Annotated in this window: 57 protein-coding genes and 1 tRNA gene (1 of these 58 only partly in view); 37 read left to right on the forward strand and 21 right to left on the reverse strand. The window is 69.6% G+C overall.

Annotated features, from left to right (window positions below; genetic code table 11):
- Positions 1-452: 452 nt before the first annotated feature.
- The 12 genes from ACFC1K_RS05775 (at position 453) to ACFC1K_RS05830 (ending at position 15,889) form a co-directional block, all read left to right on the forward strand.
- On the forward strand, positions 453-1,280 hold the full coding sequence (locus ACFC1K_RS05775; RefSeq protein ID WP_375870828.1) for a hypothetical protein: 828 nt from the start codon (positions 453-455) through the stop codon (positions 1,278-1,280).
- A complete protein-coding gene (locus ACFC1K_RS05780; RefSeq protein ID WP_375870829.1) occupies positions 1,277-1,702 on the forward strand; it encodes an LPXTG cell wall anchor domain-containing protein in 426 nt (141 codons plus the stop codon). The genes ACFC1K_RS05775 and ACFC1K_RS05780 overlap by 4 nt, the downstream gene beginning before the upstream one ends.
- Positions 1,699-2,715 (forward strand): LacI family DNA-binding transcriptional regulator, encoded by a 1,017-nt coding sequence (locus ACFC1K_RS05785; protein WP_375870830.1) that lies wholly within the window; start codon positions 1,699-1,701, stop codon positions 2,713-2,715. Before ACFC1K_RS05780 ends, ACFC1K_RS05785 begins: the two co-directional genes overlap by 4 nt.
- A gap of 245 nt (positions 2,716-2,960) precedes the next feature.
- Positions 2,961-3,968 (forward strand): substrate-binding domain-containing protein, encoded by a 1,008-nt coding sequence (locus ACFC1K_RS05790; protein WP_310285564.1) that lies wholly within the window; start codon positions 2,961-2,963, stop codon positions 3,966-3,968.
- 122 nt (positions 3,969-4,090) lie between these two features.
- On the forward strand, positions 4,091-5,698 hold the full coding sequence (locus ACFC1K_RS05795) for a sugar ABC transporter ATP-binding protein (protein WP_375870831.1): 1,608 nt from the start codon (positions 4,091-4,093) through the stop codon (positions 5,696-5,698).
- Entirely contained in the window at positions 5,695-6,768 is a 1,074-nt protein-coding gene (locus tag ACFC1K_RS05800) for an ABC transporter permease (RefSeq protein WP_375870832.1), read from the forward strand. The genes ACFC1K_RS05795 and ACFC1K_RS05800 overlap by 4 nt, the downstream gene beginning before the upstream one ends.
- Positions 6,765-7,835, forward strand: coding sequence for a sugar ABC transporter permease (locus ACFC1K_RS05805; protein WP_310285558.1), 1,071 nt, complete (start codon positions 6,765-6,767; stop codon positions 7,833-7,835). The genes ACFC1K_RS05800 and ACFC1K_RS05805 overlap by 4 nt, the downstream gene beginning before the upstream one ends.
- A complete protein-coding gene (locus ACFC1K_RS05810; RefSeq protein WP_375870833.1) occupies positions 7,835-8,554 on the forward strand; it encodes an L-ribulose-5-phosphate 4-epimerase in 720 nt (239 codons plus the stop codon). Before ACFC1K_RS05805 ends, ACFC1K_RS05810 begins: the two co-directional genes overlap by 1 nt.
- Positions 8,554-10,152: a xylulokinase gene (locus ACFC1K_RS05815; RefSeq protein WP_375870834.1), complete on the forward strand. Its 1,599-nt coding sequence runs from the start codon at positions 8,554-8,556 to the stop codon at positions 10,150-10,152. Before ACFC1K_RS05810 ends, ACFC1K_RS05815 begins: the two co-directional genes overlap by 1 nt.
- A 39-nt stretch (positions 10,153-10,191) precedes the next feature.
- Positions 10,192-11,703 carry an L-arabinose isomerase gene (gene araA / locus ACFC1K_RS05820; RefSeq protein WP_375870835.1) on the forward strand — a complete coding sequence of 504 codons (1,512 nt, stop codon included), beginning with the start codon at positions 10,192-10,194 and terminating at the stop codon, positions 11,701-11,703.
- A 134-nt stretch (positions 11,704-11,837) separates the two neighbouring features.
- Positions 11,838-14,816, forward strand: coding sequence for an immunoglobulin-like domain-containing protein (locus ACFC1K_RS05825; protein WP_375870836.1), 2,979 nt, complete (start codon positions 11,838-11,840; stop codon positions 14,814-14,816).
- Between the two features lie 128 nt (positions 14,817-14,944).
- On the forward strand, positions 14,945-15,889 hold the full coding sequence (locus ACFC1K_RS05830) for an aldose 1-epimerase family protein (RefSeq protein WP_375870837.1): 945 nt from the start codon (positions 14,945-14,947) through the stop codon (positions 15,887-15,889).
- A gap of 69 nt (positions 15,890-15,958) precedes the next feature.
- Here ACFC1K_RS05830 and ACFC1K_RS05835 read toward each other — a convergent pair whose 3' ends face one another.
- Both ACFC1K_RS05835 and ACFC1K_RS05840 read right to left on the reverse strand, forming a co-directional pair.
- Positions 15,959-16,147 carry a hypothetical protein gene (locus ACFC1K_RS05835; protein WP_310285547.1) on the reverse strand — a complete coding sequence of 63 codons (189 nt, stop codon included), beginning with the start codon at positions 16,145-16,147 and terminating at the stop codon, positions 15,959-15,961.
- A 192-nt stretch (positions 16,148-16,339) separates the two neighbouring features.
- On the reverse strand, positions 16,340-17,188 hold the full coding sequence (locus ACFC1K_RS05840; protein WP_375870838.1) for an SDR family NAD(P)-dependent oxidoreductase: 849 nt from the start codon (positions 17,186-17,188) through the stop codon (positions 16,340-16,342).
- A gap of 101 nt (positions 17,189-17,289) precedes the next feature.
- On the opposite strand from ACFC1K_RS05840, the gene ACFC1K_RS05845 reads away from it, so the two are divergent.
- The 3 genes from ACFC1K_RS05845 (at position 17,290) to ACFC1K_RS05855 (ending at position 18,530) form a co-directional block, all read left to right on the forward strand.
- Positions 17,290-17,919 carry an asparagine synthase gene (locus tag ACFC1K_RS05845; protein WP_375870839.1) on the forward strand — a complete coding sequence of 210 codons (630 nt, stop codon included), beginning with the start codon at positions 17,290-17,292 and terminating at the stop codon, positions 17,917-17,919.
- 32 nt (positions 17,920-17,951) lie between these two features.
- Positions 17,952-18,344: an MmcQ/YjbR family DNA-binding protein gene (locus tag ACFC1K_RS05850; RefSeq protein WP_375870840.1), complete on the forward strand. Its 393-nt coding sequence runs from the start codon at positions 17,952-17,954 to the stop codon at positions 18,342-18,344.
- A gap of 113 nt (positions 18,345-18,457) precedes the next feature.
- A tRNA-Arg gene (locus tag ACFC1K_RS05855) sits at positions 18,458-18,530 on the forward strand.
- Between the two features lie 328 nt (positions 18,531-18,858).
- Here ACFC1K_RS05855 and ACFC1K_RS05860 read toward each other — a convergent pair.
- Complete coding sequence (locus ACFC1K_RS05860) at positions 18,859-19,911, reverse strand: hypothetical protein (RefSeq protein WP_375870841.1); 1,053 nt, start codon at positions 19,909-19,911, stop codon at positions 18,859-18,861.
- 222 nt (positions 19,912-20,133) lie between these two features.
- On the opposite strand from ACFC1K_RS05860, the gene ACFC1K_RS05865 reads away from it, so the two are divergent.
- Positions 20,134-20,514: a VOC family protein gene (locus tag ACFC1K_RS05865; RefSeq protein ID WP_375870842.1), complete on the forward strand. Its 381-nt coding sequence runs from the start codon at positions 20,134-20,136 to the stop codon at positions 20,512-20,514.
- Between the two features lie 66 nt (positions 20,515-20,580).
- On the opposite strand, the gene ACFC1K_RS05870 is transcribed toward ACFC1K_RS05865, so the two are convergent.
- Entirely contained in the window at positions 20,581-20,931 is a 351-nt protein-coding gene (locus ACFC1K_RS05870; RefSeq protein WP_045297790.1) for a metallopeptidase family protein, read from the reverse strand.
- 132 nt (positions 20,932-21,063) lie between these two features.
- Here ACFC1K_RS05870 and ACFC1K_RS05875 point away from each other — a divergent pair, with 132 nt between their 5' ends.
- From ACFC1K_RS05875 to ACFC1K_RS05890, 4 genes are all read left to right on the forward strand, one after another.
- Entirely contained in the window at positions 21,064-21,465 is a 402-nt protein-coding gene (locus tag ACFC1K_RS05875) for a hypothetical protein (protein ID WP_375870843.1), read from the forward strand.
- A 70-nt stretch (positions 21,466-21,535) separates the two neighbouring features.
- Positions 21,536-22,288, forward strand: a complete 753-nt coding sequence (locus ACFC1K_RS05880) for an SDR family NAD(P)-dependent oxidoreductase (protein WP_375870844.1) — start codon at positions 21,536-21,538, stop codon at positions 22,286-22,288.
- Between the two features lie 194 nt (positions 22,289-22,482).
- On the forward strand, positions 22,483-23,208 hold the full coding sequence (locus ACFC1K_RS05885; protein ID WP_375870845.1) for a Type 1 glutamine amidotransferase-like domain-containing protein: 726 nt from the start codon (positions 22,483-22,485) through the stop codon (positions 23,206-23,208).
- Between the two features lie 125 nt (positions 23,209-23,333).
- Positions 23,334-25,340, forward strand: a complete 2,007-nt coding sequence (locus ACFC1K_RS05890) for an ATP-dependent helicase (protein ID WP_375870846.1) — start codon at positions 23,334-23,336, stop codon at positions 25,338-25,340.
- A gap of 151 nt (positions 25,341-25,491) precedes the next feature.
- Here ACFC1K_RS05890 and ACFC1K_RS05895 read toward each other — a convergent pair whose 3' ends face one another.
- Positions 25,492-26,133 carry an LON peptidase substrate-binding domain-containing protein gene (locus tag ACFC1K_RS05895; RefSeq protein WP_310285505.1) on the reverse strand — a complete coding sequence of 214 codons (642 nt, stop codon included), beginning with the start codon at positions 26,131-26,133 and terminating at the stop codon, positions 25,492-25,494.
- A 99-nt stretch (positions 26,134-26,232) separates the two neighbouring features.
- Here ACFC1K_RS05895 and ACFC1K_RS05900 point away from each other — a divergent pair, with 99 nt between their 5' ends.
- Positions 26,233-26,460: a hypothetical protein gene (locus tag ACFC1K_RS05900; RefSeq protein ID WP_310285501.1), complete on the forward strand. Its 228-nt coding sequence runs from the start codon at positions 26,233-26,235 to the stop codon at positions 26,458-26,460.
- Positions 26,461-26,627: 167 nt separating this feature from the next.
- Positions 26,628-27,227 carry a nuclease gene (locus tag ACFC1K_RS05905; protein ID WP_375870847.1) on the forward strand — a complete coding sequence of 200 codons (600 nt, stop codon included), beginning with the start codon at positions 26,628-26,630 and terminating at the stop codon, positions 27,225-27,227.
- A gap of 46 nt (positions 27,228-27,273) precedes the next feature.
- Here the strand turns inward: ACFC1K_RS05905 and ACFC1K_RS05910 are convergent, their stop codons facing one another.
- The 4 genes from ACFC1K_RS05910 to ACFC1K_RS05925 all read right to left on the reverse strand — a co-directional run bounded on the left by ACFC1K_RS05910 (position 27,274) and on the right by ACFC1K_RS05925 (position 29,086).
- Positions 27,274-27,516, reverse strand: a complete 243-nt coding sequence (locus ACFC1K_RS05910) for a hypothetical protein (RefSeq protein ID WP_375871156.1) — start codon at positions 27,514-27,516, stop codon at positions 27,274-27,276.
- 109 nt (positions 27,517-27,625) lie between these two features.
- Positions 27,626-28,087 (reverse strand): SRPBCC domain-containing protein, encoded by a 462-nt coding sequence (locus ACFC1K_RS05915; protein WP_375870848.1) that lies wholly within the window; start codon positions 28,085-28,087, stop codon positions 27,626-27,628.
- Positions 28,084-28,746: a dihydrofolate reductase family protein gene (locus ACFC1K_RS05920; protein ID WP_375870849.1), complete on the reverse strand. Its 663-nt coding sequence runs from the start codon at positions 28,744-28,746 to the stop codon at positions 28,084-28,086. The genes ACFC1K_RS05915 and ACFC1K_RS05920 overlap by 4 nt, the downstream gene beginning before the upstream one ends.
- Before the next feature lies 1 nt (position 28,747).
- Positions 28,748-29,086: a helix-turn-helix transcriptional regulator gene (locus ACFC1K_RS05925; protein WP_045297775.1), complete on the reverse strand. Its 339-nt coding sequence runs from the start codon at positions 29,084-29,086 to the stop codon at positions 28,748-28,750.
- Between the two features lie 149 nt (positions 29,087-29,235).
- Between ACFC1K_RS05925 and ACFC1K_RS05930 the strand changes: the two genes are divergently transcribed.
- Positions 29,236-29,406 (forward strand): hypothetical protein, encoded by a 171-nt coding sequence (locus ACFC1K_RS05930; RefSeq protein ID WP_375870850.1) that lies wholly within the window; start codon positions 29,236-29,238, stop codon positions 29,404-29,406.
- A 27-nt stretch (positions 29,407-29,433) separates the two neighbouring features.
- On the opposite strand, the gene ACFC1K_RS05935 is transcribed toward ACFC1K_RS05930, so the two are convergent.
- The gene (locus ACFC1K_RS05935) at positions 29,434-31,134 is read right to left on the reverse strand and encodes a hypothetical protein (RefSeq protein WP_375870851.1); all 1,701 of its coding nucleotides are present in this window, start codon (positions 31,132-31,134) and stop codon (positions 29,434-29,436) included.
- A gap of 125 nt (positions 31,135-31,259) precedes the next feature.
- Positions 31,260-31,769 carry a MarR family winged helix-turn-helix transcriptional regulator gene (locus ACFC1K_RS05940; RefSeq protein ID WP_375870852.1) on the reverse strand — a complete coding sequence of 170 codons (510 nt, stop codon included), beginning with the start codon at positions 31,767-31,769 and terminating at the stop codon, positions 31,260-31,262.
- Between the two features lie 134 nt (positions 31,770-31,903).
- Here ACFC1K_RS05940 and ACFC1K_RS05945 point away from each other — a divergent pair, with 134 nt between their 5' ends.
- The 4 genes from ACFC1K_RS05945 (at position 31,904) to ACFC1K_RS05960 (ending at position 35,682) form a co-directional block, all read left to right on the forward strand.
- Positions 31,904-32,695 (forward strand): SDR family NAD(P)-dependent oxidoreductase, encoded by a 792-nt coding sequence (locus ACFC1K_RS05945; protein ID WP_375870853.1) that lies wholly within the window; start codon positions 31,904-31,906, stop codon positions 32,693-32,695.
- Between the two features lie 68 nt (positions 32,696-32,763).
- A complete protein-coding gene (locus tag ACFC1K_RS05950) occupies positions 32,764-33,831 on the forward strand; it encodes a winged helix DNA-binding domain-containing protein (RefSeq protein WP_375870854.1) in 1,068 nt (355 codons plus the stop codon).
- Positions 33,832-33,902: 71 nt separating this feature from the next.
- Positions 33,903-34,934: an alpha/beta fold hydrolase gene (locus tag ACFC1K_RS05955; RefSeq protein ID WP_375870855.1), complete on the forward strand. Its 1,032-nt coding sequence runs from the start codon at positions 33,903-33,905 to the stop codon at positions 34,932-34,934.
- Between the two features lie 76 nt (positions 34,935-35,010).
- Complete coding sequence (locus tag ACFC1K_RS05960) at positions 35,011-35,682, forward strand: class I SAM-dependent methyltransferase (protein ID WP_375870856.1); 672 nt, start codon at positions 35,011-35,013, stop codon at positions 35,680-35,682.
- Between the two features lie 37 nt (positions 35,683-35,719).
- Here the strand turns inward: ACFC1K_RS05960 and ACFC1K_RS05965 are convergent, their stop codons facing one another.
- Positions 35,720-36,451 carry an alpha/beta fold hydrolase gene (locus tag ACFC1K_RS05965; RefSeq protein ID WP_375870857.1) on the reverse strand — a complete coding sequence of 244 codons (732 nt, stop codon included), beginning with the start codon at positions 36,449-36,451 and terminating at the stop codon, positions 35,720-35,722.
- Positions 36,452-36,678: 227 nt separating this feature from the next.
- Between ACFC1K_RS05965 and ACFC1K_RS05970 the strand changes: the two genes are divergently transcribed.
- Positions 36,679-38,058 (forward strand): FAD-binding oxidoreductase, encoded by a 1,380-nt coding sequence (locus tag ACFC1K_RS05970; RefSeq protein ID WP_375870858.1) that lies wholly within the window; start codon positions 36,679-36,681, stop codon positions 38,056-38,058.
- Positions 38,055-39,407: a class I SAM-dependent methyltransferase gene (locus tag ACFC1K_RS05975; protein WP_375870859.1), complete on the forward strand. Its 1,353-nt coding sequence runs from the start codon at positions 38,055-38,057 to the stop codon at positions 39,405-39,407. Before ACFC1K_RS05970 ends, ACFC1K_RS05975 begins: the two co-directional genes overlap by 4 nt.
- A gap of 17 nt (positions 39,408-39,424) precedes the next feature.
- On the opposite strand, the gene ACFC1K_RS05980 is transcribed toward ACFC1K_RS05975, so the two are convergent.
- Positions 39,425-39,835, reverse strand: coding sequence for a GreA/GreB family elongation factor (locus ACFC1K_RS05980; RefSeq protein ID WP_375870860.1), 411 nt, complete (start codon positions 39,833-39,835; stop codon positions 39,425-39,427).
- 85 nt (positions 39,836-39,920) lie between these two features.
- Positions 39,921-40,088: a hypothetical protein gene (locus ACFC1K_RS05985; protein WP_310285476.1), complete on the reverse strand. Its 168-nt coding sequence runs from the start codon at positions 40,086-40,088 to the stop codon at positions 39,921-39,923.
- Between the two features lie 103 nt (positions 40,089-40,191).
- On the opposite strand from ACFC1K_RS05985, the gene ACFC1K_RS05990 reads away from it, so the two are divergent.
- On the forward strand, positions 40,192-40,563 hold the full coding sequence (locus tag ACFC1K_RS05990) for a VOC family protein (protein WP_375870861.1): 372 nt from the start codon (positions 40,192-40,194) through the stop codon (positions 40,561-40,563).
- A 106-nt stretch (positions 40,564-40,669) separates the two neighbouring features.
- The gene (locus ACFC1K_RS05995) at positions 40,670-42,268 is read left to right on the forward strand and encodes an L-serine ammonia-lyase, iron-sulfur-dependent, subunit alpha (RefSeq protein WP_375870862.1); all 1,599 of its coding nucleotides are present in this window, start codon (positions 40,670-40,672) and stop codon (positions 42,266-42,268) included.
- A 214-nt stretch (positions 42,269-42,482) separates the two neighbouring features.
- Here ACFC1K_RS05995 and ACFC1K_RS06000 read toward each other — a convergent pair whose 3' ends face one another.
- The gene (locus tag ACFC1K_RS06000) at positions 42,483-43,229 is read right to left on the reverse strand and encodes a hypothetical protein (RefSeq protein ID WP_375870863.1); all 747 of its coding nucleotides are present in this window, start codon (positions 43,227-43,229) and stop codon (positions 42,483-42,485) included.
- Positions 43,230-43,888: 659 nt separating this feature from the next.
- Positions 43,889-44,470 (reverse strand): thymidine kinase, encoded by a 582-nt coding sequence (locus tag ACFC1K_RS06005; RefSeq protein WP_375870864.1) that lies wholly within the window; start codon positions 44,468-44,470, stop codon positions 43,889-43,891.
- Positions 44,471-44,533: 63 nt separating this feature from the next.
- Here ACFC1K_RS06005 and ACFC1K_RS06010 point away from each other — a divergent pair, with 63 nt between their 5' ends.
- Genes ACFC1K_RS06010 through ACFC1K_RS06020 form a run of 3 tightly spaced genes read left to right on the forward strand, consistent with a single transcriptional unit; the run spans position 44,534 to position 47,193 of the window.
- On the forward strand, positions 44,534-45,583 hold the full coding sequence (locus ACFC1K_RS06010; protein WP_375870865.1) for a DUF2804 domain-containing protein: 1,050 nt from the start codon (positions 44,534-44,536) through the stop codon (positions 45,581-45,583).
- 54 nt (positions 45,584-45,637) lie between these two features.
- Positions 45,638-46,462 carry an ABC transporter ATP-binding protein gene (locus ACFC1K_RS06015; RefSeq protein WP_310285469.1) on the forward strand — a complete coding sequence of 275 codons (825 nt, stop codon included), beginning with the start codon at positions 45,638-45,640 and terminating at the stop codon, positions 46,460-46,462.
- Positions 46,459-47,193, forward strand: coding sequence for an ABC transporter permease (locus ACFC1K_RS06020; RefSeq protein WP_375870866.1), 735 nt, complete (start codon positions 46,459-46,461; stop codon positions 47,191-47,193). The genes ACFC1K_RS06015 and ACFC1K_RS06020 overlap by 4 nt, the downstream gene beginning before the upstream one ends.
- 15 nt (positions 47,194-47,208) lie before the next feature.
- On the opposite strand, the gene ACFC1K_RS06025 is transcribed toward ACFC1K_RS06020, so the two are convergent.
- On the reverse strand, positions 47,209-47,649 hold the full coding sequence (locus tag ACFC1K_RS06025) for a MarR family transcriptional regulator (RefSeq protein WP_310249817.1): 441 nt from the start codon (positions 47,647-47,649) through the stop codon (positions 47,209-47,211).
- Between the two features lie 42 nt (positions 47,650-47,691).
- Between ACFC1K_RS06025 and ACFC1K_RS06030 the strand changes: the two genes are divergently transcribed.
- Positions 47,692-49,491, forward strand: a complete 1,800-nt coding sequence (locus tag ACFC1K_RS06030) for a DUF2207 domain-containing protein (protein ID WP_375870867.1) — start codon at positions 47,692-47,694, stop codon at positions 49,489-49,491.
- A gap of 34 nt (positions 49,492-49,525) precedes the next feature.
- Here the strand turns inward: ACFC1K_RS06030 and ACFC1K_RS06035 are convergent, their stop codons facing one another.
- The 4 genes from ACFC1K_RS06035 to ACFC1K_RS06050 are packed head-to-tail and all read right to left on the reverse strand — an operon-like array spanning position 49,526 to position 53,392.
- Positions 49,526-51,007 (reverse strand): cation acetate symporter, encoded by a 1,482-nt coding sequence (locus tag ACFC1K_RS06035; RefSeq protein ID WP_375870868.1) that lies wholly within the window; start codon positions 51,005-51,007, stop codon positions 49,526-49,528.
- A complete protein-coding gene (locus ACFC1K_RS06040) occupies positions 51,004-51,417 on the reverse strand; it encodes a hypothetical protein (RefSeq protein WP_375870869.1) in 414 nt (137 codons plus the stop codon). The genes ACFC1K_RS06035 and ACFC1K_RS06040 overlap by 4 nt, the downstream gene beginning before the upstream one ends.
- Complete coding sequence (locus tag ACFC1K_RS06045) at positions 51,414-52,157, reverse strand: LytR/AlgR family response regulator transcription factor (protein ID WP_375870870.1); 744 nt, start codon at positions 52,155-52,157, stop codon at positions 51,414-51,416. Before ACFC1K_RS06045 ends, ACFC1K_RS06040 begins: the two co-directional genes overlap by 4 nt.
- A complete protein-coding gene (locus ACFC1K_RS06050; RefSeq protein ID WP_375870871.1) occupies positions 52,154-53,392 on the reverse strand; it encodes a sensor histidine kinase in 1,239 nt (412 codons plus the stop codon). The genes ACFC1K_RS06045 and ACFC1K_RS06050 overlap by 4 nt, the downstream gene beginning before the upstream one ends.
- A gap of 180 nt (positions 53,393-53,572) precedes the next feature.
- On the opposite strand from ACFC1K_RS06050, the gene ACFC1K_RS06055 reads away from it, so the two are divergent.
- Positions 53,573-53,941, forward strand: coding sequence for a DUF485 domain-containing protein (locus tag ACFC1K_RS06055; protein ID WP_310285457.1), 369 nt, complete (start codon positions 53,573-53,575; stop codon positions 53,939-53,941).
- Positions 53,941-55,335, forward strand: the 5' portion of a protein-coding gene (locus ACFC1K_RS06060) for a sodium/solute symporter (RefSeq protein WP_310285456.1). The gene runs 222 nt beyond the window's last position; the window shows 1,395 of its 1,617 coding nt (coding positions 1-1,395); it begins with the start codon at positions 53,941-53,943; the stop codon falls past the right edge of the window. The genes ACFC1K_RS06055 and ACFC1K_RS06060 overlap by 1 nt, the downstream gene beginning before the upstream one ends.

Below are 55,335 nucleotides of genomic sequence, written 5' to 3' on the forward strand. Positions count from 1 at the left end.
GCCTGGTCCCCGTCGTCACCGACTTCGCCCGGCTGCGCCCCGTCCCCCGGGCCCCCCCCGCCGCCAGGGGCCCCCCCCCGTGGGGAGCCAACCCCCCCCCCCCCTCACCCACCCCCCCTTTTGGGTTTTAACGGGGGGGGCGGCCCCCCCGGGCGCGCCCTCGACCCCGACTTCTGGAAATGCCTGTGCACTCTTTCACTCACTCCGTCCGACTGGTCCGCGTCGCGGCTGTCCTCGCAGCGGCGATAGTCCTGACCTTCTGCTCGCTCGGGGGGTGGGCCTCAAGCGCGACCGCCGCCGAGGAGGAGCCCCAGGTCCGGTGGTCGGTCGTGCCGGCAGACGCGAGTGGACCGGACGGAAGGGCCGCAGTCGAGCACGAACTCGATCCGGGCGAGGTCGTCGAGGACAATTTCGCTGTACGGAACATCGGCGCGCAGGAAGTCACCTTCAGCTTGACCGGGGCCGACGGTTTCACGACCCGCACCGGGCGCTTCGACATACTGCCTGCCGATCAGGAGTCTGTTGACGCCGGCACGTGGATCTCGCTGCCAGAGACCGTCACGGTCCCCGCCGGCGGGACCGTCGTAGTTCCATTCTCCGTCGCGGTCCCCGACACGGCCGAACCCGGCGACCACGCCGCCGGCATCACCGCGTCGGTGCTCTCGGTGCAGTCCGCGGAGGACGGCACGAGCGTCGGGGTCGAGAGCCGCGTCGGCTTCCGTGTGCTCACGCGCGTCACCGGAGAGATCACGCCGGCCGCTGCGCTCGCCGGGCTCGCCGGCGACTACACCACGTCGTGGAACCCCCTGCGCCCGGGGGAGGCGACCGTCACCTTCGACGTCGTCAACGAGGGCAACACTCGTCTGCTCGCCGAAGGCTCCGTCTCGGCGGGCGGGCACACCGTCTTCTTCCCTGGCGTCGGCGAGTCGCCCCAGGAGCTCCTGCCTGGTGACAGCCGCACCATCAGCGTCGTCGTCGGCGACGTGTGGCCGCTGTTCGTGGTGCCGGCGACCGTGACCCTGGCGCCGACCGTCGTGACCATGTCGGACTCGTCCGAGACCCTCGACCCCGTCACCGCGGATGCCGTCGTGTGGGCGATGCCGTGGCCGCAGCTGCTGCTCCTCATCGGTCTCGCGCTCGTCGTGGGGGCGATCCTCTGGGGCCGCATCCGCTCTCGGCGGCGCCTCGCGGCGATGCTCGACGGAGCGCGGGCGGAGGCCCTCGAAGAGGGCCGTGAGCAGGGCCGCAGCGAGGCGAAGACTCCGGCGGGCGTCGCGTGAGGCGCCGGTACGGCCACCTGGCCTTCGGCGTGCTCGCCGCGATCTCGGCATCCGCTCTCCTCGCGATGCCCGCGAACGCCGACGAGGTCGACGTCGACAGCGGCACGGTCTCGGTGACGGTGCAGATCGATCCCCTCGAGTGCGTGACCGGCTGCAGCGGGGGTTCCCTGCCAGGGACCGATCTCCCCGCCACCGGCATGGCGGGCATCGAGCCCTTCCTGTGGATCGCGATCGCGCTCCTCGTGGCCGGAGCAGTGTTCGCGCTGAGGGCGCGGACGGCGCGTCACGGTCGGGCCCTTGCACTGACGGCGTCGTCGACGGCCTACGCTGTGGACAGCGGTGAACACGCTCCCATGGGGGAGGACCCGTCGGCCGACGAGCCGGCCGGGCACCGCCGGAGCGAACGAGGTGACCCCGCATGACCGAAGCGACGCGAGGCTGGCAGCGTCCCAGCATCTATGACGTCGCGAAGCATGCCGGCGTGTCGCACATGACCGTTTCGCGCGTGCTCAACGGTCACCCGAACATCCGCGAGTCGACGCGCGAGCGTGTGCTCCAGGCGATCGACGAGATGAACTACACCCGCAGCTCGATCGCACGGGCTCTCGCCACCCGTCGTGCGATGCGCATCGGCGTGCTGGTCGACAGCCCGGTGCAGTACGGCCCGAACAGCACGCTGCGCGCGCTCGAGAGCGCCGCCCGCGACGTGGGCTACGCGATCAGCGCCTTCTCCATCTCGGAGGACGAAGACCTGCAGATCGACACGGGGGTCGTCGAACTCGTCACGCAGGGGGTGGACGCGCTCTGCGTCATCGCACCGCGGGCGTCGTCGCTCGATCTTCTAAGGCAGCAGAGCACCGGACTTCCCACGATCGTGATCCGGGCGGAACCGGATGCCACCTGGCACACCGCTGCGGTGGATCAGCGCTTCGGCGCGAGACTCGCCGTCCAGCACCTCATCGATCTCGGGCATCGTTCGATCGCGCACCTCGCCGGCCCGCTCGACTGGTACGACGCCCGCGAACGCGAACAGGGCTGGCTCGACGCCCTCACCGCTGCGGGGCTTCCGGCCAAACCGGCGATCAACGGCGACTGGACGTCGGACTACGGCTACGAGTTCGGCCGCAGCTTCGACTTCGGCGACATCACCGCCGTGTTCGCCTCGAACGACCAGATGGCTCTCGGCCTCGTGCACGGGCTCACGGAGCGGGGGATTCGCGTACCCGCCGATGTCAGTGTGATCGGCTTCGACGATCTGCCGGACTCACGCCACTTCATCCCCCCGCTCACCACCGTCCGGCAGGACTTCGCCGCCCTCGGCTCGCTCGCGCTGCAGCTCGTCATCGCGGCGATCGAAGGCGAAGATGGCGCGCAGCACGACATGATCGCGCCCAGCCTCGTCGTGCGATCGTCGACGTCGGCACCGCGCGCCTGAACGCCGACCGGGCCTTTTCCGACATCATCGGTGCGGTCGCGCCAGGAGGTGTGGCCGGTCTTCGTCGCGCCTTGATGTTCTGCGGAATGTTCGCGGTAACGGAAAAGTAACGAAATACCGAAGTGGAGTTGCGCGCGGGGATTGTTAGCGCGCACAATGGGGTCACACACCTAAGGGTGTCCCGCTGGGGACACATGGATTTCTCTCTGACGAAGAGCGTCGGGGAGTCTCAAGGAGGAGATGAGATGGCACACAAGAAGCGCATGCTGGGGATGCTCGGCTTCGTGGGCGCGGGCGTGCTCGCGCTCGGTCTTGCCGGCTGCTCGGGCGCCGCAAGCGGCGACGCCGGCGACAGCGGCGACAGCAGCAGCGACCTCACCACCGTCGGCTTCGTCGCGGTCGGCCCCGAGGGCGGCTGGCGCAACGCGAACGAGCAGGCCATCAAGGACGCGTTCTCGGAGGAGGCCGGCTTCGACCTGAAGTACGCCCCCGCCGCGAGCCCGACCGACCAGAAGTCGCAGCTCGACGCCTTCGCCACGTTCGTGAACGACGAGGTCGACGTCATCCTGCTCACCGCCACCGAGGCGTCGGGCTGGGAGGACTCGCTCGAGCTCGCGCAGGAGGCGGAGATCCCCGTCATCCTGCTCGACCGCGGTGTCGACGCCAGCGACGACCTCTACGTCACGCGCATCGCTCCCGACAACGTGAAGGTCGCCGGTTCGGTGGGCGACTGGGCCGTCGAGACCTACCCCGAGGGCGCGAGCTACTACGTGCTCGAGGGCGTCCCCGGCCTCTCGGTCGTCAACGAGCGCAACGAGGGCTTCGACGCAGCCATCGAGGGCCAGGACGGCTGGAACAAGATCGGCGCGCAGACCGCCAACTGGACCGCTGACGAGGGCAAGTCGGTCATCGAGACCGTCCTCAAGGAGAACCCGGACCTGCAGTTCGTCTTCGCGCAGAACGACGAGATGGGCATCGGCGCCGCCGCTGCGGTGACCGCTGCCGGCCTGGTCCCGGGCACCGACGTCAAGATCGCCACGATCGACGGCACCACCCCGGCGCTCGAGGCCCTCGCGGCCGGCGACCTGAGCTTCGTCGCCCAGTACAACCCGTTCTTCGGCGACCTCGCCGTGGACGCGGTCAACGACGCACTCGCGGGCAAGACCGTCGAGAAGACTATCGTCGTCCCGGGCGAGACCTTCGACTCGGCCGAGGCCGGTCAGGCCGCGATCGACGCGGGCAAGGGCTTCTGATCCGACACTCGGTCGGCTAGGAGTAGAGCAGTGCGGGCGGGGGTCGCCGTTCTCGGCGGCCCCCGCTCGTCCTCGTCTCCGTCCCGTTCGTCTGCACTGCAGCAATAAGGAGTCACCCAGCGATGATTGAACCGATCGCGATCGTCGAGGTCCGCAACGCCTCGATCACCTTCCCGGGGGTCAAAGCGCTCGATGAGGTCAGCTTCCGGCTGCTTCCGGGCGAGGTCCACACCCTGATGGGTGAGAACGGCGCCGGAAAGTCCACTCTCATCAAGGCCCTGACCGGGGTCTACCAGATCGACTCCGGCGAGATCGTCGTGGCCGGGCAGGTGCGTCATTTCACCGGCACCGCCTCGGCACAGGCCGCGGGGATCTCCACGGTCTACCAGGAGGTCAACCTCTGCACGAATCTCACCATCGGTGAGAACGTGATGCTCGGTCACGAGGTCCGTGGCCTGGCCGGCGTCAACTGGCGCAAGACCCACGCGCTCGCCCGCGAGGCCCTCGCCCGCATGGGGCTGGGCGACCTCGACCCGCGCGCACCCCTCTCCTCCCTCTCCATCGCGATGCAGCAGCTGGTCGCGATCAGCCGCGCGATGGTCACCGACTCGAAGGTGCTCATCCTCGACGAGCCGACGTCGAGCCTGGACGCGAACGAGGTCGAGGTGCTGTTCGGGGTCATCCGGCGCCTGCGCGACCAGGGCGTCGCGATCCTCTTCGTCTCGCACTTCCTCGACCAGGTGTATGCGATCAGCGACCGCATCACGGTGCTGCGCAACGGCAAGTTCGTCGGCGAGTACCTCAAGCGCGACCTCGACCGTACGCAGCTCATCTCCAAGATGATCGGCAAGGACTTCGAGTCCCTGCGCGCGCTGGGCTCCAATCGTCAGACCGAGGCGCGCGACCGCACCCAGACCCCGCTGTTCGCGGCTGAAGGTCTCGGACGCAAGGGCGCGATCGAGCCCACTGACGTCGACATCCACGCCGGCGAGGTCGTCGGCTTCGCCGGGCTGCTCGGCGCCGGGCGTACGGAACTGGCCAGGCTCATCGCCGGTGCCGACAAGGCCGACTCGGGCACGGTGCGCATCCGCGGCAAGAAGGTCTCGCTGAACTCTCCCGTGGCCGGCCTGTCGCAGGGCATCGCCTACTCGACCGAGAGCCGTCGCGACGACGGCATCGTCGGCGACCTGAGCGTCCGCGAGAACATCATGCTCGCGGTCCAGGCGCGTCGAGGGTGGTTCCGGCGTGTGCCCGCCCGCGAGGTCGACCAGCTGGTCACGACCTACATGGAGCGCTTCAGCGTGCGCCCCAACGATCCCGACCGGCCCATCCGCCTGCTCTCCGGCGGAAACCAGCAGAAGGTGCTCCTCGGGCGCTGGCTCGCGACGAACCCCGATCTGCTCCTGCTGGACGAGCCGACCCGCGGCATCGACGTCGGCGCGAAGGCCGACATCCAGGAGACCGTGGCCGAGCTCGCCGAAGGCGGGATGGGCGTCGTGTTCATCTCGTCCGAGCTGGAAGAGGTCGTGCGTCTCTCCGAGCGCATCGTCATCCTGAAGGACCACCAGAAGGTGGGCGAGGTCGTGAACGGCCCCGAGGTGACGGCAGAGAGCATCGTCTCGGTCATCGCGACCGAGAGCGGGGACGAGGCCGAAGAGCAGGCCGACGCCCTCGCCGAAGAGGTCGCCGCCGGCGACGACCGCAATGGACTCGAAGGGAGCGCGTCATGAGCCGCGTCAAGACCGCGTTCCGCACGCCCTGGTTCTGGGCGATCATCGGGATCGCGCTGCTGCTGCTGGTCAACTCGATCAAGAACCCCGCGTACCTCGCGATCAGCGTCAACCCGACGACGGGGCTGCTCACCGGCAACGTGCTCGACATCCTGCGCATCTCGGCGCCGATCATCATGATCGCGCTGGGCATGACGTTCGTCATCGCGACCGAAGGCATCGACCTCTCCGTGGGATCGATGATGGCCGTCGGCGGCGCCGTCGCCATGCAGACCCTGTCGACCCTGGACTCGAACTCGGTGGGCGCGATGTTCACGGCCATCGGCCTCGCGCTGCTGCTGGCGATCGTCCTCGGCGCGATCAACGGCATCCTGGTGGCGGTGGTGGGGCTGCAGCCCTTCATCAGCACTCTGATCATGATGCTCGCCGCCCGCGGCATCGCCCGCGTGATCACGGACGGCCAGAACACGAACGCCACCAACGAGCCGTTCCGGCAGCTCGCGAACGGGCAGATCCTCGGACTGCCCACCAGCTTCGTGCTCGCCATCGCGATCGTGGTGCTGATCGCGCTGACCATGCGTCGCACCGCTCTCGGCCTCATGATCGAGTCCATCGGCATCAACCCGAAGGCGAGCCGCCTCGCCGGCATCCGTCCCCGTCCGATCCTGATCGGCGTCTACGTCCTGTCCGCCGCGCTCGCTGCGGTCGGAGGCTTGTTCAGCGTCTCCGAGGTGATGACGGTGAGCGTCGGAGGCACCGGAAACCTGATGGAGCTCGACGCGATCCTCGCGGTCGTGATCGGGGGCACCTCCCTCGCGGGAGGCAAGTTCTCGATCCTGGGCTCCACCATCGGCGCCCTCCTCATCGCGACCCTGAACAAGACCGTGCTGTTCCTCGGCATCCCCGCCGCGGCGACGCCGGCGTTCAAGGCGCTCGTCATCATCGCCCTGGTGCTGCTGCAATCGGAGCGGATCCGCTCGTTCGCGTTCTCACGCACGAAGTCCTCCGGCACCCCGACCGGGCCGGCCGCGACGGAGAGCACCCCCGTTTCGAAGGAGGTCGTGGCATGAGCACTTCACGCACGCTCGCTGAAACCGTCCCGCCCGTCGCCGATCTGCCCGAGAGCAAGAAGGCGGAGAACGTCACCCACCTGTCGCGGCTGTGGGAGCGCAGTCAGACGCTCATCCCCACGCTGACCGCGCTGGTGCTGCTGTTCGGCATGCTCATCTACGCGGAGATCGCGTACGGCCGGGTGTTCCACGCCGGAACGATGTCGAGTCTGCTCGTCAGCTTCGCGCCCACCATCATCCTCGCGGTCGGCATGACCATCGTGATCGTCTCGGGAGGCATCGACCTGTCGGTCGGCGCCGTGGTGGCGTTCAGCTCGGTCGCCGGCGTGATGCTGATGAACATCGGAGTCAACGGCTGGCTGTCGATGCTGCTCATGATCGTGTTCGGCGCGGTCTTCGGGCTGATCGCCGGCGTGATGATCCAGTACTTCAACGTGCAGCCGTTCATCGCGACACTCGCGATGATGTTCCTCGCGCGCGGACTCGCGTCGATCCTCTCGACCACCCCGGTGATCGCCCCCGAGGACTCGCCCATCCTGCTCCTCGCCACCGACTGGAAGCTCATCGACGGGCCGAAGGTCAACGACTTCACGATCACGCCGGGTCTGCTCATCGCCGTCCTGGTGGTGCTCGGGGGGCTGTTCTTCATGCACCGCACCCGCATGGGCCGCACCGTCTACGCGATCGGCGGAAACGAGTCCTCCGCCCAGCTGATGGGCCTTCCCGTCTCGCGGACCCGCGTCTGGATCTACATCGTCTCGGGTGCCCTGTCGGGTCTCGCAGCGATCGTGTACACGGCCGAGGTCGGCGGCAAGGCGCAGAACGTCACGGGTATCGGCTGGGAGCTCGACGCCATCGCGGCGGTCGTCATCGGCGGCACCCTGCTGACGGGCGGCTACGGCTATATCCTCGGCTCGATCGTCGGCGTGTTCGTGATCGCGGCGCTGCGCCTCATCATCACGAAGGACGGCACCATCAACCCCGAGTACCTGACGATCATCACCGGCGCCGTGCTGCTCGCCTTCGTGCTGCTGCAGCGGGTGCTGACGCGAAGGAGGTCGAGCTGATGTCGAACGAGAACCTGCAGGCGTCGATCGATGAGGTCCGCGCCGATGTCGCGAAGCTGCATGCCGAGCTGGTGCGCTACAACCTGATCGTGTGGACCGGCGGTAACGTGTCGGGCCGTGTGCCCGGTGCCGACCTGTTCGTGATCAAGCCGTCGGGCGTCAGCTACGACGACCTGACAGCCGAGAACATGATCCTCTGCGATCTGGACGGCAACGTCATCCCGGGCACGCCGGGCAGCGATCGCAGCCCATCGAGCGACACCGCCGCGCATGCCTACGTGTACCGCAACATGCCGGAGGTCGGGGGAGTCGTGCACACCCACTCCACGTTCGCGGTGGCGTGGGCGGCGCGCGGCGAGGAGATCCCGTGCGTGATCACGGCGATGGCCGACGAGTTCGGCGGGCCGATCCCGATGGGCCCGTTCGCGATCATCGGTGACGACTCGATCGGCCGCGGCATCGTCGAGACGCTGACCGGGCACCGGTCGCGCGCGGTGCTGATGCAGAACCATGGTCCGTTCACGATCGGCACGTCGGCCAAGGACGCGGTCAAGGCCGCGGTCATGGTCGAGGACGTCGCGCGCACAGTGCACTACGCCCGTGAGGCCGGTCCGCTGATCCCGATTCCGCAGGAGGCGATCGACCGCCTGTACGACCGGTATCAGAACGTCTACGGCCAGTCGACGGACGAGCGTCGCGACGCGGAGGGCGAGCGATGATGACGGATGCTGCGGCTCAGGCGATCCGCGAGGGTCGCACCGCGCTCGGGGTCGAGTTCGGCTCGACGCGCATCAAGGCCTGTCTGATCGATATCGACGACCCCACCCGCGTGCTGGCGACCGGATCGCACGCGTGGGAGAACCAGCTGCAGGACCGCAACTGGACGTATGCCCTCGACGACGTCTGGTCGGGGCTGCAGGCCGCCTACGCGGCGCTGGTCGACGAGGTGCGCGGCACCTACGGGGTCGTGCCCGAGGTCTTCGGTGCGATCGGCGTCTCGGCGATGATGCACGGCTACCTCGCGTTCGACGCCGAGGGTGAGCTGCTCACGCCGTTCCGCACGTGGCGCAACACCTCCACCGAGCGCGCCGCGGCGGTGCTGTCGGAACTGTTCGGCACCAACATCCCGCTGCGGTGGTCGATCGCGCACCTGTACCAGGCCGTCCTGAACGAAGAGGACCATGTCGCCGACATCCGGTTCCTCAACACCCTCGCCGGCTACGTCCACTGGAAGCTCACCGGCCGGGCGGTGCTGGGCGTCGGCGATGCGTCGGGCATGTTCCCGATCGACGCGGCGACCCGAGGGTACGACGCGGGCATGCTGCAGAAGTTCGACCGGCTCGTCGCGGAGCGCGCTCCGGACCTCGATGTCGCCGCGCTCCTGCCCGAGGTCCTCGTCGCGGGCGCACGGGCGGGCGAGCTGACCGCCGAGGGTGCGCGGCTGCTGGATCCGTCCGGTGCCCTGCGCCCCGGCATCCCGTTCTGTCCTCCCGAGGGGGATGCGGGAACCGGAATGGTCGCGACGAACTCGGTCGCGCCGCGCACCGGCAACGTGAGCGCGGGAACGAGCATCTTCGCGATGGTGGTCCTCGAGCGCCCGCTGCGGGAGGCGCACGAGGAACTCGACCTCGTGACGACGCCCGCCGGCGACCCCGTCGCGATGGTCCACTGCAACAACGGCGCGAGCGAGCTCGCAGCCTGGGTCGGACTGTTCGAGCAGTTCGCCTCCGTCGCCGGCGGTGGCCTGAACGCGGACGAGGTGTTCGAGGCGCTCTTCCGCGAGGCGCTCCACGGCGACCCCGACGCCGGGGGCCTGCTCGCCTACAACCACCTGTCGGGCGAGCCGATCGCCGGGCTCCCCGAGGGTCGCCCGCTCTTCGTCCGCACGCCCGAGAGCCGCTTCACCCTCGCGAACTTCATGCGCGCGCAGCTGTACGGCGTGTTCGGCACGCTCGCCCTGGGCATGCGCGTGCTCGAAGCGGAGGGAGTCGCCCTGAACCGCATGTACGCCCATGGCGGCGTCTTCCGCACGGCGGGCGTCGCCCAGCGATTCCTCGCCGGCGCGCTCGGCGCGCCGGTCGCGGTGGCCGACACTGCTTCTGAGGGCGGTGCCTGGGGCATCGCCGTCCTCGCCGCGTTCGCCGTCGACACGGCAGACGCGGACCTCGACGTGTTCCTCACGGACCGCGTCTTCGCGCACACCGGGTTCGATTCCGTCGAGCCCGATGCGGAGGATGTGCCCGGCTTCGCCGCGTACCTCGCCCGCTACCGCGCAGGCCTGTCGATCGAGCGCGCCGCGATCGCGGCGAAGCTGTGACGCCGGCTCCCTCACCCCGCTAGATCTGAAGGAAAGACCATGACCCGCACGCCCTTGTCCACGTCCCTCGACTCGTATGAGGTGTGGTTCGTCACCGGCAGCCAGAACCTGTATGGCGAGGAGACGCTCCGCCAGGTCGCTGAGCAGTCCCAGGCCGTCGTGGACGGCCTGTCGGGCCTGCCGGTGAAGGTGGTGTGGAAGCCCGTCCTGAAGGACTCGGACTCGATCCGCCGTCTGGCGCTGGAGGTGAACACGCGCGACGACGTCGTCGGCGTGATCGCGTGGATGCACACCTTCAGCCCGGCGAAGATGTGGATCTCGGGTCTGGACGCGCTGCAGAAGCCGCTGCTGCACCTGCACACGCAGGCGAACGTCGAGCTGCCGTGGGCCGACATCGACTTCGACTTCATGAACCTGAACCAGGCCGCGCACGGCGACCGCGAGTTCGGCTACATCCAGACCCGTCTCGGTGTGGCGCGCAAGACCGTCGTGGGTCACGTCTCGAACCCGGCCGTGCTGCAGCAGGTCGAGGACTGGCAGCGGGCTGCCGCAGGCTGGGCCGCGGTCCGCACCCTGAAGCTCGCACGGTTCGGTGACAACATGCGCTTCGTGGCGGTCACCGAGGGTGACAAGACCGAGGCGGAGCTGCGGTTCGGCGTGCAGGTCAACACGTGGGGCGTGAACGAGCTCGCCGAGGCAGTGGATGCCGCGGCCGACGCCGACATCGACGCCCTCGTGCAGGTCTACCTCGACTCGTACGACGTCGCCGACGAGCTGCTTCCGGGCGCGGAGCGCCACCAGTCGCTGCGGGACGGCGCCGCGATCGAGCTCGGGCTGCGCTCGTTCCTGGAGGAGGGCGGCTTCGGCGCCTTCACGACCTCGTTCGAGGACCTCGGCACGCTGAAGCAGCTGCCCGGTCTCGCCGTGCAGCGCCTGATGGCCGAGGGCTACGGCTTCGGCGGAGAGGGCGACTGGAAGACCGCGATCCTGATCCGCGTCGCCAACGTGATGGGCGCGGGCCTGCCCGGCGGCGCGTCGCTGATGGAGGACTACACGTACGACCTGGTCGCGGGCGACGAGAAGATCCTCGGCGCGCACATGCTCGAGGTGTCGCCGTCGCTGACCACCGCGAAGCCGCGCCTGGAGATCCACGCGCTCGGCATCGGCGGCAAGGAGGACCCGGTGCGCCTGGTCTTCACCGCCGACCCGGGCCCCGCCGTGGTGGTCGCGATGAGCGACATGCGCGACCGGTTCCGCCTCGTCGCCAACGTCGTCGAGAACGTCGACGCCCCCGACCTGCCGAAGCTCCCCGTGGGCCGTGCGATCTGGAAGCCCGCACCCGACTTCGCCACCAGCGCCGCCTGCTGGCTCGAGGCCGGTGCCGCGCACCACACCGTGATGTCCACCGCCGTCGGCATCGAGGTGTTCCGCGACTTCGCCGAGATCGCCCGCACCGAGCTCGTCGTCATCGACGAGGACACCACCGTCCGCGGCTTCCGCCGCGAACTGCGCTGGAACCAGGCCTACTACCGCCTGGCCCAGGGCCTCTGAGTCACCCGCCGCAGGGCGTCCGGATCCGATCCGGCCGCCCCGCGGCATCCCGTCCCACCACCACAACCGAACACCGCACCCGCAGAGACGCGCACCGTCCGGCGTCGTCGCCCCCCGAACGAACAGGAAGCTCGATGAAGAGACAGCGCTCCACCCTCCCTCGGAATGGAACACGGCGACTCACCGCACGGCGCGCCATCGCGGCATCCGTGGTCGGTGCGCTCGCCGTGACCACGATCGGCCTTTCGGCTCCGCTCGCGGCCTACGCCGCGGACGTGCCGGCGCCCTCCGCCCACTACGACATGACGCACGCGGGCGCGAGCCTCATCGACGTGTCGGGCAACGGTCGCAACGCGACGCTGACCAACCTCACCGACGCGTCGTTCGTCGACGCCGGCGGCGACGACGTGCTGCGCTTCAAGGCCGACGGCTACGCGTCGCTGCCGAAGGGCCTCGTGACCGGCACCGACAACAGCTTCACCGTGGAGTACACGGTCTCGACCCAGACGTCGGCGAACCACTTCGGCTGGGTCATCGGCGACGGCGTCGGACCGTGGAACACGACCCAGCTCGGCAACCACGTCTTCCTCAGCCCCCGCTCGTCGCAGGGCGGCTACACCAACCAGGTCCTGTCGGCCATCCGCGTGAAGTCGGGCACCGACAACGGCGAGAGCCGGCTTCCGGCGGGCGGCGGCCTCAACCCGGGCTTCACCACGCTCACCATGGTGGGCTCGGGCAACACGCTGACGCTGTACCGCGATGGCGCGGTCATCTCGACGCTCACCCACACCCGGGCAATGAGCTCGATCATCCCGAGCGGCGACGTGCTGGGCTACCTGGGCCGGTCGCTGTACCAAGGCGACCCGCTGCTTCGCGCCGATGTCTCCGACGTCAAGTTCTGGGATGTGGCGCTCACCGCCGAGGAGGTGTCGTCGAGCATGCCGACGGCTGCGCAGAAGACCGCTGCGACCTCCGCCCTGCTGCGCGGAGACGTGCTCGCGACGATGCTCGGGGCGAACTCATCGCTCGACAGCGTCTCGAGCAACCTGATTCTGCCGGCGACGGTCAACGGCGTCGCGCTCTCGTGGGCGTCGTCGGCGCCGTCGGTCGTCTCGACGGCCGGAGTCGTCTCGCGCTCGATCATCGAGAACACCCCCGTCACCCTCACCGCGACGACGTCGCTGGGCACGCTCACGTTCGATGTCACCGTGCTGGCGCCGTCGGTGGCGGCCGACCTCGACGCGATCTCGCTCGCGACACGCACCACCGAGAACCTGCCGCTGGCGACGAAGGGCGCGGTCAACGCGTCCGCGATCACCTGGACGTCGTCCGACGAAGAGCTCGTGACCGCGACGGATGCCTCGTACGCGGCGCCCGCCGTCGGTGCGGCGGACCCGTACGCAGGCGGAGGCATCGTGACGCGCCCCGCCTACGGCGAGGGCGACCGCGAGGTCACGCTCACCGCGCACGCCACGCTCAACGGCCAGACGGCCGAGCGCACGTTCGAGGTCACGGTGGCGGAGAAGGGCCGTTGGGCTCCCGACGCCGGCTACGCGGCGGCGTACTTCAAGTCCGACGGCGACGAGAAGATCTACCAGGCGGCGACGTCGGGCAACGACTTCTTCACGTTCTCGCCCGTCAACGGCGGCAACGCCGTGATCACGTCGACCGCCGACACCAAGGGTCTGCGCGACCCGTACATCCTGCGCTCGAAGGACGGCGACAAGTACTACATGGTCGCCACCGACCTCTGCATCAGCTGCGGCACGGGCTGGGGCCCGGCGCAGTCGGCCGGAAGCCTCAAGATCGAGGTGTGGGAGTCGACCGACCTGGTGGACTGGAAGCGCACCAACGGCGACAACACGGGCATCACCATCAACCAGCCTGAGGCCGGCATGACGTGGGCGCCCGAGGCGTACTGGGACGACGACCTCCAGTCGTACGTCGTGTTCTTCGCCTCGCGCCTCTACTCGGACGCGACCCACACGAACTCCGACAAGCTGTACGCCCGCATGTTCTACGTGCTGACGCGCGACTTCAAGACGTACACGTACCCGCCGGCGAGCTGGCAGGACACGGGATACGCCCGCATCGACTCGACGGTCACCAAGATCGGGGACTACTACTACCGCTTCACCAAGAACGAGGAGAGCGGCGCCGCCGGCACCCTCGAGGCGGGCAAGGACATCTTCCTCGAGCGTTCGAAGGTGCTCACCGCGCCCACGACGCAGTCCAGCTGGACGGCGAACCCCGAGTCCACGTGGCAGCTCACCGACACCCGCATGACGAGCCTCGAGACCGGGCAGTCCGGTGAAGGCCCCGAGATCATCAAGCTCAACGAGGGCGACCCGAACAACACCGGCGACGGTTACGTGTTCCTCGTCGACAACTACAGCGCGGGCGGCTACCGGGCATTCCTGACCACCGGTGCGGCGATCGCGTCGAGCCAGCAGTCCGACCGCCTGTCACAGCGCGCCGCGTGGAACGTCCGCCCCGTCGGCGGGCTGCCGGCGAGCCCCCGCCACGGAGCGTTCGTGAGCGTCACGCAGTCGGTGCTCACCGCGATGCACCAGTGGACGGATGTCGCGGCCGTCGCCTCGACGACGACCCTCGCAGCGTCCGGCAGCACGCTGACCGCCGAGGTCGAGGCGGCGGACGGCGGAGACGTCGTCGGCACCGTGACCTTCTCGGGCGGCTCGTGGAGCAAGACCGTCGACCTGGAGGACGCCTCGGCGTCCGTCACGGCCCCCGCGGGAGTCGGCAGCGTCACCGCGCACTATGACGGCTACGCTGACGGCCTCGTGGCGACGTCGTCCTCCTCGGCGGTGTCGATCGCCCTCGACATCACCGCCGCCGGCACCACGCGCTGCGTGGCCGGCAAGGTGACCGAGGTCGTGACCGTCACGAACCGTGACGATGTCGCCGCCACGATCGTGATCGCGGGTGCCTACGGCTCGAAGACGGTCACCGTCGCCGCGGGCACGAGCGCCTCCGCCACGTTCACCACGCGCCTGGCCTCGATCGCCGGCGACACGGTGTCGATCAGCGCCCAGTCCGCGGACGGCCGGAGCCACGCGTTCACCGTGACGGTGGCCGCAGCCGGCTGCAACTAGGGCACGCGTGAGGGGTCCGCATCTTCTGATGCGGGCCCCTCACCGCGCGTGGTGCTTGGGCCGATTGGCCCGCCACGGGCCGCGCGAACTACTGTGACAACGTCCCGCATCTGAAGAGGATCGAAACCATGGCACGTCCCCCCGCATCCGGAACCCAGCACGCACTCCGCGCCGGCGACTACGAAGCCGTCGTGGCGAGCGTCGGCGCGACGCTCCGCTCGCTCACGTATCGCGGCCGCGACCTCGTCGTGCCGTTCGAGGCCGACGAGGTGCGTCCCGCGCACCGCGGCGCGACGCTCGCCCCCTGGCCGAACCGCGTGGTCGACGGCCGCTACTCGTTCGGCGGCCGCGACTTCCAACTGCCGCTCACCGAGCCCGCGCGCTCGCACGCGCTGCACGGCCTTGCGACGTGGCTCGACTTCGAGGCGATCGACAAGGGCCCCGACCACGTGACCCTGGCGGCCGTCATCCAGCCGCAGACGTTCTTCCCCTGGCGCCTCGTCATCACCACGACGTTCTCGCTCGGGCCCGCCGGGCTCACGCAGTCGGTGACGGCGCACAATGAGAGCGACGAGCCCGCTCCGTGGGGCACCGGCCCGCACCCGTACCTCGTCGCCGGTGGCGGCCGCGTCGACGGGTGGACGCTCGAGCTGCCCGCCGCCCAGGTGCTCGCGGTCACGCCCGACCGCCTCATCCCGACCGACCTCGTCGCCGTCGACGCCGATGACCCGCAGCGCTTCGACTTCCGCTCCGCCCGGCAGATCGGCTCGGCCGAGATCGACCACGCGTACTCGGGCCTCATCCGCGACGCCGACGGCACCGCCACGGTGCGCGTGACCGGTGCAGCGGGCTCGGGCGTCGAGATGTCGTGGGATGCTGCGTGCCCGTGGGTCCAGATCCACACCGCCGACAAGCCCGACCCCGCGCAGAGCCGCCTCGGCCTCGCCGTCGAGCCCATGACGTGCGCGCCGGACGCGTTCAACGCCGGGTCGTACGACTACGACGCCGGGCTCATCGTCATCGAGCCCGAGGCATCCGTCACCGCATCGTGGCGCATCGCCGCGATCGACTGAGTCTCCCGCACGCGACACAGCGAAAGCGGAGCCGGCCCCCCGGTCGGCTCCGCTTTCATCGTCTGCGGATCAGCTGTCCCGCAGGTCTTCCTTGATCTCGTTGCGCGTTTTCACCGAGTCGCGCTCCGCTTCGGCCTTCTTGACTTCGGCATCAGCCTTCATCTCGTCGACCTTGTCCCCGACTCGATCGGTGGTGTCTTCCCACGCGTCCTGGATCTTCTCGCCGACGGCCTTGGCCGTCTCCTTCGCGTCTTCCATGAATCCCATCGATCTCTCCTCTCATGAGGGATGAGATCGACGTTACGCACGAGGCGCGAGGCGGGGCAGGGGGTTGATTCCGCGCGTGCCGCTTGATAGACGGACCGATGGATGCTGCCGCTCGGGGCTTCGCCGGACGGCTGCGGAAGGGGTGTCGTGGCCGCCGTGGAGGTCTCTGCGCGCGCCGCGGCGTCAGCGGACGGGCGTCGTGGTGTCGATCGCGTCGCGGAGCGGGCGGCGCATCGGCGCCCAGTAGTGCGTCGGCGTGACGCGGGCCAGCACGTCGACCAGGCGCGCCTCGCGGCCGATCATCGTGCGCGGACGCCGGCGGACCGTCGCCTCGACGATGCGCGCCGCCGCGTCGGCGGGCTCGGTGTGGTACATCGCGGCCTGCGCGGTCGCCGCGCGCTGGGCGACCGCGGGGTCGATCGCCGCGGCGTACCGGCCGTGCAGGATGATGCCCGTCTTCACGCCCGCAGGGTAGACCGCGCCCACCGTGATCGTGGAGCGCTCGAGTTCGTGACGCAGCGACTCGGTGAACCCGCGCACCGCGAACTTGCTCATCGCGTAGGGGATGCGCCCCGCAGGTGCCGCGAGGCCGTAGATCGACACCAGGTGGGTGATGTGCGCGGCCGGCTCCCGCCGCAGCGCCGGCAGCAGGGCCTGCGTGACGTTGACGGTGCCCCACAGGTTCACGTCCATGAGCCAGCGCATCTCGGCCATCGTCACCTGGTCGATGTCGCCGAGCATCGACGAACCGGCGCACGTCACGAGCGCCTGGATGCGCGAATGGGATGCCTCGACCTCCGCCACGACCGCGGCGACCGCGTCGTCGTCGGTGAGGTCGATCACGTGCGTGGTGTGCCCGGTGCCGTCGAGGGTGGCGGCCACTGCGGCGAGGCCCTCGGGGTTGCGGTCCAGCAGGGCGACGCGCGCTCCGCGCGCGGCCAGCTGCCGTGCGACGTCGGCACCCATTCCCGCGGCGGCGCCGGTGATGACGGTGGTGCGCTCGCGCACGTCCAGGGGTGGCTGCTTCGCCATGTGATGCCTCTCGGTCCGGTCGTCGCCGTCGACGAGCCGCGCATACGATTCTCGCTGACTCGGGAGTGCCCGACGGACGCTAGCCTTTGAGGGGAGGTTCGATGGGCAAGACCGCAGAGGCGATCGCCGAAGGGGTGTCCATCGCGTCCGCCGCAGCGCGCCTGGCGATCCGCAACCGCATCCTCGTCGAGACGATCGCGCACGACGAGGCGTTCGACGTGGTGGCCTTCACGCCGTTCGCGCGCGAGACCCTTCTCGGCCTCGCTGACGAGCAGGAGCAGGCTGCCGCGCTCGTGAAGCGTCAGCGCAAGAAGGCGTGGGGCAAGTTCACCGATCCCGACGGGACGCACGACTACCGCGACCGCGACACCCGCAACCTCCGCCGGCGCGGCCGGCAGTACGCCGGCGTCGCGACGGCGCTCCGGCGCATGGCCGACGACCCTCACGTCGTGCGCACGTTCATCGAGCAGTCACGTGACGCCGCGTGGGGCGACGTCGAGGCCAATCTCCAGCGCCGCCTGAGGGTCGAGGGCATGCGCCCCGAGCTCGACCCCGACTACGACCGCATGCGCGCCGCACGCATGCAGTCGATCCGCCTCGTCGACCTCCCGCGCCTCGCGGCCCACAAGCGTCATCACGATGATCCGGAGACGGATGCTGCGCCCCCGGCCGAGCCCGCAGCACACTCGCCGCGCATCTCGGGCATCGACGCGAGCGAGCTCGATTCCTGACGTGTGTCGGCGCTCGGGCGTACCTTCGAGTCGTGGCCGACGCAGCCCTACCGCATCCGATGCGCTTTCCTCTGGAGCATCCGCTGACCGAGCGGGTGCGCGCCGTCTGCCTGCCCTACCCTGAGGCGGCGGAGGTGCCGGCGCACGGCCGCTCGACCTTCCGCGCGGGCAAGCGCCAGTTCGTGATCGTCGGCGCCGCCCACGACGACGTCGGAGCAGTCGAGTTCATCCCCGACGACCTGGAGCGCCCGGTGCTTCTCGAGCGCGACGACGTCTTCGTGCCGCCCTACGAGGGCGCGTACGGCTGGCTCGCGATCCGTGTCGAAGCGGATGCCGGCGACTGGGAGCTCCTCGCCGAGCTCATCGACACCTCCTACCGACAGGTCGCGCTGCAACGACAGCTGCGTGCTCTCGACGGCGGGTAGGGGAGCGCTGATGCGCGCGGACACGCCCGGGGAACCAGCATCCGACCGCCGATTCGCGCGGCGCGCATCCGTCAGGTATTGTTGACGACGTTGTGCGCGAGAGCGAGCAACATGCGCCCGTAGCTCAATGGATAGAGCATCTGACTACGGATCAGAAGGTTAGGGGTTCGAGTCCCTTCGGGCGCGCACTGTGTTGAGACAGTAAGCATTGAAAACCCGCGGAGTTCCGCGGGTTTTCGTGTTTCTGGGGTGGGGTGAGTCGCCTCCACTCGAGTGGCGTTGGGGTGCTCGCAGATCCGCCCACGCAAAGAAGAAGCCCCGACCGTTACCACACGGCCGGGGCGAGACGAATGAGAAGTTCGCCTATCCCCATCACCGTACCTTGCGCACCTGGGAGATCGCTCGGCGCCGGACCGGTCTGATGGGGACCGTCGTCGAACTCAGTTGGCGTGCGTTCGACGACCGGTTTGTGTCGGTCGTCGCCCGATCGGCGTGCCGACGACGGTGAACGTCGCTACCCCGCGGTCGCCAGGACTTGGCGGAGCTGCGCGGCGGCCGCAGTCCCCGGTTCGGGAAGAGTGGTGATGCGCTCGTCCCATCGCTGTCGCGTCTGCATGGCCCAGAAGACGGCGAACAGGGTCAACCCCACCGCCTCGCCGAACAACACCTCCGGGAAGCCAGGGATCGCGTCTTCGATGCCGAACTGGGCCACAACGGCCAGCCCGACAAGGAAGAGGATGTCGGCAGCCATCGCTATCGCCAGGATCTTGTACCAGAGCTTCTGAGTGACGCTCGCCGGGGTGCGGTCCTCCGGGTCGTTGTCACGGATCCCGCGGATCCAGACCACCGTGGCGAACGCGGCGAAGAACAGGAACGTGGCGATGTAGTGGATGCTGAAGCTCCACGGGCCGATTCGGAAGTACGGGAATGCGCCGTTCGCCACGAAGGTGAAGAGGAAGAGGGCGACGGCGGTGATGGCGGCGGTCACGGGGACAAGGCGTCCGAACCGCTTCCGCTTCTCCTTGCGCTGCACGATCAGCATCACGGCGACGATCACCACGAGGGTGAGGATGTAGGTGAGGACCGCGTTCTGCACCTCAGGAAATGCGGCCTTCGGCAGGCAGGTCTGCTCTGTGCCCTCGCACGTGAACGTGGTCAGACCCTGCTCAGTGGCCTTCACATCGGTGGGCACGATCGCGATCAGCGGTCCGAAGATCGCGGCGAAATCGAGCAGCGTCGAGGGGCTGGGGAGTTTGAGGGTCCGCTTTCCCAGCGGGATCTTCGCCGCACCTCCTCGGCCGTTGAGCGCGAGCATCGCGAGGGATGCCGCGATGAGGACGCCGACGAAGACGTTCCGTGCCGGGGTCCAGTAGTAGTAGCTGATCGACCCCTTCACGTAGCCGCCGGCCACCGAGGCGATGATCACGCCGATGAAGAGGGCGGCGACGGCGAAGACGAACGATAGTCGCAGATAGCGATGGGTCTTCAAGGCCGCTGAGATGAAGTCCGGCTGCTCATCCTGGGCTTGCTGTTGGTGGGCGATCTTTCCATTCGTCGTGTCGGTCATCACTGCTCCAAATGCAGAGAAAATGACTCGCCGCGACGCGTTGTGAGTCTGATTGCCGCTGCCGCGACTTGCGCTCGCCCCCAGCGGAGCGCCTGCGCGTCATGGTACCGCTCCCGGTATGGCTACGGCAGGCCCAGCAAACTGCAATTCCTCCTTTCGCGGAGTGGACGGTGGCAGCTGTCGAGCCACTGCGATGTCGGCGGTGGGTCCGATGATGAGCGAATGACCGCGCACACGCATTCGATTCCGTTCACGATCGACTACGTCGAGATCTCAGTCACCGACATGCAGGTAGCTCGCGACTTCTATGGCGCCGCCTTCGGGTGGTCCTTCACCACCTATGGCGACCAATACTCGGGCATCCGCACCGCGGCTGAAATGGGAAGCGACGGCGAAGAAGCCGGCGGGCTGCTCCTCGTAGAGAAAGTCACGCGTGGCGGCCCCCTCGTTCTCGTCTACGCCGATGACATCGACGACGCCGTCGAGCGCGTCACCCGGGCTGGTGGCACCGTCGTGAACGGTCCCTATGACTTCCCCGGCGGCCGCCGATTCCACTTCCTCGACCCGAGCGGCAACGAACTCGGCGTGTGGTCGGCCTCGTAAGCGCGACGATCAACCGGTCGCCGGCGGACCGTCTTCGCAGCACGCGCCGGAGAGTGCATCCGAGATCTAGGCCCACCCGAGTTCGCGCAGGCGTGCGTCATCCAGCCCGAAGTAGTGTCCGATCTCGTGCACGAGGGTGATCCGAACACGCGCCCGAAGGGCATCGAGATCCGGACTGTGCTCCTGCATGTTGTTCTTGAAAAGGGTGATCCGGTCGGGGAGTTCCCCGTAGCCGTACACGCCTCGTGTCTTCAGCGGGCGTCCGCTGTAGAGCCCGAACAGCCGCGGCCGCTCGCCCGCGGGCTGGTTCGCGATGAGGATCGCCACGTTCTCGAGACCTCTCACCATGTCTTCGGGCAGAGCGTCGTACTCTTCGGCGACCATCGCCTGGAAGTCCGCGTCGGAGATCTCGACCATGGGACCTATTGTGCGCGGCTTGCCGCCGATAAGCCCGGGAGCGATCCAGCACCCGGTCAGCTGCCCCATCCCTGCTCCCCGAGGTGCAACCTCCGCCTCGCCGGTGCCGATGGGCCGCTGTATGGTGCGGAGATGCGATCACGCGCATCGGCCGTACTGGCCCTTTTCTCCATCTTGGTTCTCGCGGGTTGCTCGCCCACGACGCTTCCCGAGTTCGAATCGGTGCAGACGGATCGCGACATCCTCGTCGATGCCGCTTCGCAGGAAATCGACGCCGATAGCACCCGCTTCGTCGGCGAGGTCGAGGGCGCCGACATCTACCTTGCTCGCGGCACTGACGACACCCTGTGCCTGATCCAGATCCGAGATGGCGAGTGGGAGCACACGGGATGCGGGGCCGGCTTGGGTATCGGAAGCACGCTCGAGACAGGCACTCGCATCGAAGCAGGGACGTTCACCTTCCCTGATGACGAGGTTGCAGGCGGGAAACGCACGCGGCTCAGCGACAGTGTGACGGTGATCTCTTACCCCTGACGACCACGCCATCACCGGTGCGCGTTGCGCACTCGAGGACAGGCTTCGGAGGAGAGGACTGAGGAGCGACATGGAGTACTTCGATCTGAGCGGCCGACGAGCGCTGGTCACGGGCGGCAATCGCGGTCTGGGTCTTGCGATCGCGCACGCGCTCGCAGCCGCAGGCGCCCACGTGGTGCTGGGGGTCCGCGATCCGGAGAGCGCCGAACAGCCACTCCGGGCGATTCGGGCTGAGGGCGGTTCCGCGTCCTCGATCGCCCTCGATGTGACCCAGCTAGACGAGGCCCGAGCAGCGGTCGACGCCGCATCGGAGGATGGCGCGTTCGACATCCTGGTGAACAACGCCGGCGGCGGGATAAACGCGCCGGCGATCGACGTCACGGAGGCGGACTTCGATGCGGTGTGGTCGCTGAACGTCCGTTCGGCGCTGTTCCTCTCGCAGCACGTCGCGCGCTCGATGCCATCCGGGGGCGCGATCGTGAATGTCGCGTCGCAGGCAGGCATCGTGGCGCTGCCCGGCGAGTCGTCGTACTGCATCGCAAAGGCAGCGATGCTGCATTTGACTCGCTGCCATGCGGTCGAGTGGGGCGACCGGGGCATCCGCGTCAATGCGGTCGCTCCCACGTTCATCGAAACCGACGGCACGGCCGAGGCGCTGTCTGACCCCGCGTTCCGCGCCGACGTCATCGACCGGATCGCAGCGCTGCACCGGATCGGCAAGCCCACCGAGGTGGCCGGAGCGGTCTTGTTCCTCTGCTCTCCCGCGGCGTCGCTCGTCACCGGCCAGACGCTGGTCGTCGACGGCGGGTGGACCATCCGCTGAGGGGCTGGCCCCTTTCGATCGGTGATCGGCGCGCACGCTCATGTGCGCTGGTCCCCGGGCTCGACCCCCGCGTAGGCTCTCCGGATGACCTTCGATGCGAACGACGCGCGCACCGGCGTCGACGGAATCCTCAGTCGGGATCAGTTCGGCGATGCGGCACCATCACTTGCCATCGCAGCTGGGAGTGGTGTCGCGTGAGCGTGCACCTCATCGGCGGCGGCGCGACCACGGCTGCGGATGCCCCGCTCTACGCGCCGTTCGTCGCGGAAGCGGTGCTTCGAGCAGCCGACGCGGGCCGCTCGCGGCCGCGCATCGCGGTGATCTCACTGCACCCCGACGCCGCGGAGAAAGCGGTGGCGCTGGGCGAGCTTCTGGCCGAGGCCGCAACGGGATCCGCGATCGAAGTGCACCTGACCGCGGGGCGCCACGGCGAGCCGATCGGGCCCGGCGCGATCGCCGACGTCGACGGCATTGCGGTGGGGGGCGGCGTCGTCGAGGACGTGCGCGCCGGGCTCGAGCCGGTGTTCAGCGAGTTGCGTCGGCTGGTTGCCGGCGGTGTGCCGTACCTCGGCGTCTCGGCCGGTGCGATGATCGTGGCGGAGGGCTCGCTCGGAGGTGGCTCGCGCATCGGCGGCGTGGTCGTCTCACCGGAGGACTCCGACGAAGCGGGGGATGAGCTGGAGATCGAGGCCGGCATCGGCCTCGTCGACGTGGCCATCGAGGTGCACGTGGCCCAGCGCGGCATGCTGTCCCGATTGGTCGCGGCCGTCGAGTCGGGGATGGTCGCGGGTGGGCTCGGCATCGACGAGCGCACAGCCCTGATCGTGGGTGACAGCACGCTCCGGGTCGAAGGAGAAGGCAGCGTTTGGCGGGTGCTGCCGACCGACGGCGGCGTGCTGGTCTCCACCATCGGCACCTGAGGGCGTTCCGGCGTCCCTCGCCTCTGCGAGTTCTCCCACCCTTCGCCGATTCCGACAGGCCACGCGAGGATGGAGGCCGCTGGCTGAAATCTGAAATGTCCGGGGTTCTCGTTACGGTCACCTGCGTGGCAGTAAGCGATGCGCTTGCCGGACTGGATCCGGCACAGCTTCAGGCAGTCGAGCACGGTGAGGGGCCGCTGGTGGTCGCCGCGGGGGCGGGGACCGGGAAGACACGCGTGCTCACCGCTCGGGTGGCGCGGCTGCTCGAGGCCGGGGTCGTGCCGGAACGCGTCCTGCTGTTGACGTTCACCCGGCGCGCGGCGTCCGCGATGCTCTCTCGCGCTGCGGTGATGTGCGGCGACGCGCAGGCTGCGCAGCGCATCGCCGGTGGCACGTTCCATGCCGTCGCGCACCGCATGGTCGCCGAGCACGCACAGCACCTGGGGCTGGAGGACGTGACGGTGATCGATCCCGACGACGTCATCGACCTCATCGACCTGCTGCGCGCCGAGCACGGGCTCGACGGCACCGAGGTTCGCCTGCCCACGACACGCACCATCGCAGACATCGCCTCCCGCACGATCAACACTGCGACCCCGGCCCGCACCGTCATCGAAGAGCAGTTTCCTTGGGCGCTCGAGCAGGCCGACGCGATCGCCGGCCTGCTGCGTCACTACCGCGCCCGCAAACGCGAGCGCGGCTTGCTCGACCTGGATGATCTGCTCATCGCCTGGCGGGCGCTGGTCGCCGATCCCGACGTCGGGGCGCGGCTGCGCGCGCGGTGGGACTGGGTGCTGCTCGACGAGTACCAGGACGTCAACCAACTGCAGGTCGACATCGTGCGCGGGCTCAGTCCCGACGGCCGCGGGCTCACGGTCGTCGGCGACGACGCACAGGCGATCTATGCGTTCCGCGGCGCGAGCGCCGGACACCTGCTCGACCTCATCGAGGTGTACCCCGACGCCACGCTCGTGCGCCTGGAACGCAACTTCCGTTCCACTCAGCCGATCCTCGACCTCGCGAACCAGGTGCGTCCGGGCGAGCTGAGGTTGCAGCTGGTCGCCGACCGTGCGCAGCCGGGCGGCCGGCCGACGCTCGTCACGTGCCGCAACGCCGACGACGAGGCCCGCACGATCGCTGACCGCATCCTCGCCGCCCACGTCGATGGCACGCCCCTGCGTTCGCAGGCCGTGCTGATGCGCACCGGATCCCACAGCGCACAGCTCGAGGTCGAGCTCAAGGTGCGCAGCATCCCATTCCATAAGTTCGGCGGGATCGGCTACCTCGAGACGTCGCACGTGCGCGACCTGCTGGCGAGTTTCCGAGTGGTGCTCAACCCGGCAGATGAAGTGTCCTGGTACCGCCTGCTCACCCGGCACCGCGCGATCGGCAAGGCGAGTGCGCGGGGACTGGCAAAGATCCTCGCGGATGGGGGCGTCGATCGCGCGGCCGACGCGGTCGCGGCGGCACCGGCGAAGGCGCGCACCGGGCTCGCGTCGACCCTGTCGCTGCTGGGCGTGGTCGACTCCACGACCGCCGTGCCGGAGCTGGTCGAGGCGTGCCGAGGCGCGGTGGATCCGCTGCTGCGCGCGCACTACCCGGATTGGCACCGTCGGGTGACCGAAGTCGACTCCATCGCACAGGCCGCCGCTGGGCACGGCGATCTGCGCACGTTCGTGAGCGAGCAGGCGATCGACCCGGTGAACGTCGCCGGCGACTGGGCGAAGCAGCCCCACCTCGACGAGGACTGGCTGACCCTGTCGACGATCCATTCCGCCAAGGGCCTGGAATGGGACACGGTGCACCTCATGCGGGCGAACGATGGCGCGATGCCCTCGGACATGGCACTCACCTCGCGCGCCGGCCTCGCCGAGGAGCAGCGGCTCTTCTACGTTGCGCTCACCCGCGCACGGGACACCCTCGACGTCTACATGCCCTCGCAGCTGCCCACGCACCCTACTGCGTTCCTGGCCAAGCATGTCGCCGCCAAGCCCAGCAGGTTCCTGACCGAGCCCGCCCGCGCTCTCATGGAGCCGGTCAGCACCGCCTCCGTCACCCCCGAGCCCGCGCTCACGCGGGCCGTCGCGGCGCCGCGTGTGCGTACGGACGCGTTCGACGAACTGTTCGCCTGATCTCCATCGGCAGCCGCAATCCGAGCGTCCAGACCGGCGGCGCCCGAGGCATCCGCGGCGTCTCTGTCGGCCGCCGCAGGCTCCTCCGCGTCCCGAGCGAGGACGCGGGCGAGGTGCGCAGCTTTCGTGTCGTTCTCCTGCGCCGCCTCGGTCAAGGGTCGCCGGCATCCGCGTCGCGGGCATCGGCGACGCGCGCGATGAGGACTGGCTCCTCCTCGAGGCATAGGTCGAGGACGCCCCGCAGCAGGCCTCCGAGGCTGGTCGAGTTGAGCAGTCGGAATCGGTCGTACTCGCCCAACGGTGCGATCGCGGCGAGCTGCCAAGACGACTCCACCGGGTCTTCCGAAAGGTCGGTCGCGGGGTCCCATCGAGCCTCATCCAGGACGGAGGCGAGCCCTGCGAGGCGGCGCACGACCTGCTCAGTCTCGCGGTGGAGCGGCGCGAGCGCGTCGTCCCACTCGAGCGGGGCCATCCTCGACACGTCGGCCACGGGGTGCGGGTCGTCCTCGCCCCATCGGTCGACGATGATGCGCTCCCCGCCTACGGCGACCACGTACAGGTCCGCGGCGCCCGCCTCGATCTGCAGGATCCGCGCCATGGTGCCGACGGAGGAGCGCTGATCCCCACCGCCTGCCTCGAGCCCCCGCTCGATGAGGACGACCCCGAACTCCGGATCCTCCACGTCGAGCAGGCGCCCGATCATGGTGAGGTATCGCGGTTCGAACACCCTCAGCACCAGCGGTGTGTACGGCAACAGGACACTGCCCAGCGGGAACATCGCGACGGCGTCCATGGGCCCCAGTCAATCAGGCGGACGCGTGTGCGTGAGGGCGGCGACACTCGGACACGGGCGCCTCTTATGTCGGCAGTCGTGAGGTGAGACCCTACTGCCGTGGAGGGTATCGAGTGGTGGAGGTCCCTGGACGCGGGGACGAGAGACTGGCTGATCGCGCATAATGGCGAGGCGCTGCCTGCCGATGTCGTTGCCAAGGTGGTTGCGGCCGGCGGGAACGTGGCGTCCGACGCATGGTGGGTGGGTGAGGAAGGACCCGACGGCTTGTACTTGTCGGACGAAGCCGTGGACTGGATCGAAGCAGTGGGGAACGCCGAAGCGACGTAGGGCGGCTGACCGGGCGCGGTCCGCGGTGGCGTATTCGCTCTGATTCCCATTCCCATGCCCGTGGTGACTCTCGGGGTGCTGGTCGCCGCTGTCGGCATGCTCGGATTCGTCGCCTACGGGGCTCGAGTCGGCAGCGTGGCCGCGAGGGCCGCGTCATTGCGCCACATATGATTCGCTCTGAAGCGCTCACGAAGGAGACGGAATTGTCAGCGGCAGACTCTCGAACAACATGGGTGCTCGTGGACGGCGAGAACATCGACGCGACTCTCGGAACTTCGATTCTCAACCGGCGGCCACAGCCAGACGAGCGGCCGCGATGGGATCGACTCCTCGCATTCGCAGGAAGAGAGTGGGCCCAGTCGGCGCGGGGCGTTTTCTTCCTCAACGCGTCATCGGGTATCCCGATGGCATTCGTCCAGGCGCTCAAGGCGATGGACTACATCGTCGTCCCGCTGTCCGGCGAGCCGGACGAGAAGGTCGTCGACATCGCCATCCAGCGCACACTGCGCGCACTCGACAGTCGTTCTGCCGACGTGATGCTCGTCAGCCACGACGGCGACTTCATCGAAGACATCGCGGGCCTGATCGGTCCACCACGGCGGGTCGGCGTCGTCTCATTCGCAGAGTTCCGAAACGTCGGCTTCAACTCGCTCGCCGGGCTGGAGAAGTTCGACCTCGAGTACGACGCGCGGGTCTTCGACGCTCCTCTGTCTCGGATCCGGGTGATCCCGATCGGCGAATTCGACCCGACCACATTCCTGGATTGAGAACCGCCCCAGCGGCTCGCTCGGCGACGGGCAAGCGTGCCGTCCGTCAATCGTGATGGGTGAACGCCACGGGCTTGCCGCCGGCGCGGGCGTACGCGATCTCCTTGCTCGTGGACTCGCCGATGTACCCGCCTGGGTTGACCACCAGAACCCGATCGGCCAGGTCGATCTTGTGCAGATGCAGGGCGTCCAACACCGCCTTCTGCTCGTCTGTGACCGGCCCGCCTGCTTCGCCGGGAGCGAGCACGATGGCGCCCGCGAAGGTGAGATCGCGGTTCGCCTCGCGCATCTCTCCTGCGAAGCGAGCCGAGCCGCAGATGCAGACGATCTCAGGTCGATCGAGCACGGGCCATTCTTTCACGGAGGACGGATCGGTCTGGGGAAATGGTGACCTGGCCCTAGTCGAGGTGACGGGCGAGGGCTTCGAGCAGGCCGCGGGTGCCTTCTTCGCGGTTCGGGCCGTCCGCCCAGAACCTGTCGAAGAAGATGCCGTGCTCGACATGCGTGAGCCGGGTGCCGCCCGCAACCTGCTCGAACTCGAAGGACGCCACCGACGTGGACATGTGCGTGCCATCGAGCCACATGTCGTAGGTCGTGACGATGCGGACGTGTTCGACGATGTCGGTGTAGACGGCCTCGTACCGCGAGAGCGGGCCTCCGTGGAACTTCGCCTCGTCGATGTCGCGCCCGCCGACGCGGAAGTCGAATGTCCACTCGCCCGACTCGAACGCGTCCCCGTCGCTGAGCCAGCGACGCTTCTGCTCCCCGTCGGCGAACGCCTGCCAGACCCTGGTGACGGGCGCGGGGTACTCGCGGGTGAGGGTGAAGCCGGAATGGGCGAGGCGCCGGTCGATCGTCATCGGGCTGCGACTTCGCGGGTGAAGGTGACGTGGATCGTGCCGCTCTCCGCGACCTGGGTCCGCACCCCGTGGGTGGATTCGAGACCCCGAAGGTCGTCCCAAACCCGGGCGCCCCGGCCGAGCACGATCGGCGCGATCGCGACGTGGAGGTCGTCGACGAGTCCGGCGCGGAGGAACTCGCGCGCGGTGCGCACGCCGCCCCCGACCCGGACGTCGAGACCGCCGGCGGCGGTGGTCGCCTCGGCGAGCACGTCCTCGATGGCGCCGGTGCGGAACTCGAACGTCGTCCCGCCGGCCATCGGGATCGACGGCCGCGGCGCGGAGTGCGTGAGCACGTAGACGGGGTAACCGAACGGCGGCTGGTCGCCCCACCACCCCTTCCAATCGGGGTCATCGGGATATGCGTGCAGACCGAACATGGCCGCGCCCATGATCTCGGCGCCCACGCCCGTGAAGAACGAGGCGGCGAACGATTCGTCGATCCCGGTGGTTCCCGCGCCGCTCGTGTCGCCGAAGACCTTCTGCCGGAAGGTGCGTGTGGCTGCGTAGGCCGCGGTCAGGGGACCCCAGTCCTCGCCCATGGGGTTGTCGGCCTCGGGATCGGGTGCAGCGGCGTAGCCGTCGAGTGACGAGAACAGGTCCACGCGAACACGGGTCATTTCAGATCTCCTTCGGGGTGGTGCGGGCCAGGTGGATACCGAGGCGGTCCGCCTGGCGTTCCGCAGAGGTTCGTTGCTCGCCGAGCCAGAGATGCAGCACGTCGAGCGCGCCCGGTCGCAGGCTCACGGTCCGGACGCGCCCCTGCTTGCTCGAGGTGACGACTCTGGCGTCCTCGAGAATCCGCAGGTGCTGAAGCAGCGAAGGCAGTGCCATCGAGAACGGGGCCATCAGGTCGGACACGACAGCAGGGGATTTCGCCAGACGCTCCACGACCGCGCGGCGGGTGGGGTCCGCGAGAGCTCGGAGCACAGCATCCAGCTCCCCGGAATAGTTAGGCATATGCCTAACTATTCCTCACGGGTGCGGGGCCGTCAACTGTCCGCCTGACGAGCGCGCCCCGTGCGCGACGGAATCGACGCCGAACTCCTAGACGAAATCCTCCCCACGGGGGAGGCGAGCCGAGACCTGCCGCTCGTAGCATCCGAGGCATGACCGATACCGTCTTCAAGCCGGGTGACGACGTCTTCACGACGAACGCGCGCGGCATCGTCATCGATGTTCGGGCAACGCCTTCGGGCAAGTGGGTCTTCGGTGTCGAGGACGCCCACGGCGCGGTGAACTACTTCACCGGCGCGGCCCTCCGTCCGGCACGGTCTTAGCGACTGCCGCCGCCCGAACTGCGGCCGTCAGCCGCAGTTCGGGCGGCAGCCGCGCTGGGTGACCGCGTCGATCAGCACGGTGCCGATGTCGGTCGGCTGGAGGGCCTGATACGCCGCGCCGTCGGTGGCGGCAGCGATCTGCTCCAGAGCGGACTGGTCGGTGTCGGGTCCGTAGCCGATCGCGATGACGGCGACGGGCTTCGCCGGATCCCGCAGGGTCTCGAGCTGAGCGAGCAGTTCCGGCAGGTCCAGTCCCTCATCGTCCTCGTTGACCCCGTCGGTGTTGAGCAGCACCAGATGCACCTGTCCGGGGACATACGTGTCGCGCATGTACTGCACCGCCGCGAGCACGCTGTCGTAGAGGCCGGTGCCGCCGCCGACGAGGCTGTCGAGCCCGTTGGCCGTGTCGATCGTGCGCTGCTTGTGGGCCGGATCGCCCAGGGGGCCGAAGGGGACGACCTCCTGCCAGTCCTGTCCGCCGATCCGTCGGCTCGAGAACACCCAGGTCGCGAGCGACGAGTCGTCCGACAGGGAGTTGACGGCACGGACGGCGGCCTGTTCGAACAGGTCGATGCGCCGCATGTCGGCGGTCGCCGGCTGGAGCATGGAGCCCGAGACGTCGTTGAGCGACAGCATCCGTGACGGGGCCGTGAGCATCTGCCAGGTGCGCAGCGCTTCGGCTTGGTTGGCGCTGTCGATGGGCTCAGCGGGCGCGCCGGTGCCCGCAGCATCCGTTGCCGCGTCCGGCGCAGTGCCCGCCGCGTCGCGCAGCCCGAACTCGGCGAGGTGACCGCTTCCTTCCGCGATGGCGGCGGTCAGCATCTCCACTGCTTCGAGCGTGCCGGTCGGAGCCTCGGCGAGCGTCACCACGGGAACGCTCAGCGCGGGCTTCACGTCGGCCGGGTAGACGGGGACGAGCGGGGTCTGGGTCTCCTGACCGTACTTCCGCAGCGCCTGCTCTGTGGTGACAGCGACCGTCGGCGTCGTCGCGGCGGACACGGCTGCGAGTGCATCGGCGGCGGTGGGGACGACGCCGGTGTCGAGGCCGAGCACGAGCGCGGTGAAGGCGCGCGCGTCCCCGCCGACCGCGGTCTGCAGCGCGAGCAGCGCCGCTGAGCTTGCGGCGACCATCGACGGATCCGGCAGTACGGCAGCGACCGCGCGGCCCGCGAGGCTCGAGAATCCCGCGCCCGCCGACTCGAGCGCCGCCGCCGTGGGTTCGGTCGCCGCGAAGACGACCGGCGTGCTGGCCACCGTGGCGCCCACGACCAGGTCTGCCGCGTCCACACCCGTGAGTTCCGCCTGGCCGGTCGCTCGCGCCGGCCACATCGCGGAGTCGGGGACCCACACGTCGAAGTCGGGCGCGGACCCGGCGGCCAGCGCCGCGGCCGTGGCGGCGCTGTCTTCCGCGACGATCGTCACGTCGGGGCAGTCGGCGCCGGATGACGGCAGATCGGCGACGATCGCCTCGAGCGCTCCCGCGAGCGCGGGATCCGCCGTGATGCGCAGACTCGACGGCAGACATCCGCTCGTCGACGCCGGTTCCTGCTCGGGTTCACCCCCGGTCCCGCGCGTGAGGAAGATGCCGAGGACGACCGCGATCGCCACGACGAGGACGAGGATCACTCCGAGCAGCAGCAGGGACCGCCGCCGCCGCTGTGCGGCGCGGACGGCCGCCCGCGTGGGGGCATCGCTACTGATGGGCGTGTTCGGCTGCACTCGAACCACATGCACTCCGATGGACGGCGGGTGGGGCCCGCTTCGGGGATACGTCGACGTATCTGAGGAATACGGCGTCGTATTTGGGGGATACTTCAGTGGAGTATAGGGGACGGGCAGTCTCGATGCCCCGGTCAGGCCGGTCGGCTCCGCCCGCCTGCTGGACTCCAGGTCTCGGCCGGGTCGATGGCCTGAGCGAGGCGCCGGCTGACCAGGCCGAGCTGACGCACCTGCTGCGGCGTGAGCGGCGCGAAGACCAGCTGCTCGACGAGCGCGTGGTGCGCCGGCGTCGACTCCACGAGCAGGTCGTGCCCCTCGTCCGTCAGAACGGCGAGGGTGACGCGCCCATCGCTCGGGTCGATCTGGCGCCGCACGAGGCCCTTCCGCTCCAGGCGGGAGATCGCACGCGACAGTCGCGAGAGGGTGCTGCTCGCATAGCCCGCGAGTGTGCTCATCCTCAAAGTGCGTTCGGGTGCGCTGTCGAGCGCGAACAGAAGCCCGTGTTCGAAGTGGGTCAGGCCGCTGTCGCGTTGAAGCTGAGCATCGAGCGCTGCGGGCAGACGCTCGAGGAGCGTGGCGACGGATGCCCACACCTCGAGCTGTTCCGCGCTGAGGCCGGTCGGCACGGGCGGTGTTGACGGCATGGTTCGAGGCTACGGCACCGCCGATGCCCGCATCGCAGGGCGCACAAAGCTTGCTCAGGAAAGTTATTCCGCGTAGATTCACTTTCTCAAGCAAGTAAAACGGATGCTGTGCGCATCGCGGAGGAGTCAGACATATGGATGTGCAGCTGCAGGGCAGGACGGCGTTCGTCAGCGGATCGACGCAGGGGATCGGGTTCGCCATCGCGTCCGCGCTCGCCGCAGAGGGCGTGCGCGTCATCGTGAACGGGCGCAGCTCGGAACGAGTCAGGGCCGCGGTGGCCCGACTGCGCACCGAGCACCCTGGCGAAGACCACACGGGGCTCGTGGCGGACTTCTCCGTGCCGGCGGACGCGGCTCGACTTCTTGACGACCTCGGTGAGGTCGACATCCTCATCAACAACGTCGGCCTGTTCGGGCTCGCGGAGTTCGCGTCGATCTCCGACGCGGAGTGGGCACGCTATCTCGAGGTCAATGTCATGAGCGGCGTGCGCTTGTCGCGTCACGTCCTCACCGGCATGCTGCAGCGGGGGTGGGGTCGAATCCTCTTCGTCAGCAGCGAGTCCGGCGTGAACGTCCCGGCCGACATGGTGCACTACGGCGTCACGAAGGCAGCCATGATCGCCCTCGGCAATGGCCTCGCCAAGCTCACGCGCGGCACCGCCGTCACCGTCAACACCGTGCTCGGCGGCCCGACGTATTCCGACGGCGTCGCGGCGACCGTCGAGGCCATCGCCGGTTCACAGTCCGCGCCCGTCGACGCGATCAAGAACGCGATCATCGGGCAGAACAGCACGACACTGCTGCAGAGGTTCATCGACCCTGGGGAGATCGCGCAGCTCGTCACTTACCTCGCGAGCCCGCTCGCCTCGGCGACCAACGGCGCCGCGGTGCGAGCTGACGGCGGCGTGCTCACCGCCATGCTGTGAGCTCCGCGCCGCCTGGGTCGACGACGGCGACCGTCGACCCTGGCACGCCTGGCGCATACGCTCGTCACGTGCTCACCGATCGTGACATCGCACGCTGGCGATTGCACTCGCAGCATCTCGCGGCACCCGTCGACGGTGCGGAAGACGTGGTGCGGTCGCTCCTCGCCGTGCAGGCGGAGAATCCGTCGCAGTCGGCGTGGGCCGTCGCCGCCCGCACGCGGCACCCGCAGCAGTCAGACCTCGCCGGGCTGCTGGAGAGCGGGCGGGTGCTCAGGACGCACGTCCTGCGTCCGACGTGGCACTACGTCCACGCCGATGACGCGCTGTGGCTCCTCGAGCTGACCCGCGATCGGGTGCTGCCCGTCGTGGATCAGCAGCTCGTCCCGCTCGGCGATCGCCTGGGCGCCGTCGCCGACGCCGTGCTCGAACTCCTCGCCGCGTCGCCCGATCGCACCCGCGCCGACCTCGCCGACGCCTTGGCGCAGCGCGGAAACGAGCTGACGGGCACGCAGCTCATGCTCCTGGCGGGCCATCTGGAGCTGCACGCCCACATCTGCAGCGGCGTTCCGCGCGAGGGCGAGCACACCTACGCACTGTTCTCCGACCGCGTCGACGCGCCGCGGCGGCTGGATCGCGACGAGGCGCTCGTCGAGCTCGCGGTGCGCTACTTCACCTCCCACGGTCCTGCCACCGCGCGCGATCTCGCCTATTGGGCGACACTCACCCTCACCGATGCCCGCCGTGGACTTGCGGGCGCCGCCGACCGACTCGAGTCGTTCGATCACGACGATCGGACCTACTGGCACGCACCCGGCCGGCCTGCAGCATCCGTGTCGCCTGAAGGCCACCTGCTCCAGGTGCTCGACGAGATGTATCGCGGCTATCAGGACTCGCGCTGGGTGCTCGATGCCGACGGGCTGCTGTCGCGAGGGCGCGAGACCGTGATCGGCATGGCGCTCGTCGACGGCCAGGTCGTCGCCGGGATGAAGCGCACGCTCACGAAGCGGGCGGTGGTCTTCGAGATCCGCAGGCTGCGGCTCCTCGCTCCCGACGAGGAGGACGCGATTCAGGATGCTGCGGCCCGCTGCGCCCGCTACCTCGAACTCGAGCCTCGCCTGACGTGGCAAGAGCCGTGAAGTCTCGTGTGGCGTGATGCGGCGCGATCGATCCCGCTGCTGCGGAGGAGAGGCGTCGTCATAATGGGCGTGTGCAGCAACGCATCGGTCGCGTGTCGACGGCTGATGGCACCGAGGTCGCGTACGCCTCGGTCGGCGAGGGGCGCGCGCTCGTGTATGTCGGCGGGTGGCTCAGCCACCTGCAGCTGAGCTGGGAGATGCCGGAGGAGCGGGCGTTCTACGAGAGCCTCGCCGAAGGCTGCCGGCTCGTGCGCTACGACCGCGCCGGGTGCGGGCTGTCTGCGCCTTCCGGTCGTGCGCCCTCGCTGCAGTACGAGTTGGAGCAGCTGGCTGCGGTGGCGGAGCTCGTCGGTCCGGAGCCGTTCGACGTCGTCGGGACGTCGATGGGAGCGCTCGTCGCGGTCGCTTGGGCGGCGGCGCACCCGGAGACCGTGCGGCGGCTCGTGCTGTACGGCGGATGGGTCTCGGGCGCGAACATCTCGCCGCCCGACGTACGCGATCACGTGCTGGGTCTGGTCGAGTCGCACTGGGGCCTGGGTGCCGACGTGCTCACCGACATCTTCGCGCCGGACGCGACGTCCGCGATGCGGAAGGGCTTCGGCCGGTATCAGCGGGCCTCGTCCTCCGCTGAGACCGCCCGCTCCCTCCTTGCGCTGAGCTACGACCTCGACATCGGCGACCTCCTCGCGCAGGTCCGCGCCCCGACGCTGGTGGTGCATCGGGCCGAGGACCGCGCCGCCCCCGTGGCGGAAGCCGCTGCCCTGGCCGACGGCATCCCCGACGCGACACTCGTCGTGCTCCCCGGTCGCTCGCATCTGCCCTACATCGGCGATGCGCACGCCATCATGGCGCCGATCCGCCGGTTCCTCGGCCTGCGCGGCTTGCGGCGCTCGCCGCGGGATCTGACTCCGCGGCAGGCGCAGGTCGCCGCTCTGGTCAGCGAGGGCCGCACCAACCGTGAGATCGCGCAGACGCTGGGCATCGACGAGCGCTCCGCCGAGGGACACGTCGAAAGGATCCGGCTGCGCCTCGGCTTCACGTCGCGAGCACAGATCGCCGCTTGGTTCGTCTCCCAGCGCGAGGGCTCTGCGCCGTCGAACTGAGGTACTTCCCCGCCTGTCGACACGGATGCCGCGGCCCAGGCTGGTCTCAAGCGACAGCCTGAGCTCAGGAGGAGACATGGCCGACACCACGACCGCTGACGACCGCACAACGGCGTTCGAGTTTCCGCAGCACACGCTGCGGGGCGCGTTCAACGCGGCATTCTTCCGGGTGATGGACCCGTACATCGAACACAACCTGCGCCGGCACAAGCAGCGCGTCTTCGCGGACCTTCCCGCCGAGGTGGTCGAGATCGGTCCTGGCGTGGGCGCCAACCTGAGGTACCTCACCGCGGGCAGCAGGCTCGTGGCCGTCGAGCCCAATCGATCCATGCACGGGCCGCTCCGAGACGCGGCGAAGCGGTACGGGATGGGCCTCGACCTGCGGGAACGCATGGCCGAAGAGACCGGGCTTCCCGACAGCAGTGCCAACAGCGTGATCTCCTCGCTGGTGCTGTGCTCGGTGCAGGATCCCGCAGTCGTGCTCGCCGAGATCCGGCGCATCCTGCGCCCGGGCGGCACGTTCCGCTTCCTCGAGCACGTCGCGGCCCCCGACGGCACGCCGACCCGCGTCGCGCAGCGGATTCTGCGCCGCCCGTGGGCGTGGACGTTCGAGGGCTGCTCGTGCGAACGGGATCTGGAACAGGCCGTCCGCTCTGCCGGGTTCGAGAGCGTGACGATCGAGCGCTACCGGATCCGGACCCCGTTCCTCCCGTTCAACACCCACATCGCCGGTATCGCACGGGCGTAGCCGCGTGCGATACCGGCGCAGTGCGTGGTGTCGGCGGTCAGCTGATCGAGGCCGCCGCCGCGCGGATCGCCTCCAGCGTCGCGTCCGGCTGCGACACCATCGAGACGTGCGACGCGTCGACCTCGGTGATCGTGGCGCCGGCGCGTTCCGCCATGCGGCGCTGCGTGTCGATCGGGATGACGCGGTCCTCGGTGCCGAGCACGGCCCAGCTCGGGATCGTCTTCCACGCCGGCGCGGCTGACGGCGTCACGTTCGCCACGAAGGAGGCCGGACGCTGCGTCGCGACGATCGTCCATCGGTCGGCCTCAGGGAGATCCTGTGCGAACGCGTCATGGACGGTCTGCGGCTTGAGGAACGCCTCGGCCGCGCCCTCCGGAGCGCCCGGGTAGCCCGCGACGTCGAGGACCGTGGTCGGATCCGCGACCGCCAGGGCGGAACCCGATCCCTCGAGGATGCCGACGACGGTCTCGCCCTCGTCGGGGATGAACGCGTCGACGTACACCAGTGCCTTCACGTCGCCGCCGTGTGCGCCGGCGTTCGTGATGACCGCGCCGCCGTACGAGTGGCCGACGAGCACGACGGGCCCGCTCGTCCGCTGGGCGAGGAACGACGCGATGTACGCCGCGTCGGACGACAGTCCGCGCAGTTCGTTCGGCGGGGCGAGGACCGTGAACCCTTCGGCCTGGAGCGGAACGCTCACGGCGTTCCAGCTCGAAGCGTCGGCCCACGCGCCGTGGACGAGGACGATCGTCGGCTTGCTCTCTGACATTCGACTTCCCATCTGTTGCGCCGCCCCCAGGCGGCTGCGGATGATAAAAGTCGCGTCGTGTGCTGTCCTGGACGCGCTGTCCGACACCTTAGGGCCGCACCGCGCGTCGGCGCCAGCGTTGTCCGGTTGACGGGTTGGTGAACGCTTGCCGAAGGCGGCGCGCGACACCCTGCCGCCCTGCAGCCGAATGGGGTGCGCCGTCGGCCGCCGCGGGCTAGCGTGGGGGCGTGTCCGCCCCGGCGATCGATGCACGGAACGCCCACGCCGCCGGCGTCGAGCGCCTTGTGGGGAGCTATCGGGCTGTTCCGGCATCCGCCCCGGTGCGGCTCGCCAAGCCGACGTCGAACCTCTTCCGGTCGCGGCGCAAGGTCCACGCCCGCGGGCTGGACACCTCGGGCCTGACCGGAGTCATCGAGGTGGATCCCCTCTCGCGGACCGCGGACGTCGACGGCATGTGCACCTACGAAGACCTCGTGGCTGCGACCCTTCCGTTCGGACTGACTCCGCTCGTCGTGCCCCAGCTCAAGACGATCACTCTCGGCGGCGCGGTCACGGGCCTCGGGATCGAGTCCGCGTCCTTCCGCAACGGCATGCCGCACGAGTCGGTGCGCGAGATGGACATCCTCACCGGCACGGGGCGCGTGGTGACGGCATCGCCGGTCGACCATGCCGACCTGTTCCGCGCATTCCCCAACTCGTACGGCACGCTCGGCTATGCGGTGCGGCTGCGGATCGAGCTGGAGCGCGTCGAGCCGTTCGTCGCGCTCACACATGTTCGGTTCCACGCTCTCGCCGATCTCGTGGCCGCGATGGATCGCATCGTGGCGACAGGCCACTTCGGTGACGCTCGCGTCGACTACCTCGACGGCGTGGTGTTCAGCGCCGACGAGGCCTACTTGTGCATCGGCGTGCAGGCGGCCGCACCCGGTCCTGTCAGCGACTACACCCGTCAGCAGATCTACTACCGGTCGATCCGGCACGACGACGGCACGATAGCCGACCGGCTCACCGTTCACGACTATCTGTGGCGATGGGATGCCGACTGGTTCTGGTGTTCGCAGGCGTTCGGGGCGCAGCATCCGTTCGTCCGACGAATCTGGCCCCGACGGTACCGGCGCAGCCGGTCGTACGCGAGCCTGATGAGGCTCGAACGACGGTTCGACGTCGGCGATCGCCTCGAGAAGCTGCATGGCCGACCGCCCCGTGAGCGTGTCATCCAAGACATCGAGGTGCCCATCGCGCGCTGCGCCGAGTTCCTCGAGTGGTTCCTCGCCCATGTGCCCATCGAGCCGATCTGGCTCTGTCCGCTGCGGCTGCGTGACGACGCGGGTTGGCCGCTGTACCCGATCCCGCCGCGCGAGACCTATGTGAACGTCGGCTTCTGGTCGACGGTGCCGGTGGGGAACGTCGAAGGGGAGACGAACCGGATGATCGAGCGCGAGGTGAGCGAGCTCGACGGGCACAAGTCGCTGTACTCCGAGGCGTTCTACTCCCGCGAGGAGTTCGACGCGCTGTACGGCGGGGCGGCATATCGTGCCGTGAAGGAGCGGTACGACCCCGACTCGCGACTGCTCGACCTCTACGCGAAGGCGGTGCAACGACGATGACCACATTCGACGAGCGGGGGACGGATGCTGCGCCCCCGGCGCCCGCCGGAGGCAGCGGGGCCGACGACCCGGCGCGAAAGCTCACGCTCGCCGAGATCCTCGAGATCTTCGCCGGCGGACGGCTGCCGCTGCGATTCACCGCCTACGACGGAAGCTCGGCCGGACCCGTGGATGCGCCCTACGGACTGGACCTGAAGACACCACGGGGCACGACGTATCTGGCGACCGGCTTCGGCGACCTCGGCCTCGCCCGTGCTTACATCGCCGGCGACCTCGACATCCACGGCGTGCACCCCGGCGATCCGTACGACCTGCTCAAAGGGCTCGCGGACGCTCTCGTCTTCCCCCGGCCGTCGCCTCGGGTCATGGCCCGCATCGTCCGCTCGATCGGCTTCGAGCATCTTCGGCCGATCGCGCCGCCGCCGCAGGAGGTGCCGCCGCGCTGGCGACGCGTCGCGAACGGAATGCGGCACAGCAAGCACCGCGACGCCGAGGCGATCCACCATCACTACGACGTCTCGAACACCTTCTACGAATGGGTCCTCGGTCCGTCGATGACCTACACCTGCGCCTGCTATCCGGCACCCGACGCCTCGCTCGAAGAGGCGCAGGAGAACAAGTACCGGCTCGTCTTCGAGAAGCTGCGACTGAAGCCCGGCGACCGGCTGCTCGACGTGGGCTGCGGCTGGGGCGGAATGGTGCGGTACGCGGCGCGTCGTGGAGTTCACGCCACGGGGGTCACGCTCTCGAGGGAGCAGACGTCGTGGGCCCAGCGGGCGATCGCCGACGAAGGACTAGGCGAGCTCGCCGACGTGCGCTTCGGCGACTACCGCGACATCGCGGAGACCGGGTTCGACGCGGTGTCTTCGATCGGCCTGCTCGAGCACATCGGCGTGCGCAACTATCCGGCCTACTTCCGCTTCCTCCGGTCCCGGCTGCGCGTCGGCGGGCTCCTGCTGAATCACTGCATCACCCGTCCCGACAATCGCAGCGAGGCCGCCGCGACAGGCTTCATCGACCGCTACGTCTTCCCCGACGGTGAGTTGACCGGCTCCGGCAGGATCATCACCGAGGCCCAGGACGTCGGCCTCGAGGTGCTCCACGAGGAGAACCTCCGCCCGCACTACGCGATGACCCTCCGCGACTGGTGCGCGAACCTCGTGGAGCACTGGGACGAAGCGGTCGCCGAGGTGGGGCTGCCCGCCGCGAAGGTATGGGGTCTCTATATGGCCGGGTCACGGCTCGCGTTCGAGTCCGGCGGCATCCAGCTTCATCACGTCCTCGCGGTCAATCCCGACGAGCGAGGCGGCGTGGGTGACCTGCCGTCACGGCCGTGGTGGACGCCGTAGCGGCGATCACCCCGTTGTCAGCTGTGCGGGACCGCGTCCGCTACGGCGCCCGCGATCGTCGCCCCGCTGGGCGCGGCGTACGAGAAGCGGTCGCCCGGGAGCAGCCCCGCGATCGCCTGGCCGAGCGGTGAGTCGGGGGAGTAGACGGCCAGGTCGGAGTCCGCGCCGAGGAGGGTGCGGGAGCCGAGCAGGAACGTCTCCCGCGATCCGTCTGCGTCGAACTCGACCGTCACGCGCATCCCGGGCTCGACGATGCCGTCGTCCGGGCGCTCGCCGACCTGGGCGCGACGGATGATGCCACGCAGTTCCAGTGCGCGGACCTGGCTCTGCTCGTCCCCCGCGCCCTCGCGCACAAGCAGTTCGAGCTCCTCCTGCAGCTGACGCAGAGCGTCCTGCGTGAGCCAGATCGGCTCCTCCACAACAGACACGGCAAACCTCCACAGCCGGGACAGATGAAGTTCCCGAGCCTAGCGGTTCCCGTCGAGGGGTGCACCGCGAGCAGGCGCCGCCTGCCTACCGGCGTTGTTCGAAGGCTCCCGCGGTGACCGGGATCGCGACGGCCGCCACGATGCAGAGCAGCCCGGCGACGAAGACCAGGGCCGGCAGGATCGGTGACGCGAAGGACAAGCCCAGGATCACCATTCCGCCGATGAGCAGGATCAGATAGAGCACGAACAGCATCGCCAACCTCCAGGATCGCCTACCTCATTGATACTCCCCGCCCCATGCCACGGGAAGAGTCTCCTCACTGGCACGCCGATGGAGCGGGCGCGAGAATGACGCCATGAGACTTGTGCAGGTTGCTCAGCACGCCGACGACCTCGAGCGCGCCGCAGGCTTCTACACCGCCCTCCTCGGCAGCGACGCGAAAGCGGTGTTCGATCCGCCGGGCCTGCTGTTCTTCGACCTCGACGGCGTGCGGCTGCTGCTGGACCGCAACGCCCCGACCGCGCTGTTGTACCTGCACGTCGACGACGTCGCGGCGGTCCTCGAGCGGATCGGCGATCGGGCCGAGGTCGTCTCGCCGCCGCACGTGATCTTCACCCACGAGGACGACACCCTCGGTCCGGCGGGTCACGACGAGTGGCAGGCGTTCGTCAAGGACTCCGAGGGCAACACCGTCGGCCTCATCTCGTTCCGGCCTGTCGCTGCCTGAGACCGCCAGGCTGCACGACGAATGCGCGCGAGATGAGGCATCCTGCTCGTATCGAGTCGGTAACAGGAGTCAGAGTGCACGCTCCTGTCGGGTTAGCCTGGTCGCGATGAGCGCCTACGTCTCGGCGTTCGAGCTGTTCTCCATCGGCGTAGGACCCTCGAGCTCCCACACGGTCGGTCCCATGCGGGCCGCCTACGATTTCGTCGTCCGTCTGCGCGAAGGCGGGGTTCTGCCGCAGGTCGGCCGCGTCACCTGCACGCTGTTCGGCTCGCTCGGCGCAACAGGCATCGGCCACGGCACACCCGACGCCGTCGTCGCGGGGCTGCGGGGCCTCGAACCCGAGACGGTGGATCCGGATGCTGTGCGCTCGGCCTGGAGCGCCTGGCACGACGATCGCGCGCTCGAGTTGGCCGGGGTGCATGCGGTGCCGTTCGAGCGGGGCGACGTCGTGTTCGCGCCGCGCACCAGGCTGCCCGGCCACCCCAACGCGATGACCCTCGAAGCGTGGGCCTCGCGCGGCGACGGACCTGCGCGTGCGCTCGCCGCGCCCGGCGTGCGCGAGACGGGTTCGTCCGGGGCGGTCGAACCGGTGGTGGGGACGGATGCCGGACTCCTCGTGCGCGAGACCTACTACTCCGTCGGCGGCGGCTTCATCCGTCGCGAAGGCGGCTCTTCGGCAGGCGCCGGGGCCGAAGGGGTTCGCCCGGCGTTTCCCCTCGACTTCTCGAGTGCGGAGGAACTGCTCGCCGTATGTGACGAGCGGGGCATCACCATCGCGGAGGCCGCGCGCATCAACGAGGAGTCGCTGCGCCCCGACGAGGACATCGCCGAGGGGCTGGACGCGATCTGGGACGCGATGGCCGCGTGCGTCGAGGCCGGCCTGCAGTCGGGGGGCGTTCTCCCCGGGATCCTGGGGGTCAAGCGCCGCGCAGCATCCATCCGCGAGCAGCTCGAGGCCGCCGAGGCCGACGGCCGTCGCGAGCTGCCGGGGGAGTGGCTGGGCGCGTTCGCGCTCGCGGTCAACGAGGAGAACGCCGCGGGCGGGCGGGTCGTGACCGCGCCGACGAACGGCGCTGCCGGCATCCTGCCCGCCGTCGCGATGTACTGGTGGCGCTTCCTCGCCGATTCCGGCCTGGGCGCCGGCAATGCGGTGACGCCCTACGGCGAGCTGGTCGGCAGCGCACTGCTCGGCTATCACGGGCACGCGGCGACCACCGAGGAGGCCGCAGGCTGGGACGACGAACAGGTGGCGGAGGCGAACCGTCGCCGAGGCATCCGTCGATTCCTCCTCACCGCGACCGCGCTGGGCTCGCTGTTCAAAGCCAACGCGTCGATCTCGGGCGCAGAGGGCGGCTGCCAGGCCGAGGTGGGGTCGGCGTGCGCGATGGCCGCTGGTGGCCTCACCGCCGTGATGGGCGGCACGAACCGGCAGATCGAGAACGCCGCCGAGATCGCGATGGAGCACCACCTCGGCCTCACCTGCGACCCGGTCGGCGGACTCGTGCAGATCCCGTGCATCGAGCGCAACGCGATCGCCGCGTCCACCGCGGTGACGGCCGCGCGCCTCGCCCTGCGCGGCGACGGCTCGCACTACGTCTCGCTCGACGCGGTCGTCGAGACCATGCGGCAGACCGGCATCGATATGTCGCACAAGTACAAGGAGACGAGCGAGGGCGGCCTCGCGGTGAACGTCATCGAGTGCTGAGGCGCGCCAACGGGCCACTGCACCGCCGACGATTCGTGGCTTCGTGTGGCGCAACACGCGGAGTCGCTGCGGCGATGCCGCGCGTCGTGACACCCGCGCACGCCGCATGCGCCAGTGAGGCCCGTTCAGGTGACGGAACACGCGGGATGGCCGTGGAGATGCCGCGTGTCGTGACACCCGAAGGCGGCCCGGATCCGACGGGGCAACGCGAGCGTCAGGAATGCGCCGGCATCCAGCCGCGACGGAGGAGAACAGAGCGCACGATGCCGACGGCACTGCGATTTCCTCTGACGTGAGCGGAGGTGAGCCTCACGACCTCCCACCCCTCAGCCGCATAGGCGGCGTACTTGTCGATGTCGCGGTTCCACTGTGTGCGGTCGGTCCGATGATGATCGCCCTCGATCTCGACTGCTGTCCGAAACTGGGAGAACACGAACTCCGTGATGCCCAGCAGCGTGCCGTTTCGATCATGGATCTCAACGTCCAGCTCTGGGGTCGGGAGACCGCCGGCCGCAGCATCCAATCGGAAGTCCGTCTCGAGCGGAGAGGCGCTGCCGACCCGGACGAGCGGCAGGGCCTCCTGCAGGCGGCCGATGCCGCGTCGCCTCCCGGCGGCGACGACGTTGCCGAGGTCATCGATTGTGCCCAACTGCTGCCGCGGTAGGAGGGCTCCCCGACGATCGCGGGGGATACGCACGATCTGGTCGCCGAGAGAGACGAGCTCGCGGATGGTCAGCTCTGCGCCGAGCATCGCCCACGTCGACACCGCATCCGTCGTCCGCACCTCTTCGTGCGTGATCACGTTCGCGAGGTGAGGCGCAACCTTGACGCCGCGCACTCCTCTCGCTCGCGGAGCGCGGTTCGGTGCGAGCACGCCGACTTCGAGCAGAGCGCCCGGACCCACGGACAGCCCGAGATGCACGGCCGCCGTGCGGCCTGCGAGGAAGGCGTGCGGCCTCATCACACGCGCATATGCCCGGATCTTGCGCCACTCCGACTGCCTGGCGATGTCGTCGATGGACAGATCTCCGTCCGGGGGCGCACTCGCGGCGACCTGGCGAACTCCATGGAACGGCGCATCCAGGTCACGCGCCTGCAGTCGTCCCGAGGACACGCCCGCGGATCGGGCGTCGGCGACTGAGAAGCTGCCGCCGAGGAACGCCGGCAATGGAGAAGGCCGAGCTGACACACGACGACGATGCTTCGCGCGGCCGGTGCGATGACGGAGCCCGCGTCGATCTGGGGACTCCTTGGGGAAAGCGCTACCTGTGGAGGAGCCCCGTCGCCGACCGATACACCGGTCAGGGTGACGCAACGCGCGGGGTGTGCACGACGATTCCGCGTGTTCCGACACCCGAGCTCGGGTGCGAGGCAGGGCCGCCGGCGCGGCGCCGGGGAATCGGGTGGCGCAACACGCGGGGTGCGCGAGACCATTCCGCGCGTTCCGACACCTGAGCTCGGGTGCGAGGCAGGGGCACCGGGGTGCCGGGATCCAGGTGGCGCGACACGCGGGGTGTCTACGGTGATTCCGCGTGTTGTGACACTTGAGCCGCCGGCGAGCGAGGGACCCGAGCGCCCAACGGTGAGCGAGCGCCGGGACGCGGGACGGATGCTGCGGGCTCAGGCGCGTCGGCCGGTGAAGTGGCGGCGGCAGCGGGCCTGATAGGACTCGATGCCGCCGACCTGCGCGGCGGTCGGCACCCGCGGGTCGCCGGCGGTGTCGGCGGCGATGCGCTGGTGGAAGGCCGCGTCCTCGCCGCAGATCGCGCACACGGCCGTGAGCTTGAGGACGTCCTCGGCGATCGCCATCAGCGACGGGAGCGGCTCGAACGGGCGCCCGTCGAACGTGACGCACAGCCCTGACACCACCACCGTCACGCCTCCCGCGACGAGCTCGTCGACGGCCGCCACGAGGTCGGTGCCGAAGAACTGCGCCTCGTCGATCGCGACGAGGTCGAGGCCGCGGCCGTGCACGCCGGCGACGAGCGCCGCCACGTCGGGCACCGAGCGCGAGGGCACGCTCAGCCCGGAGTGCGAGCTCACCAGCCCTTCGCCGCGGCGGTCGTCGAGGGCGTGACTCACCACCTCGACCTCGAGCCCTGCGATGCGCGCGCGGCGGACGCGGCGCAGCAGCTCCTCCGACTTCCCGGCGAACATCGGACCGGCGACGACCTGCAGCCTCGCCTGGGCGCGCGTGTGCATGGCGCCAGACTACGTCCGCCTAGGATCGAACCACCCGACCCCGGACCGTCAGCAAGGATGCCGATGACCGCAGACTCCTCCGCGCGCCCACGCCCGCGCCATCCCGCCGATCACGCACGCCCCGAGCGTGAGCTGACCGCACCCGTGTCGCTCACACTCCCGAACGGTCGGGTGAACCCCGACGCGATCGGGTGGGCGCGAGAGCCCCTCGTCGACACGTCGGGCATCGGTCGCGGACTCGGCCGCAACAAGCGGTGGGAGTACTGGAACATCACGACGCCGACCCACATCCTCGCGCTCACCGTGTCGTCGATCGACTACGCCGCGGTGCACGAGGTGTGGGTGTTCGACCGCGCCACCGAGCGCGCCTGGGGCAAGAGCGCGACGGTGGCGCCGGCACATGACGTCGAGCTCCCGGCGAACGTCGAGAGCGGTCCTGCGCGCGGGCGCGCGAAGGACCTCGAGATCGAGATCGTCCCCGAGGCCGGGGGTGCGCGGCTGCGCGCGCGGATTCCGGATGCCTCGTTCGACGTCTTCGCCGCGCTCCCCGAGCACCACGAGCGTCTGGCCGTGGTGGTGCCGTGGAGCACGAGCCGCTTCCAGTACACGGTCAAGGACGTCGCGCGCCCGGCCTCGGGGTCGGTGACGATCGGCAGCACCACGTACGACGTGCCTGCGGGCGAGTCGTGGGCGGTGCTCGACCACGGCCGCGGACGATGGCCGTACGACATCAGCTGGAACTGGGGTGCGGGTTCCGGCAGCTCGGGCGGGCGCACGATCGGCATCCAGGTCGGCGGACGGTGGACCGCGGGCACGGGGTCGACCGAGAACGCCGTCTTCCTCGACGGACGGCTCCACAAGATCCACGACGAGCTCGACTGGGACTATGACATCGCCGACTGGCGGACGCCCTGGCGCATCAGCGGCGGCGGGCTCGAGGCATCCTTCACGCCCTTCTACGACAAGGTCACCCGCACCGACCTCGGAATCGTCGCCTCCCGCACCGACCAGTGCTTCGGACGATGGGCAGGAACCTTCGCGGTGCCGAACGGCGACATCGTCGCCTTCGACGGGATCGTGGGCTTCGCCGAGGAGGTCCGAAACCGCTGGTGATCCGTGCCGCGCGTCTCGTTGACGACGAGGTGGCGGGGGAGCACTATTCGTCTCGTGACGAACAATGCGGAGACGGATGCTGTGAGCGTGCGTGGTCTGCACGTCACGCGCGGCAGGACCGAGGTGTTCACGGGGCTCGATCTGCACATTCCGCGGGGGCAGATCACCGGCCTGCTCGGCCCGTCGGGGTGCGGCAAGACCACGCTGATGCGCTCGATCGTGGGCGTGCAGAAGGTGGCGGGCGGCGACGTGACGGTGCTCGGCGAACCGGCCGGTTCCCGCGCGCTGCGCAAGCGTGTCGCGTACGACACGCAGGCGGCCTCGGTCTACGGCGACCTCACGATCCAGCAGAACCTGCGCTACTTCGCGCGCCTCGTCGACGCGCCCCGCACCGACGTCGATCGCGTCATCGAGCAGGTCGGCCTCGCCGACCAGCGCGACCAGACCATCGACTCGCTCTCGGGCGGACAGGAGAGCCGCGTCTCGCTCGCGGTCGCCATGCTCGGCGTGCCCGAGCTGCTCGTGCTCGACGAGCCCACGGTGGGCCTGGATCCGCTGCTGCGCGCCGAGCTGTGGGAGGTCTTCCGCGGCCTCGCCGACGCCGGTGCCACCCTTATCGTCTCGAGCCACGTCATGGACGAAGCCCTCCGGTGCGACCGCCTCGTCCTCATGCGCGCGGGCCGCATCATCGCCGACACGACCCCCGACGGCCTCTTCGCCGACACCGGGACGACGGACCCGGATGCCGCGTTCCTCACGCTCATCGAGCGCGACGCGCACGCTCGCACGGAGGCCGAGGCGCAGCATCCGCTCACCCGCCGAGAGGCGCGCGAGCAGGCCGAGCATGCGCACCACGCGGACGAGGGGAGCGCGTCATGAACGGGGTGCTGACCACCGCGACGGCGGGGCGGGTGCTGCGGCAGCTCAGCCACGACCCGCGCTCGATCGCGCTGATGCTCGTCGCGCCGAGCCTGCTCGTGGGCCTGTTCGCGTGGCTGTTCAGCGACCAGGAGGGCGTGTTCGACCAGTTCGGCGGGCCGATCCTGGCACTGTTCCCGTTCATCGTGATGTTCCTGATCACCTCGATCACGACGCTCCGCGAGCGACGGTCGGGGACCCTCGAGCGGCTCATGACGACGCCGATCGCGAAGGCCGACTTCATCGTCGGGTACGGGCTGGCGTTCGGGCTCATGGCGACACTGCAGGCGGTCATCACCGTGACCTTCGCGGTGTGGGTGTGCGGACTCCAGGTCGACGGCCCGCTCTGGCAGCTCGGGCTCGTCGCCGTCGTCGACGCGATCCTCGGCACCGCGCTCGGGCTCCTGGCGAGCGCCTTCGCACGCACCGAGTTCCAGGCGGTGCAGTTCATGCCGCTCATCGTGTTCCCGCAGATCATCCTGGGCGGGCTGTTCATGCCCCGCGAGGACATGCCCGAGGCGCTGTACCAGATCTCGAAGATCCTGCCGCTGAGCTACGCCATCGACACGATCAACGCGGTCACCGACGGCGACGAGGGCTGGGAGGTCTTCGGGCCCCTGCTCATCGTGGTCGCGTTCGCCGTGGGCGCGCTGATCCTCGCGTCGCTCACGCTCCGGCGCCGGACGCCATAGCCCGACGCCCCGACGTCAGCAGCTGGGCTGCTTCTTGCGGAGCTTCGCGGTGAGGTCGCGCAGCTGGCAGAGCTCGTCGTCCGAGAGGAGCGACATGCGTTCGGCGATGGCCTTGCCGTGGGCACTGGCGATGCGGCGGAACAAGGAGGCGCCGGCATCCGTCGCGTGCACCAGCGCGCCGCGCCCGTCGTCGGGGTCGGCGCACTTGGTGATCAGTCCGCGCGCGACCATGCGGTCGACGAGGCGCGAGACGCTCGGCTGACTGATCAGCATGTTCGCCGTCACGTCGCGCAGACGTGCGGTGAGGTCGTCGGCGCGGGTGACCGTGAGGAGCACGTCGTACTCTGCCTGGCTCAGCGTCTCGTCGTCGAAGTCGTCGTTGATGTCGCCGAACACCTCGTGCTGCGCGCGGAAGAGACTCTCCCACGCGTCGATGGCGAGACGGCGATCGGTCATAGCGTCAAGATTAGAGCCTCGCACCGACCCTAGGCTGGCCCCATGGCGTCTTCTGCAGTCGCGTCGTGGCGCACGCATCGTCTCGGAGTCGTGGGGCTGGTGCTCGCCCTGCTCACCGGAGTGCTGCTCGCGGGCCTGACTACGAGCCCGGCGCACGCGGGCGTCGACGATTTCTCGTTCGAGAGCCTCGATGTGGAGTACCAGCTGGGCCGCACCGAGGACGGCACGAGCACCCTGACGGTCGTCGAGACGTTCGTCGCACTGTTCCCCGAGTTCGACCAGAACCGCGGCATGCGCCGCTCCATCCCCGACAGCTATCTGGGTGCACCGCTGCACCCCGAACTCGTCTCGATCACGGACGAGACCGGTGCCCCCCGTGCCGAGGAGACGGAGTCCGAGGACGGCTACTACTCGATGACGTCCCGCGCCGACGACTTCGTCCACGGTCGGCAGACCTACGTCTTCACCTACACGCTCCAGAACGTCACGCACTACTTCGCCGACACCGGGGTCGACGAGTTCTACTGGAACGTCAACGGTGTCCAGTGGCCGCAGCCCTTCGGCCGCATCACCGCGCGCGTGACGATGCCCGCCGACCTCGAGGCCGCGCGCACGGGTGCGCAGGCCTGCTACGTCGGCTCCCAGGGCTCGACCCAGACCTGCCCGATCGAAGATGCCGAGGGGACGATCGCGGCCTCGGTCGAGAACGTGCAGCCGTACCAGACGCTGACGATCGCGATCGGGTTCGACCCTGACACGTTCACCGAGTTCGACCCGAGCTATCTCGCGTCGCCGTGGGGCTGGCTGCAGAGCGGGGTGGCCGCGCTCGGACTCGGCACCGCCTTCGTGCTGGCGGCCGTGACCCGCCGTCGCCATCTGCGCGATGAGCCCGGACGCCCCGTCATCATCGCGGAGTACACGCCGCCGCGCGGCATCGACGCCCTCGAGAGCGCCGTGCTGCTCGGCCGCACCACGAAGGCGATCCCGGCCGAGGTGCTCGAGCAGGCGGTGGTGGGCAGCATCCGTATCGAAGAAGGCCCGCCCAAGTGGTTCGGCGGCACGAAGCTGAAGGCCGTGCTCGTGAACCCGTCCCTCGCCGACGGAGACGGACGGATGCTGCTGCCCGGCCTGTTCCCGATGGGCATGGCGGGGGAGGAGTTCGAGTTCGGCCGCTCCGACACGAGGTTCTCGACGACGGCGCAGAAGGTGCTGAAGGCGGCGTCGGCGGAGCTGTCGTCGCGCGGACTCCGGCGGAAGGTGCCGCTGAGCGCCCGGGCCTGGCCGGTCGTGATCGCGATCGTGTCCGCGGTCCTCGTGCTGCTCTTCGGCATCGGCGCGCTGGCGGGCTACGTGACGGCGTGGGTGCCGATCCTGCTGATCATCGGTTCGGTGCTCGTCGTGCTGCTCGTCGCGGGGATGGTGTCGCGCAAGCCCCTCACCGCCGCCGGCGCCGAGACGCGCGACCACCTGCTCGGGCTGAAGGAGTTCATCGAGTGGGCCGAGGCCGACCGCATCCGCATGCTGCAGTCTCCGCAGGGTGCTGAGCGCGTGCGCGTCGATGTCTCCGACCCGCGCATGAAGCTGAAGCTGTACGAGACCCTGCTGCCGTACGCGGTGGTGTTCGGCCAGGAGAAGAAGTGGGCCGAGGAGCTCGCCGTGCTGTACGGCTCGGGCAACTCCCCAGGCTGGTACTCGGGATCGACCGGCTTCAACGCGGCGGCGTTCTCGGCCGGGATCTCGAACCTGTCGACCTCGGCCTCGTCGTCGTCCACGTCCGGCGGGTCGTCGGGCGGCGGCTCCGCGGGCGGCGGCGGTGGCGGTGGCGGGGGCGGGGGCGTCTGATCCGGGATGCTGCCCCTCGGGCACGACGCTCGGCTCAGCCGTCGCTCGGGTGAGAGGGCAGCGGCTCCGGCACATGAAGCCGGGTGAGGAATCGGTCGGTGCCGCGCGGGATGCCGCGGCGATCGCCGAGCGAGACGACCACGGTCACGATCACCGCGACCGGGACGGTCCACGCGGCGGGCTGCTCGAGGAACGGGCGCAGGGCGGGGAATCCCGCCGTCACGAGCCCGCCGCCCAGGATCGCGACGCCGGAGAGGACCGCGCCGGTGAGCATGCCCGCGATCGCGCCGCGTGCCGTGAGGCCCCGCCACCAGATGCCGAGCAGCAGCACGGGGCACAGGGTGGACGCGGTGAACGCGAAGACCAGGCCGACGCTGCCGGCGAGCCCGGCCGGCTCGGTGGCCAGTGCGACGACCAGGGGGACGAACGACGAGAGCACCGCCGCGATGCGGAACCCGCGCACGCTGCCGCCGAGCAGGTCCTGGCTGATCACGCCGGCGAGCGACACGACGAGTCCCGACGATGTGGAGAGGAACGCCGCGAACGCCCCCGCGATGACGAACGCCGTCAGCACATCGCCGAGGGGCCCGTCGATCAGCCGCCCTGGCAGCAGCAGGACCAGTGCGTCGGCATCGCCCGATTGCGCCAGATCGGGCGCGAACGTGCGGCCGAGGAAGCCGAATGCGGTGGGGAAGAGGTAGAACACCGACAGCAGCACGAGCACGATGACGGTCGTGCGACGTGCGGCGACGCCGTCGGGGTTCGTGTAGAAGCGCACGAGCACGTGGGGGAGTCCGAGTGTGCCGAGCAGCAGTGCCACCATGAGCGACACCGTGCGGTAGACCTCGAGGTCGCCAGGACCTGCGCTCGGCGGGAACGCCTCGACCGGCGGCAATGCGGGCTGCACATCGCCGACCAGCAGCAGGATCGTGACCACCGGGATCGCGAGCGCCGTGAGCTTCAACCAGAACTGGAACGCCTGCACGAAGGTGATCGAGCGCATCCCGCCCGCCGCGACCACCACCGCGACGATGACCGCGACGGCGAGCGACCCCACCCACGAGGGCAGGCCGGTCGTGATCCGCACCGTGAGGGCCGCGCCCTGCAGCTGGGGCACGATGTAGAACCACCCGATGACGATCACCAGCGTGCTCGTCACGCGCCGCGCCCACAGGGAGTCCAGCCGCGCCTCGGTGAAGTCGGGGATCGTGTACGCCCCCGAGCGGCGCAGCGGCGCGGCCACGAACAGCAGCAGCATGAGGTATCCGGCCGTGTACCCGATCGGGAACCAGAGCGCCGACGAGCCGGTCAGGAGGATGAGGCCGGCGATCCCCAGGAACGACGCGGCCGACAGGTACTCGCCGCCGATCGCCGACGCGTTCCACCAGGGGCGCACCGTGCGGCTCGCGACGTAGAAGTCGCTCGTCGTGCGCGACACCCGCAGGCCGTAGAAGCCGATGAGCGCCGACGCCACGGCCACCGCGACGATCGCGACGTAGCCGATCGCGGGGTTCACTCGTCCTCCGCCAGTGCCCGGTAGCGCGCCTCGTTGCGCGACGCCGCGCGCACGTAGAGTCCGCCGACGGTGATGGCGAGCGGGTAGACGCCGGCCCCCAGCAGCAGCCACGACAGCGGCACGCCGAGCACGAACGTCGTGTCGAGCTGGGGGACGAGCGCGATGGCGAGCACGAACAGCGCGGTGGCCACGACGAATCCCAGCGCGAACACGATCCCGAGCCTCAGCTGCGAACGGATCAGCGAGCGCACGTACACGCCGGCGATGTCGCTCGTGGGCCCTCCCTCCGCCTCCGGCGACGACGAGCGGACGGATGCTGCGGGGGAGCCTGCGTGCGGAGCGGTGACGCGTACCCGGCCCGGCGAGGGCGGGCGCCGGTCGGGTGCTGCGTCGGCGTCGCCCGAGGTCATGCGCGCGGCCGGATCGTCGTCGACTCCAGCCTCTCGCGGAGCGCCGGAAGGCACCGCCGGCTCACCGGCAGCTCGGCACCGCCGACGGTGACGCTGGGGTGGTCGCCCCCGAGCCGGAGGCGCGCGAGGTGGGGGATCGCGACGAGGTAGGAGCGGTGGATCCGCACGAACGCATCGGACCACTGCCGCTCGAGATCCGACATCGGCACGCGCACGAGGTAGCTCGCCTCCTCGGTGTGCAGCCGCGCGTAGTCGCCCTGGGCCTGCACGTACCGCACCTCGTCACGCCGGATCATGCGCGTCGTTCCGCCGAGCGTGACGGCGATGAGCTCCGGTTGGGCCGAGGCCGCGGCATCCGTCGCCGGCGCAGCCTGCGCCTTCATCGCCTCGATGACGCGCGTGACCGACCGATGCAGCCGTTCGGTGCGCACGGGCTTGAGGAGGTAGTCCACCGCCGCGAGGTCGAAGGCCTCGAGGGCGCTCTCCTCGTCGGCGGTCACGAAGACGAGGGCCGGCCGGCGCTCGAACCGCTGCAGGGCGCGCGCGAGGTCGAAGCCGCTCAGACCGGGCATGTGGATGTCGAGGAATGCGGCGTCGACGCTCTCCCGCGTGAGCAGCCGGATGGCCTCGGCCCCCGACGGCGCCTGGTGGATGACGCCGATGCGCGGGTCCTGCCCGAGCAGGAACGCGAGCTCGTCGATCGCGGGCTGCTCGTCGTCGGCGATGAGCACCGAGATCACGGTTCGCGCCTCCCCTCGGGCCGCTCGAGGGTCGCCGTCGCACGGACGGGACCGGTGGATGCCGCCACCCGGCCGGGTTGCGACTTCGGCACGCGCATCCGCACCAGCGTGCCCGCACCGACGTTCGTGTCCACGACGAGCCCGTGCTCGTCGCCGTAGACCTGCCGCAGCCGTGCGTCGACGTTGCGCAGGCCCACGTGCTCACCCGGCGCGCCGCCGGCGAGCGCGCGCTCGAGCACGACCGGATCGATGCCGACGCCGTCGTCCTCGACGCTGATCTCGGCGAACGCCCCCTGGTCGGAGGCCTCGATCGTGATGTGGCCGCCGCCCTCCTTGCCCTCGAGACCGTGGCGCACCGCGTTCTCGACGAGTGGCTGGATGGAGAGGAACGGCACCACCGTCGACAGCACCTCGGGTGCGATCTGCAGGGTCACCTTCAGGCGCTCGCCGAACCGCGCGCGCTCGAGCTTCAGGTAGCTGTCGATCGAGCGGAGCTCCTCGGCGACGGTGGTGAAATCGCCGTGCCGGCGGAACGAGTACCGCGTGAAGTCGGCGAACTCGAGCACGAGGTCACGGGCCTTCGCCGGGTCGGTGTTGATGAAGGAGGCGATGGCGTTCAGCGAGTTGTAGATGAAGTGCGGGCTGATCTGCGCGCGGAGCGCGCGCACCTCGGCCTCGGCGAGGGCCGCGCGCGATGCGTCGAGCTCGCCGAGCTCCACCTGGGCCGCCACCCAGTCCGCCACTTCGCCGGTCGCGCGCACGAGCCCGGCCCGCACGCGCGGCGCGAACGCGACGATGGCCCCGGCGGGCACGCCGCCCGCGAGGATCGGCGCGGCGACAGCATCCGTCTCCCGTTCGCCGATCCGCGCCCGTCGCTGCATCTGCGTGCGACCCGACGCGCGCGCCTCGGCGGCCAGCTGCCCGGCGACCTCGCGGACGGCGTCGTCCCCCTCGACGGTCACGTGGCCCGACGGGTCGACGAGCGCGAGCGTCTCGCACCCGAGGAGAGCCTTGAGATGGCGACCGGCCCGGGTCGCGTCGCCTTCGGCGATGCCGCCGCGCAGGTGCTTGGCGGCCCGGCTCGCGAGGTGGAGGGTCTGGTAGGTCGCCTGCTCGACGTCGGTGCCGAGCTCCTTGGATGCCACCACGATGCGCCGGAGCAGGATCACGACGCCGACCGCGAGAGCCCCGGCCAGGACGCCGGCGGCAGCGGCGAGCAGCATCGACTCGGGCATGCGGCCAGCGTAGCCGTCGTTCGTCGTCAACCGACCGCCGTTCGTCGCACCGTGGCCGCCGCTCACCGACGACGAACGGCGACCGCCCCCAGCCGCACCTGCCGAACGCGAGCATGGTCGCACTGTCAACGCAGCGGCGCGGCCGACGGGCGCGCCGATCCCCCTCGAAGGAGAGACGCCATGGGCAACGAAGCCCCCAGCGCCGCCACGAACCTCGCAGAGGTCGACTACGGCGCGGTGCAAGCATCACCTGAATTCCAACGGCTCCGGCGCACGCATCGGAGCTTCGTCTTCCCGGTGCTGGGCGCGTGCCTGGCCTGGTATTTCGCGTACGTCCTCCTCGCCAGCTACGCCCACGACTTCATGTCGATCCGGGTGTTCGGCAGCGTCAACATCGCGATGGTCCTCGGCATGGCGCAGGTCGTCACGACCTTCGCCGTCACGACCTGGTACGTCCACTACGCCAACAAGCGCCTCGACCCGCTCGCGGAGGAGATCCGCGACGAGATCGAGACCGGCGAATTCGAGAACGCAGGGGAGACGCGCTGATGCGGCACTTCACGGAAGCGGCGACCACGTCGCCGGGTGAGCCCTGGCTCAACATCGCCATCTTCGGCGCGTTCGTCGCGGTCACGATGGTGATCGTGTTCCGCGCCAGCCGGAACAACAAGACCGCGGCGGACTACTACGCCGCCGGCCGCTCGTTCACGGGCGGCCAGAACGGCTCCGCGATCGCCGGCGACTACCTGTCGGCGGCGTCGTTCCTCGGCATCGTCGGAGCGATCGCGATGACCGGCTACGACGGGTTCCTCTACTCGATCGGCTTCCTCGTCGCGTGGCTCGTGGCGCTCCTGCTCGTCGCGGAGCTGCTGCGCAACACCGGCAAGTTCACGATGGCCGACGTGCTGTCGTTCCGCCTCAAGCAGCGCCCGGTGCGCATCGCCGCGGCGACGACGACCCTCGTGGTCTGCTTCTTCTACCTGCTCGCACAGATGGCGGGCGCCGGCGGCCTGGTGTCGCTGCTGCTCGGCATCGGCGACCAGCTCGGCCAGGCCGTCGTCATCACGGTGGTGGGCGCGCTCATGATCCTCTACGTGCTCATCGGCGGCATGAAGGGCACCACCTGGGTCCAGATCATCAAGGCCGTGCTCCTCATCGCGGGCGCCGGTGTGATGACGGTGTGGGTGCTGGCGCTCAACGGCTTCGACTTCTCGGCGCTGCTCGACAAGGCCGTGGCCGTCGCCGAGAACCCGGCGATCCTCGACCCGGGCCTCAAGTACGGCGTCTCGGACACCTCGAAGATCGACTTCCTGTCGCTGGGTCTCGCCCTGGTGCTCGGCACCGCGGCACTGCCTCACGTGCTGATGCGCTTCTACACGGTGCCCACGGCCAAGGAGGCGCGCAAGTCCGTCGTCTGGGCCATCTGGCTCATCGGCATCTTCTACGTCTTCACGCTGGTCCTCGGCTACGGTGCCGCCGCTCTCGTCGGCCCGGCGGTCATCGCCGCGGCGCCCGGCGGCCCGAACTCGGCGGCCCCGCTGCTCGCGTTCTCGCTGGGCGGACCGCTGCTGCTCGGCCTCATCTCGGCGATCGCGTTCGCGACGATCCTCGCGGTCGTCGCCGGCCTCACGATCACCGCCGCCGCGTCGTTCGCGCACGACATCTATGCGTCTGTCGTGAAGAAGGGCAAGCCCGAGCCGGGCGCCGAGGTCAAGGTCGCGCGCCGTACGGTGGTCATCATCGGCATCGTCGCGATCATCGGCGGCATCGGAGCGAACGGCCAGAACGTCGCGTTCCTGGTGGCTCTCGCGTTCGCCGTCGCGGCCTCGGCGAACCTCCCCACGATCGTGTACTCGCTGTTCTGGAAGCGGTTCACGACCAAGGGCGCGCTGTGGAGCATGTACGGCGGGCTCGCCTCGGCGATCCTGCTCATCGTGTTCTCG

Origin of the sequence: Microbacterium sp. NPDC056057 (assembly GCF_042266945.1) — a bacterium.
GTDB lineage: Bacteria > Actinomycetota > Actinomycetes > Actinomycetales > Microbacteriaceae > Microbacterium > Microbacterium trichothecenolyticum_C.

Coding starts and splice junctions, on each gene's coding strand:
- ACFC1K_RS06020 (WP_375870866.1), top strand. CDS start 46,459: ATGAACGGGGTGCTGACCACCGCGACGGCGGGGCGGGTGCTGCGGCAG.
- ACFC1K_RS05965 (WP_375870857.1), bottom strand. CDS start 36,451: ATGTCAGAGAGCAAGCCGACGATCGTCCTCGTCCACGGCGCGTGGGCC.
- ACFC1K_RS06000 (WP_375870863.1), bottom strand. CDS start 43,229: ATGAGGCCGCACGCCTTCCTCGCAGGCCGCACGGCGGCCGTGCATCTC.
- ACFC1K_RS05825 (WP_375870836.1), top strand. CDS start 11,838: ATGAAGAGACAGCGCTCCACCCTCCCTCGGAATGGAACACGGCGACTC.
- ACFC1K_RS05985 (WP_310285476.1), bottom strand. CDS start 40,088: ATGCTGTTCGTGCTCTATCTGATCCTGCTCATCGGCGGAATGGTGATC.
- ACFC1K_RS05880 (WP_375870844.1), top strand. CDS start 21,536: ATGGAGTACTTCGATCTGAGCGGCCGACGAGCGCTGGTCACGGGCGGC.
- ACFC1K_RS05895 (WP_310285505.1), bottom strand. CDS start 26,133: ATGGACGCCGTCGCGATGTTCCCGCTGGGCAGTGTCCTGTTGCCGTAC.
- ACFC1K_RS05960 (WP_375870856.1), top strand. CDS start 35,011: ATGGCCGACACCACGACCGCTGACGACCGCACAACGGCGTTCGAGTTT.
- ACFC1K_RS05830 (WP_375870837.1), top strand. CDS start 14,945: ATGGCACGTCCCCCCGCATCCGGAACCCAGCACGCACTCCGCGCCGGC.
- ACFC1K_RS06030 (WP_375870867.1), top strand. CDS start 47,692: ATGGCGTCTTCTGCAGTCGCGTCGTGGCGCACGCATCGTCTCGGAGTC.
- ACFC1K_RS05875 (WP_375870843.1), top strand. CDS start 21,064: ATGCGATCACGCGCATCGGCCGTACTGGCCCTTTTCTCCATCTTGGTT.
- ACFC1K_RS05920 (WP_375870849.1), bottom strand. CDS start 28,746: ATGACCCGTGTTCGCGTGGACCTGTTCTCGTCACTCGACGGCTACGCC.
- ACFC1K_RS05870 (WP_045297790.1), bottom strand. CDS start 20,931: ATGGTCGAGATCTCCGACGCGGACTTCCAGGCGATGGTCGCCGAAGAG.
- ACFC1K_RS05810 (WP_375870833.1), top strand. CDS start 7,835: ATGTCGAACGAGAACCTGCAGGCGTCGATCGATGAGGTCCGCGCCGAT.
- ACFC1K_RS05940 (WP_375870852.1), bottom strand. CDS start 31,769: ATGCCGTCAACACCGCCCGTGCCGACCGGCCTCAGCGCGGAACAGCTC.
- ACFC1K_RS05840 (WP_375870838.1), bottom strand. CDS start 17,188: ATGGCGAAGCAGCCACCCCTGGACGTGCGCGAGCGCACCACCGTCATC.
- ACFC1K_RS05790 (WP_310285564.1), top strand. CDS start 2,961: ATGGCACACAAGAAGCGCATGCTGGGGATGCTCGGCTTCGTGGGCGCG.
- ACFC1K_RS06025 (WP_310249817.1), bottom strand. CDS start 47,649: ATGACCGATCGCCGTCTCGCCATCGACGCGTGGGAGAGTCTCTTCCGC.
- ACFC1K_RS05800 (WP_375870832.1), top strand. CDS start 5,695: ATGAGCCGCGTCAAGACCGCGTTCCGCACGCCCTGGTTCTGGGCGATC.
- ACFC1K_RS05975 (WP_375870859.1), top strand. CDS start 38,055: ATGACCACATTCGACGAGCGGGGGACGGATGCTGCGCCCCCGGCGCCC.
- ACFC1K_RS05930 (WP_375870850.1), top strand. CDS start 29,236: ATGACCGATACCGTCTTCAAGCCGGGTGACGACGTCTTCACGACGAAC.
- ACFC1K_RS05915 (WP_375870848.1), bottom strand. CDS start 28,087: ATGACGATCGACCGGCGCCTCGCCCATTCCGGCTTCACCCTCACCCGC.
- ACFC1K_RS05995 (WP_375870862.1), top strand. CDS start 40,670: ATGAGCGCCTACGTCTCGGCGTTCGAGCTGTTCTCCATCGGCGTAGGA.
- ACFC1K_RS05785 (WP_375870830.1), top strand. CDS start 1,699: ATGACCGAAGCGACGCGAGGCTGGCAGCGTCCCAGCATCTATGACGTC.
- ACFC1K_RS06010 (WP_375870865.1), top strand. CDS start 44,534: ATGACCGCAGACTCCTCCGCGCGCCCACGCCCGCGCCATCCCGCCGAT.
- ACFC1K_RS06055 (WP_310285457.1), top strand. CDS start 53,573: ATGGGCAACGAAGCCCCCAGCGCCGCCACGAACCTCGCAGAGGTCGAC.
- ACFC1K_RS05845 (WP_375870839.1), top strand. CDS start 17,290: ATGGGCAAGACCGCAGAGGCGATCGCCGAAGGGGTGTCCATCGCGTCC.
- ACFC1K_RS06040 (WP_375870869.1), bottom strand. CDS start 51,417: ATGACCTCGGGCGACGCCGACGCAGCACCCGACCGGCGCCCGCCCTCG.
- ACFC1K_RS05990 (WP_375870861.1), top strand. CDS start 40,192: ATGAGACTTGTGCAGGTTGCTCAGCACGCCGACGACCTCGAGCGCGCC.
- ACFC1K_RS05910 (WP_375871156.1), bottom strand. CDS start 27,516: ATGCGCGAGGCGAACCGCGATCTCACCTTCGCGGGCGCCATCGTGCTC.
- ACFC1K_RS05925 (WP_045297775.1), bottom strand. CDS start 29,086: ATGCCTAACTATTCCGGGGAGCTGGATGCTGTGCTCCGAGCTCTCGCG.
- araA (WP_375870835.1), top strand. CDS start 10,192: ATGACCCGCACGCCCTTGTCCACGTCCCTCGACTCGTATGAGGTGTGG.
- ACFC1K_RS06005 (WP_375870864.1), bottom strand. CDS start 44,470: ATGCACACGCGCGCCCAGGCGAGGCTGCAGGTCGTCGCCGGTCCGATG.
- ACFC1K_RS05795 (WP_375870831.1), top strand. CDS start 4,091: ATGATTGAACCGATCGCGATCGTCGAGGTCCGCAACGCCTCGATCACC.
- ACFC1K_RS05805 (WP_310285558.1), top strand. CDS start 6,765: ATGAGCACTTCACGCACGCTCGCTGAAACCGTCCCGCCCGTCGCCGAT.
- ACFC1K_RS05860 (WP_375870841.1), bottom strand. CDS start 19,911: ATGACCGACACGACGAATGGAAAGATCGCCCACCAACAGCAAGCCCAG.
- ACFC1K_RS06050 (WP_375870871.1), bottom strand. CDS start 53,392: ATGCCCGAGTCGATGCTGCTCGCCGCTGCCGCCGGCGTCCTGGCCGGG.
- ACFC1K_RS05905 (WP_375870847.1), top strand. CDS start 26,628: ATGATTCGCTCTGAAGCGCTCACGAAGGAGACGGAATTGTCAGCGGCA.
- ACFC1K_RS05865 (WP_375870842.1), top strand. CDS start 20,134: ATGACCGCGCACACGCATTCGATTCCGTTCACGATCGACTACGTCGAG.
- ACFC1K_RS05835 (WP_310285547.1), bottom strand. CDS start 16,147: ATGGAAGACGCGAAGGAGACGGCCAAGGCCGTCGGCGAGAAGATCCAG.
- ACFC1K_RS05945 (WP_375870853.1), top strand. CDS start 31,904: ATGGATGTGCAGCTGCAGGGCAGGACGGCGTTCGTCAGCGGATCGACG.
- ACFC1K_RS05815 (WP_375870834.1), top strand. CDS start 8,554: ATGACGGATGCTGCGGCTCAGGCGATCCGCGAGGGTCGCACCGCGCTC.